Origin of the sequence: Paracoccus sp. (in: a-proteobacteria), assembly GCF_030538695.1 — a bacterium.
Lineage (GTDB): Bacteria > Pseudomonadota > Alphaproteobacteria > Rhodobacterales > Rhodobacteraceae > Paracoccus.
The window spans coordinates 111,488-161,484 of sequence record NZ_JAUNTN010000004.1; the positions used below are offsets into that span (position 1 = coordinate 111,488).

At 63.8% G+C, this 49,997-nt stretch carries 54 protein-coding genes (1 of these 54 cut by a window edge); 19 read left to right on the plus strand and 35 right to left on the minus strand.

The annotated features are described in order from the left end of the window. Both Q4G24_RS03235 and meaB read right to left on the minus strand, forming a co-directional pair. Positions 1-441, minus strand: partial view of a bifunctional transcriptional activator/DNA repair enzyme AdaA gene (locus tag Q4G24_RS03235; protein WP_303365059.1) — the beginning only. The gene continues 609 nt to the left of window position 1, outside the view; 441 of the gene's 1,050 nt are visible here — the first part of the coding sequence; it begins with the start codon at positions 439-441; its stop codon lies beyond the left edge, outside the window. A gap of 67 nt (positions 442-508) precedes the next feature. Beyond that, positions 509-1,471, minus strand: a complete 963-nt coding sequence (meaB, locus tag Q4G24_RS03240; protein ID WP_303365060.1) for a methylmalonyl Co-A mutase-associated GTPase MeaB — start codon at positions 1,469-1,471, stop codon at positions 509-511. Positions 1,472-1,590: 119 nt separating this feature from the next. On the opposite strand from meaB, the gene Q4G24_RS03245 reads away from it, so the two are divergent. The 4 genes from Q4G24_RS03245 (at position 1,591) to Q4G24_RS03260 (ending at position 4,445) form a co-directional block, all read left to right on the plus strand. Beyond that, complete coding sequence (locus Q4G24_RS03245; protein ID WP_303365061.1) at positions 1,591-1,989, plus strand: SoxS protein; 399 nt, start codon at positions 1,591-1,593, stop codon at positions 1,987-1,989. Next, positions 1,986-2,297 (plus strand): helix-turn-helix transcriptional regulator, encoded by a 312-nt coding sequence (locus Q4G24_RS03250; RefSeq protein ID WP_303365062.1) that lies wholly within the window; start codon positions 1,986-1,988, stop codon positions 2,295-2,297. Before Q4G24_RS03245 ends, Q4G24_RS03250 begins: the two co-directional genes overlap by 4 nt. Positions 2,298-2,363: 66 nt before the next feature. Next, positions 2,364-3,659, plus strand: coding sequence for a serine--tRNA ligase (serS, locus tag Q4G24_RS03255; RefSeq protein WP_303365063.1), 1,296 nt, complete (start codon positions 2,364-2,366; stop codon positions 3,657-3,659). Between the two features lie 99 nt (positions 3,660-3,758). Further along, positions 3,759-4,445: a hypothetical protein gene (locus tag Q4G24_RS03260; RefSeq protein WP_303365064.1), complete on the plus strand. Its 687-nt coding sequence runs from the start codon at positions 3,759-3,761 to the stop codon at positions 4,443-4,445. A gap of 296 nt (positions 4,446-4,741) precedes the next feature. Here Q4G24_RS03260 and der read toward each other — a convergent pair whose 3' ends face one another. The 9 genes from der to Q4G24_RS03305 form a co-directional block, all read right to left on the minus strand. Then, entirely contained in the window at positions 4,742-6,226 is a 1,485-nt protein-coding gene (der, locus tag Q4G24_RS03265) for a ribosome biogenesis GTPase Der (RefSeq protein WP_303365065.1), read from the minus strand. After that, positions 6,223-7,554, minus strand: a complete 1,332-nt coding sequence (locus tag Q4G24_RS03270) for a PQQ-binding-like beta-propeller repeat protein (protein ID WP_303365066.1) — start codon at positions 7,552-7,554, stop codon at positions 6,223-6,225. Before Q4G24_RS03270 ends, der begins: the two co-directional genes overlap by 4 nt. A 34-nt stretch (positions 7,555-7,588) precedes the next feature. After that, the gene (locus tag Q4G24_RS03275) at positions 7,589-8,266 is read right to left on the minus strand and encodes a hypothetical protein (RefSeq protein ID WP_303365067.1); all 678 of its coding nucleotides are present in this window, start codon (positions 8,264-8,266) and stop codon (positions 7,589-7,591) included. Between the two features lie 10 nt (positions 8,267-8,276). Further along, complete coding sequence (gene rarD / locus Q4G24_RS03280) at positions 8,277-9,200, minus strand: EamA family transporter RarD (RefSeq protein WP_303365068.1); 924 nt, start codon at positions 9,198-9,200, stop codon at positions 8,277-8,279. 108 nt (positions 9,201-9,308) lie between these two features. Continuing rightward, positions 9,309-9,908 carry a superoxide dismutase gene (locus Q4G24_RS03285; protein ID WP_303365069.1) on the minus strand — a complete coding sequence of 200 codons (600 nt, stop codon included), beginning with the start codon at positions 9,906-9,908 and terminating at the stop codon, positions 9,309-9,311. Between the two features lie 221 nt (positions 9,909-10,129). Next, positions 10,130-10,654 carry a sarcosine oxidase subunit gamma gene (locus Q4G24_RS03290; RefSeq protein ID WP_303365070.1) on the minus strand — a complete coding sequence of 175 codons (525 nt, stop codon included), beginning with the start codon at positions 10,652-10,654 and terminating at the stop codon, positions 10,130-10,132. Next, positions 10,647-13,550 (minus strand): sarcosine oxidase subunit alpha family protein, encoded by a 2,904-nt coding sequence (locus tag Q4G24_RS03295; RefSeq protein WP_303365071.1) that lies wholly within the window; start codon positions 13,548-13,550, stop codon positions 10,647-10,649. Before Q4G24_RS03295 ends, Q4G24_RS03290 begins: the two co-directional genes overlap by 8 nt. Beyond that, entirely contained in the window at positions 13,547-13,867 is a 321-nt protein-coding gene (locus Q4G24_RS03300; protein ID WP_303365072.1) for a sarcosine oxidase subunit delta, read from the minus strand. The genes Q4G24_RS03295 and Q4G24_RS03300 overlap by 4 nt, the downstream gene beginning before the upstream one ends. 100 nt (positions 13,868-13,967) lie before the next feature. Continuing rightward, the gene (locus tag Q4G24_RS03305; protein ID WP_303365073.1) at positions 13,968-15,233 is read right to left on the minus strand and encodes a sarcosine oxidase subunit beta family protein; all 1,266 of its coding nucleotides are present in this window, start codon (positions 15,231-15,233) and stop codon (positions 13,968-13,970) included. A 225-nt stretch (positions 15,234-15,458) separates the two neighbouring features. Between Q4G24_RS03305 and ccmI the strand changes: the two genes are divergently transcribed. Genes ccmI through Q4G24_RS03320 form a run of 3 tightly spaced genes read left to right on the plus strand, consistent with a single transcriptional unit; the run spans position 15,459 to position 17,334 of the window. Next, complete coding sequence (ccmI, locus tag Q4G24_RS03310; protein ID WP_303365074.1) at positions 15,459-16,688, plus strand: c-type cytochrome biogenesis protein CcmI; 1,230 nt, start codon at positions 15,459-15,461, stop codon at positions 16,686-16,688. Then, entirely contained in the window at positions 16,685-17,152 is a 468-nt protein-coding gene (gene ruvX, locus Q4G24_RS03315; RefSeq protein ID WP_303365075.1) for a Holliday junction resolvase RuvX, read from the plus strand. Before ccmI ends, ruvX begins: the two co-directional genes overlap by 4 nt. Further along, entirely contained in the window at positions 17,149-17,334 is a 186-nt protein-coding gene (locus Q4G24_RS03320) for a DUF1289 domain-containing protein (protein WP_303365076.1), read from the plus strand. The genes ruvX and Q4G24_RS03320 overlap by 4 nt, the downstream gene beginning before the upstream one ends. A 214-nt stretch (positions 17,335-17,548) precedes the next feature. Here the strand turns inward: Q4G24_RS03320 and Q4G24_RS03325 are convergent, their stop codons facing one another. Further along, positions 17,549-17,878: a hypothetical protein gene (locus Q4G24_RS03325; protein ID WP_303365077.1), complete on the minus strand. Its 330-nt coding sequence runs from the start codon at positions 17,876-17,878 to the stop codon at positions 17,549-17,551. Continuing rightward, positions 17,878-18,858, minus strand: a complete 981-nt coding sequence (locus Q4G24_RS03330; RefSeq protein WP_303365078.1) for a DnaJ C-terminal domain-containing protein — start codon at positions 18,856-18,858, stop codon at positions 17,878-17,880. Before Q4G24_RS03330 ends, Q4G24_RS03325 begins: the two co-directional genes overlap by 1 nt. A gap of 160 nt (positions 18,859-19,018) precedes the next feature. Between Q4G24_RS03330 and Q4G24_RS03335 the strand changes: the two genes are divergently transcribed. Continuing rightward, a complete protein-coding gene (locus tag Q4G24_RS03335; RefSeq protein ID WP_303365079.1) occupies positions 19,019-19,507 on the plus strand; it encodes a hypothetical protein in 489 nt (162 codons plus the stop codon). A 2-nt stretch (positions 19,508-19,509) separates the two neighbouring features. Here the strand turns inward: Q4G24_RS03335 and Q4G24_RS03340 are convergent, their stop codons facing one another. Next, positions 19,510-20,958 (minus strand): TrkH family potassium uptake protein, encoded by a 1,449-nt coding sequence (locus Q4G24_RS03340; RefSeq protein ID WP_303365080.1) that lies wholly within the window; start codon positions 20,956-20,958, stop codon positions 19,510-19,512. A 161-nt stretch (positions 20,959-21,119) separates the two neighbouring features. On the opposite strand from Q4G24_RS03340, the gene Q4G24_RS03345 reads away from it, so the two are divergent. Continuing rightward, positions 21,120-21,707: a nucleoside deaminase gene (locus tag Q4G24_RS03345; protein ID WP_303365081.1), complete on the plus strand. Its 588-nt coding sequence runs from the start codon at positions 21,120-21,122 to the stop codon at positions 21,705-21,707. Here Q4G24_RS03345 and Q4G24_RS03350 read toward each other — a convergent pair. Both Q4G24_RS03350 and Q4G24_RS03355 read right to left on the minus strand, forming a co-directional pair. Next, on the minus strand, positions 21,704-22,126 hold the full coding sequence (locus Q4G24_RS03350; protein WP_303365082.1) for a PaaI family thioesterase: 423 nt from the start codon (positions 22,124-22,126) through the stop codon (positions 21,704-21,706). The genes Q4G24_RS03345 and Q4G24_RS03350 overlap by 4 nt on opposite strands. A gap of 33 nt (positions 22,127-22,159) precedes the next feature. Next, a complete protein-coding gene (locus Q4G24_RS03355; protein WP_303365083.1) occupies positions 22,160-23,212 on the minus strand; it encodes a PotD/PotF family extracellular solute-binding protein in 1,053 nt (350 codons plus the stop codon). Between the two features lie 104 nt (positions 23,213-23,316). On the opposite strand from Q4G24_RS03355, the gene Q4G24_RS03360 reads away from it, so the two are divergent. Continuing rightward, positions 23,317-23,955, plus strand: a complete 639-nt coding sequence (locus Q4G24_RS03360) for a 5'-methylthioadenosine/S-adenosylhomocysteine nucleosidase (protein WP_303365084.1) — start codon at positions 23,317-23,319, stop codon at positions 23,953-23,955. On the opposite strand, the gene Q4G24_RS03365 is transcribed toward Q4G24_RS03360, so the two are convergent. The 7 genes from Q4G24_RS03365 to Q4G24_RS03395 all read right to left on the minus strand — a co-directional run bounded on the left by Q4G24_RS03365 (position 23,950) and on the right by Q4G24_RS03395 (position 31,990). Then, positions 23,950-24,498, minus strand: a complete 549-nt coding sequence (locus tag Q4G24_RS03365) for a metallophosphoesterase (RefSeq protein ID WP_303365085.1) — start codon at positions 24,496-24,498, stop codon at positions 23,950-23,952. The two genes, Q4G24_RS03360 and Q4G24_RS03365, sit on opposite strands and share 6 nt — an antisense overlap. A gap of 77 nt (positions 24,499-24,575) precedes the next feature. Continuing rightward, positions 24,576-25,703 (minus strand): peptide chain release factor 2, encoded by a 1,128-nt coding sequence (gene prfB / locus Q4G24_RS03370; RefSeq protein WP_303365086.1) that lies wholly within the window; start codon positions 25,701-25,703, stop codon positions 24,576-24,578. Between the two features lie 86 nt (positions 25,704-25,789). Further along, positions 25,790-26,374, minus strand: coding sequence for a cytochrome b/b6 domain-containing protein (locus tag Q4G24_RS03375; protein ID WP_303365087.1), 585 nt, complete (start codon positions 26,372-26,374; stop codon positions 25,790-25,792). 1 nt (position 26,375) lies between these two features. Further along, entirely contained in the window at positions 26,376-26,834 is a 459-nt protein-coding gene (locus Q4G24_RS03380; RefSeq protein ID WP_303365088.1) for a cytochrome c, read from the minus strand. 117 nt (positions 26,835-26,951) lie between these two features. After that, entirely contained in the window at positions 26,952-29,507 is a 2,556-nt protein-coding gene (locus tag Q4G24_RS03385) for a penicillin-binding protein 1A (RefSeq protein WP_303365121.1), read from the minus strand. A 72-nt stretch (positions 29,508-29,579) separates the two neighbouring features. Continuing rightward, positions 29,580-30,842 carry an N-acetylmuramoyl-L-alanine amidase gene (locus Q4G24_RS03390; RefSeq protein WP_303365089.1) on the minus strand — a complete coding sequence of 421 codons (1,263 nt, stop codon included), beginning with the start codon at positions 30,840-30,842 and terminating at the stop codon, positions 29,580-29,582. Further along, positions 30,839-31,990 carry a pyridoxal phosphate-dependent aminotransferase gene (locus Q4G24_RS03395; protein ID WP_303365090.1) on the minus strand — a complete coding sequence of 384 codons (1,152 nt, stop codon included), beginning with the start codon at positions 31,988-31,990 and terminating at the stop codon, positions 30,839-30,841. The genes Q4G24_RS03390 and Q4G24_RS03395 overlap by 4 nt, the downstream gene beginning before the upstream one ends. Before the next feature lie 143 nt (positions 31,991-32,133). Here Q4G24_RS03395 and Q4G24_RS03400 point away from each other — a divergent pair, with 143 nt between their 5' ends. After that, a complete protein-coding gene (locus Q4G24_RS03400) occupies positions 32,134-32,898 on the plus strand; it encodes a DsbA family protein (RefSeq protein WP_303365091.1) in 765 nt (254 codons plus the stop codon). Positions 32,899-33,075: 177 nt separating this feature from the next. Then, positions 33,076-34,620, plus strand: coding sequence for a murein biosynthesis integral membrane protein MurJ (murJ, locus tag Q4G24_RS03405; protein WP_303365092.1), 1,545 nt, complete (start codon positions 33,076-33,078; stop codon positions 34,618-34,620). Here murJ and Q4G24_RS03410 read toward each other — a convergent pair. The 6 genes from Q4G24_RS03410 to Q4G24_RS03435 form a co-directional block, all read right to left on the minus strand. Then, positions 34,603-35,007, minus strand: coding sequence for a DUF934 domain-containing protein (locus tag Q4G24_RS03410; RefSeq protein ID WP_303365093.1), 405 nt, complete (start codon positions 35,005-35,007; stop codon positions 34,603-34,605). The two genes, murJ and Q4G24_RS03410, sit on opposite strands and share 18 nt — an antisense overlap. Next, positions 35,004-35,747 (minus strand): phosphoadenylyl-sulfate reductase, encoded by a 744-nt coding sequence (locus Q4G24_RS03415; protein ID WP_303365094.1) that lies wholly within the window; start codon positions 35,745-35,747, stop codon positions 35,004-35,006. The genes Q4G24_RS03410 and Q4G24_RS03415 overlap by 4 nt, the downstream gene beginning before the upstream one ends. Further along, on the minus strand, positions 35,734-37,398 hold the full coding sequence (locus tag Q4G24_RS03420) for a nitrite/sulfite reductase (protein ID WP_303365095.1): 1,665 nt from the start codon (positions 37,396-37,398) through the stop codon (positions 35,734-35,736). The genes Q4G24_RS03415 and Q4G24_RS03420 overlap by 14 nt, the downstream gene beginning before the upstream one ends. Beyond that, positions 37,398-37,691, minus strand: a complete 294-nt coding sequence (locus tag Q4G24_RS03425) for a DUF2849 domain-containing protein (RefSeq protein ID WP_303365096.1) — start codon at positions 37,689-37,691, stop codon at positions 37,398-37,400. The genes Q4G24_RS03420 and Q4G24_RS03425 overlap by 1 nt, the downstream gene beginning before the upstream one ends. A 177-nt stretch (positions 37,692-37,868) precedes the next feature. Then, on the minus strand, positions 37,869-38,342 hold the full coding sequence (locus Q4G24_RS03430; RefSeq protein ID WP_303365097.1) for an Lrp/AsnC family transcriptional regulator: 474 nt from the start codon (positions 38,340-38,342) through the stop codon (positions 37,869-37,871). Beyond that, the gene (locus Q4G24_RS03435) at positions 38,339-39,043 is read right to left on the minus strand and encodes a rhomboid family intramembrane serine protease (protein WP_303365098.1); all 705 of its coding nucleotides are present in this window, start codon (positions 39,041-39,043) and stop codon (positions 38,339-38,341) included. The genes Q4G24_RS03430 and Q4G24_RS03435 overlap by 4 nt, the downstream gene beginning before the upstream one ends. A gap of 90 nt (positions 39,044-39,133) precedes the next feature. Between Q4G24_RS03435 and trpS the strand changes: the two genes are divergently transcribed. Together trpS and bmt are read left to right on the plus strand one after the other, a co-directional pair. Further along, positions 39,134-40,159 carry a tryptophan--tRNA ligase gene (gene trpS, locus Q4G24_RS03440; protein WP_303365099.1) on the plus strand — a complete coding sequence of 342 codons (1,026 nt, stop codon included), beginning with the start codon at positions 39,134-39,136 and terminating at the stop codon, positions 40,157-40,159. A 36-nt stretch (positions 40,160-40,195) separates the two neighbouring features. Then, entirely contained in the window at positions 40,196-41,170 is a 975-nt protein-coding gene (gene bmt, locus Q4G24_RS03445) for a betaine--homocysteine S-methyltransferase (RefSeq protein ID WP_303365100.1), read from the plus strand. On the opposite strand, the gene Q4G24_RS03450 is transcribed toward bmt, so the two are convergent. Continuing rightward, on the minus strand, positions 41,167-42,249 hold the full coding sequence (locus tag Q4G24_RS03450; protein WP_303365101.1) for a PA0069 family radical SAM protein: 1,083 nt from the start codon (positions 42,247-42,249) through the stop codon (positions 41,167-41,169). The genes bmt and Q4G24_RS03450 overlap by 4 nt on opposite strands. Before the next feature lie 141 nt (positions 42,250-42,390). Between Q4G24_RS03450 and Q4G24_RS03455 the strand changes: the two genes are divergently transcribed. Together Q4G24_RS03455 and Q4G24_RS03460 are read left to right on the plus strand one after the other, a co-directional pair. Continuing rightward, a complete protein-coding gene (locus Q4G24_RS03455; protein WP_303365102.1) occupies positions 42,391-42,555 on the plus strand; it encodes a hypothetical protein in 165 nt (54 codons plus the stop codon). After that, complete coding sequence (locus Q4G24_RS03460) at positions 42,539-43,069, plus strand: hypothetical protein (RefSeq protein ID WP_303365103.1); 531 nt, start codon at positions 42,539-42,541, stop codon at positions 43,067-43,069. The genes Q4G24_RS03455 and Q4G24_RS03460 overlap by 17 nt, the downstream gene beginning before the upstream one ends. Positions 43,070-43,141: 72 nt before the next feature. Here Q4G24_RS03460 and Q4G24_RS03465 read toward each other — a convergent pair whose 3' ends face one another. The 4 genes from Q4G24_RS03465 to gltX all read right to left on the minus strand — a co-directional run bounded on the left by Q4G24_RS03465 (position 43,142) and on the right by gltX (position 46,649). Then, positions 43,142-43,738, minus strand: a complete 597-nt coding sequence (locus tag Q4G24_RS03465; protein WP_303365104.1) for an HNH endonuclease — start codon at positions 43,736-43,738, stop codon at positions 43,142-43,144. Positions 43,739-43,880: 142 nt separating this feature from the next. After that, positions 43,881-44,534 (minus strand): alpha/beta hydrolase, encoded by a 654-nt coding sequence (locus Q4G24_RS03470; protein ID WP_303365105.1) that lies wholly within the window; start codon positions 44,532-44,534, stop codon positions 43,881-43,883. Between the two features lie 2 nt (positions 44,535-44,536). Next, positions 44,537-45,154 (minus strand): DNA-3-methyladenine glycosylase, encoded by a 618-nt coding sequence (locus Q4G24_RS03475; protein ID WP_303365106.1) that lies wholly within the window; start codon positions 45,152-45,154, stop codon positions 44,537-44,539. 169 nt (positions 45,155-45,323) lie between these two features. Then, entirely contained in the window at positions 45,324-46,649 is a 1,326-nt protein-coding gene (gene gltX, locus Q4G24_RS03480) for a glutamate--tRNA ligase (protein ID WP_303365107.1), read from the minus strand. An 83-nt stretch (positions 46,650-46,732) separates the two neighbouring features. Here gltX and Q4G24_RS03485 point away from each other — a divergent pair, with 83 nt between their 5' ends. Together Q4G24_RS03485 and Q4G24_RS03490 are read left to right on the plus strand one after the other, a co-directional pair. After that, a complete protein-coding gene (locus Q4G24_RS03485; protein ID WP_303365108.1) occupies positions 46,733-47,137 on the plus strand; it encodes a metallopeptidase family protein in 405 nt (134 codons plus the stop codon). Next, positions 47,137-48,090: a 1-phosphofructokinase family hexose kinase gene (locus Q4G24_RS03490; protein ID WP_303365109.1), complete on the plus strand. Its 954-nt coding sequence runs from the start codon at positions 47,137-47,139 to the stop codon at positions 48,088-48,090. The genes Q4G24_RS03485 and Q4G24_RS03490 overlap by 1 nt, the downstream gene beginning before the upstream one ends. A gap of 583 nt (positions 48,091-48,673) precedes the next feature. Here Q4G24_RS03490 and Q4G24_RS03495 read toward each other — a convergent pair. Further along, positions 48,674-49,000 (minus strand): DUF6280 family protein, encoded by a 327-nt coding sequence (locus tag Q4G24_RS03495; protein ID WP_303365110.1) that lies wholly within the window; start codon positions 48,998-49,000, stop codon positions 48,674-48,676. A gap of 352 nt (positions 49,001-49,352) precedes the next feature. Here Q4G24_RS03495 and efp point away from each other — a divergent pair, with 352 nt between their 5' ends. Further along, positions 49,353-49,916: an elongation factor P gene (gene efp / locus Q4G24_RS03500; RefSeq protein WP_303365111.1), complete on the plus strand. Its 564-nt coding sequence runs from the start codon at positions 49,353-49,355 to the stop codon at positions 49,914-49,916. Positions 49,917-49,997 lie beyond the last annotated feature (81 nt).

A 49,997-nucleotide genomic window follows, 5' to 3' on the forward strand; every position in this document is an offset into this window, starting at 1 on the left:
GATCACCGGGCCGCCCTGCCCCAGACGCCGCACCCCGTCGCGCAACCGTGCCTGCCGGGCCAGTTCCAGAAAGGTCACGCCAAAATGCCGCCGGAACGCACGGCGCACGGTCGAAGGGTCAAAACCCCGCGCCGCCAATTCCGATTCGGTCCAGCGGATCTCTCCACCCAACAGCGGCAACAGCGCCTGAACCACGGCATCGCCCTCGGCTTCGGGGCCGGTGGGATGGCAGCGTTGGCAGGGGCGAAACCCGGCGGCGGCGGCCTCTGCCGCATTGCTGAACCAGCGGCAGTTTTCCGGGCGCGGCTTGCGTGCTGGGCAGGTCAGGCGGCAGAAAATGCCGGTGGTGGCGACGCCCACCAGCGCCCGCCCCTCATAAGCGGGGTCACGGTTCAGCAGGGCCTGATAGAGCGTATCGGGATCAAACATGAAATCGAACATGGCAGAGGTTTCCTTTCTCCACCATCCTGCCTGAAGGGAATCGGCGACGCGCCGCCGGATCGGGCGTTTAATCCGATAATTCATCCAACATCTGCGCCGCCGCCAGAACCGCCGACACCCGGCCCGCCGCGACCTGATCGCCAAGCGCCGCCATCCGGGCGCGGGCTTCAGGCGTGTTCAGCCGGGCCAGAAGCCCCTCGCGCAGCTCTGTTTCGAACCAGTGCCGCGCCTGTTCCGCACGGCGGCGGTCGAACCAGCCGTTGTCGCGCCGCCATGTCATCAGCGCCTGCATCTCGTCCCATGCCTGCACCAGCCCGTCACCCGTCACCGCCGAAACCGGCAGCGCCTTGGGGAACCCCTCGGGATCGCCCGGACGGCGGCGCAGCAGCCGCAGCGCCCCGGCGTAATCGGCCACCGTGCGCCGCGCCGTGGACAGCAAATCGCCATCGGCCTTATTGACCAGAATCAGGTCGGAAATCTCCATGATGCCGCGCTTGACCCCTTGCAACTCATCTCCCCCCGCCGGAGCCAGCAGCAGCACGAAAAGGTCAGACATATCCGCCACCAGCGTTTCCGACTGGCCCACGCCGACGGTTTCAATCAGCACCACATCGAACCCCGCCGCTTCGCACAGGCGGATGGTTTCGCGTGTGCGCCGCGCCACGCCACCAAGCTGCGCCTGCGAGGGCGAAGGCCGGATAAAAGCGTTGGGGTCGCGCGACAGGCGCTCCATCCGGGTCTTGTCGCCAAGGATCGAACCACCCGAGCGCGCCGAACTTGGATCAACCGCCAGCACCGCCACCCGCAGCCCCTGCCCGGTCAGCACTTGTCCGAAGGCTTCGATAAAGGTCGATTTCCCCACCCCCGGCGTCCCCGACATGCCAATGCGCAGCGCCCGGCGGTCCGGCAGTGCCGCGATCAGATCCAACGCCTGCTGGCGGTGATCGGCGCGGGAACTTTCTACCAGTGTAATCGCACGGGCCAGTGCGCGGCGGTCGCCTGCGATCAGGCGGGCGGCTAGGTCATTCATGGGGGCCTCTCCGATCTGGTCTCAAAGGGATAGGCGCTGTGCCTGCGGCAAGCAAGCGCACTTGTGCCGCAGGCGGGCTGCCGGGTATGATGCGGCACCGACAAACCACGGTCAGCCCCATGAAACGACGCGCCTTTCTTGCCCTTTTGCCTGCCGTGATGCTGGTCCGCCCCGCCGCCGCCGCGCCGGTGCCGGTCACCGCACGTCCAATTCCGGACAAGGGCGCCGCACTGGTGCTGGTCGATTCCCCCGGCTGCGCATGGTGCCGCCGCTGGCGTGCCGAAATCGGCGCAACCTATCACCAGACCACGCAGGGCCGCGCCGCGCCGCTGTCGGTGATCGACATTCGCGGCGCATGGCCCGATGGCGTGGTGCTGGACCGGCGGCCGTTTATGACGCCGACCTTTATTCTGCTGCGCGATAAGGTCGAACTGGCCCGGATCGAAGGCTATCCCGGTGCCGCGCATTTCATGCCGGAACTGGACGCTCTGCTGCAAACCGCTGGAATTACCCGATGACAGAAACCATCACCGATCCCGCCGAAATGGCCGCCCGCGCGGCCGAGGCCGCCACATTCCTCAAGGCGCTGGCGCATGAAGGGCGGCTGATGATCCTGTGCCATCTTTCCGGGGGAGAGCGCAGCGTGTCGGAACTGGAGCAGCTTTTGGGCCAGCGTCAGGCCGCCGTCAGCCAGCAGCTTGCCCGGCTGCGCGATGAAGGGCTGGTCACTTGCCGGGCCGAGGGCAAGGCGCGGCTCTATTCCATCGCTGATCCCAATGCCGCCCGCATCGTGGGTCTGCTGGCCGAGATGTTCTGCACCCCCTAAGCAGGCTTTCCCGCGCCGACGCCATGCCCTATACCCGGCCCAAATCACGCTTTCGGGACGACAGCCATGCATGACATCCGCGCCATCCGCGAGAACCCCGCCGCTTTCGACGCCGCCCTGACCCGGCGCGGTGCGGCCCCGGTGACGGCCGAAATCCTGTCGCTGGACGAAACCCGCCGCGCCCGGATTCTGGCCGCCGAAACCGCGCAGGCCGAACAGAACCGCGCCAGCAAAGAGGTCGGTGCCGCCAAGGCCCGTGGTAATGAGGCCGAGTTCGAGCGCCTGCGCGCGCTGGTCGCGGAAACCAAGGCACAGGTCGCCGCCATGCAATCCGAAGCCGCCGATCTGGACCGCCAGCTTGCCGATCTGCTGGCGACCATTCCCAACCTGCCGCTGGATACGGTGCCCGAAGGCGCGGATGAGAACGACAATCAGGAAATCCACCGCTGGGGCAGCCCGCGCAATTTCAGCTTCACGCCGCTGGAACATTTCGACATTGCGGGCGTCAAACCCGGCATGGACTTTGAAACCGCCGCCAAACTGTCGGGCAGCCGTTTCGTCTATCTGAAAGGCGGCGTGGCGCGGATTCACCGGGCTTTGGCGCAATATATGATTGATCTGCACGTCGATCAGCACGGGCTGACCGAATGTTGGACCCCGGTTCTGGTGCTGGACGAGATGATGTTCGGCACTGGCCAGTTGCCCAAGTTCGGCGAGGACAGCTATCAGACCCGCGAAGGCTGGTGGCTGATCCCCACGGCGGAAGTTACCCTAACCAACACCGTCAACGGCGAGATTCTGGACGCTTCCGAGCTGCCCCGCCGGCTGGTGGCCGACAGCCAGTGCTTCCGCTCCGAGGCCGGTTCGGCGGGCCGCGACACCAAGGGGATGCTGCGTCAGCACCAGTTCGAGAAGGTCGAGATGGTCAGCATCACCACCCCCGACGAAGGCCTGGCCGAACACGCCCGCATGACCGGCTGCGCACAGGCAGTTCTGGAAGGGCTTGGCCTGCCCTATCGCACCATGCTGCTTTGCACCGGCGACATGGGCTTCGGTGCCCGCATCACCCATGATCTTGAGGTCTGGCTGCCCGGTCAGAACACCTACCGCGAAATCTCCAGCGTCAGCTATTGCGGCGACTTTCAGGCCCGCCGCATGAACGCCCGCTTTCGCCCCGAAGGCGGCGGAAAGCCGGAATATGTCCACACGCTGAACGGTTCCGGCCTTGCGGTCGGGCGCACGCTGATCGCGGTTCTGGAAAATGGCCAGCAAGAAGATGGTTCTGTCACGCTGCCCAAGGTTCTGCACCCCTATCTTGGCGGCAAGACCCGGCTGGCGGCTGATGGCACGCTGACCAGCTAACATTTATTTACAAACAGGCGAAACACCACGAAACCCAAGCAGGGCAAGCGGCGTTTCCCTGCCATGAGGCCAACGAGCAGTCAAATAACCAAAATCGCCATGCTGGTGTTCATCGCCAGCACGGTTTTGTTTGCGCTGCTGGTGCCTGCCCGCCCCGAGCCGATGAACCTGCTGCTGACCCGCGCTGAGCCGTTGTTTCACGCCGCTGATCTGGCGCTTCGTCCGCAAAGCGGGGCGCTATGGGTGCTGTTGGTGATCGTCTGGCTGACAATGGTTCTGCATCTCGTCACCCCCACCGACCCGGAACGCGCCGCGGCCCCACATGAACGCGGTGTGCGACATCTGTTTTCGGCGGCGCTGATCTGCGGGGCGCTCTGGCCTTGGATGACGCAGCTTTCCGTGCCTCTGGCGGGGCTGCTGGCGGTGATTATGGCGGTGCTGGCGCTGGCCTCGTTCCTCTATAGCCCGCGCACGACACGCAGTATCAGTCTTGGATTCTTTACCGGCTGGGCCATCCTGACCGGGCTGATGCTGGCGGGCGTCACCATCACCGGGCTGACCGGGCTGCCCCCCGCCCCTGTCGAGGCGCTCATGCTGGCGCTTGTGGTGGTGGTCGCGGTGCTGGTGCAGATCAAGCATGGCAGCGGCATCACCTTTCCGCTGTCGGTTATCATCGGGCTGATCGGTATAAGCGGCGCGGCACTGGGGCAAAGCCCAATCCTTGCTACGCTGGCCATCGGCGGCATCGCCGCACTGGCATTGGTGCTGGTGCTGGAGGCAACCTAGGCCGTGACCTCATAAACGATATGGTGTCATGGCAGGCTTTGACCTGACGGCTTGCGAATGAGGCTGGTCGCGTCGCGTTTAACGAACAAGCACCGGGGCAGCGGGTCGATCCTGATCCCGCTCCCCTGCGCAACCCATTGAGCCTTATTTCAGCAAGCTCGAACACGTCCCCAAAGTCGCCACCCTTGACGAACAGACCGCCAGAAGCGATTTCGCCCCGTCTGAATTGCGCCTTATTTGCGTCCTCACGCCTCTGGATGCGGGCCATGATACCACGGCCCGCCCCCAAACACGCCTTAGGACTCCTTGGGCTTTTGCCGGTTCTTGTGCTTGGACAGCGCCCCCGACTGGCTGATCTTGGTGGCCTTATAGCGATACGGGTTCTTGGTCCCCTGATCGCGGAAGGTCAGCCGGATCGGCGTGCCGGGCATATCAAAATCCGTCCGCAACCCATTGATAAGGTAACGCTGATAGGCGTCCGGCAGCTTATCGGTATGGGTCGCCTTGACGATAAACGCAGGCGGGCGGGTCTTGATCTGCGTCATGTAGCGCAGCCTGATCCGACGGCCGCCCGGCGCAGGCGGCGGGTGGGCCTCGGTCATCACTTGCAGCCATTGGTTCAGCTTTCCCGTGGACACGCGGCGGTTCCAGACCTCATGCGCCTTCAGGATGGCGTTATGCAGCCGGTCCAGCCCCTTGCCCGTCCGGGCCGAGACCGTCACCAAAGGCGCACCTTTCAACTGCGGCAGCAGGCGTTCAAACGCGGCCCGCAATTCGTTCAGCTTATGCGGCTTGTCGTCCTCAAGATCCCATTTATTCGCGGCGACGACCACGGCACGGCCCTCGGTTTCCGCGAAATCCGCGATGCGCAGATCCTGCTGCTCAAAGGGGATGGCCACATCCAGCAAGACCACGACCACCTCGGCAAAGCGCACCGCACGCAGCCCGTCAGCCACCGACAGCTTTTCGACCTTATCCGTCACCTTGGCGCGTTTGCGCATCCCGGCGGTGTCGAAAATCCGCATGGGCGTTCCCATGAAATCAGTCGTCACGCTGATACTGTCACGGGTGATCCCGGCCTCGGGTCCGGTCAGCAGGCGGTCCTCACCGATGATCTTGTTAATCAGCGTGGATTTACCCGCATTAGGCCGCCCGATCACCGCCAGTTGCAGCGGACGCCGCGCCGAGGGGCGCCAATCTTCGGCCCCTTCCCCGGATTCGGCGTCCGTTTCGGACAGGTCCACATCGGTTTCCGGCATGATCGGCGCGGGACGCTCGGCCTCGACCTGCTCGGCCAGGGGGATCAGCGCCCGGTAAAGATCATCCATCCCCTCGCCATGTTCGGCGCTGATCCGCAGCGGCTCGCCAAGGCCAAGGCCATAAGCCTCGATCGCGCCTTCCTCTCCAGCGCGGCCCTCGGCCTTGTTGGCGGCCAAAATGACATGGCGGGCGCGTTTGCGCAGAATATCCGCGAAATATTCATCCGCCGCAGTGATACCCGCACGGGCGTCTGTGACGAACAGACAAATGTCGGCCTCATCAACCGCGCGTTCGGTCAAGCGGCGCATCCGGCCTTGCAGGCTGTCATCCTCGGCCAGTTCCAGACCGGCGCTGTCAATCACCACAAAGCGCAGATCACCAAGGCGAGCATCGCCTTCGCGCAGGTCACGGGTCACGCCGGGCTGGTCATCGACCAGCGCCAGCCGCTTGCCGACCAGACGGTTGAACAGGGTGGACTTGCCGACATTGGGCCGTCCGACAATGGCAAGGGTAAAGCTCATCTGAATGCGTGCAACTGGCCGTCACGGCCGACAATGTAAAGGGTGCCGCCCGCCACGACCGGCGCCGAGGCCGCGCCACCGGGGATCGCCCCCTGCCCGATCAACGCGCCCGAAGCCGGGTCAAACACCCGCAACACCCCGTCGCTGGACCCTACGAACAACCGTCCGTTCGCCATCACCGGGCCAAGGCTGGCGGTGATGCTGTCCTGTTTCTTGACCTTTTCATCGGTGTAATAGGGCAGATCAACCGCCCAGACACGGGCACCATTGCGGGCGTCCAGCCGCACAAGCTGAGCCTGATCGTTCACCGCAAACACCGCATTGCCCACCGGCAGCACCGGGCTGGCCGCACCATCGCGCGACGACCAAAGCTGCGCCCCGCTGGTCAGGTCGAACGCGTCGATCCGCCCCGAGGAGGTGCCTGCATAGACCACATTCCCAACGATCACCGGATCGCCCGTCAGGTCGCGCATATAGGCGACCGAGCGGCCCCGCCGCACCCCGGCGACCTGCGCCGACCAGTTCTGCGCCCCGCTGGCAACATCCGCCGCCAGCAATTGACCCGAGCGGAAGGGGAACACCACCTGCCCGCCCGAAACCGCAGGTGCAGACACGCCCATCACCCCCGAAGCCGCGCCATTGCCGGTGACGGTCCACAGCATCCGGCCATCCTCGGCCCGGACGGCCCAGCCGGTATCGTTGCGCCCGGTGACATAGACCACGCCATTGGCCACCGTTGGTGCCCCGCCAATCGGCGCCCCGACCCGCTGACGCCACAACACGCCACCCGAACGCGCATCCAGTGCAACCAGCTCACCCCAGCCGGTCGTCACAAAAACCCGGCCCGAATCATAGGCGACACCGCCGCCCGACACACTGTCGCCACGCTCGCCCGCAGGGCGCACATCGGTGAACCAGACCCGGCCGCCATTGGTCGCCGTCGCCGCCACGCCCGAACGGCTGTCCAGCGTATAGATCAGGCCGCCCGCGACCACCGGATCAGCCACAATGCGATGGCGGCGGTCATCGCCCGCGCCAATCGGGGCCGACCAGATCCGCGAGGCGCCGCCGCCCGCCAGGGCATTATTGCCCCCGGCATGGGTCGCGTTGCTGCCGCGCTGCGGCCAGTCGGCACCGGCCCGCACCCCCGGCAGGTTCAGCGCCACCGTGGTCGGCGCGGCCTCGCCCACAATCGCAGGCCCATCGGGCGAGGTCACGGCGCGCGGGTCCAGACGCTCTCCCGGCAGGATCACATCACGATTGCCGCAAGCCGCCAATGCCAGAACGGCCAAGGCTGCTGCCCCCATCAGATGCCGTTTGCTGCTCATGCCGTTTTCCTTTTCCCTGCCGGTTGTCAGAGGCTTACTGCGCCGCCGCCGGTTCCGCCCCATCCGCCTCGGCGCTTTCGCCCAAGGTCAGCATCATCTGCGCCAGCCGCACCCGCAAGTTCTGCGTCAGCCCGTCCCGCGCCTGTATCTGGCGGATCAGCACCGCCGCGTCATCGTCACGACCCGCGCCGATCAGCGCAACGGCCTTTTGTTCCAGCGCCAACAGCTCGAACGGCGCGCCAGGGCGCGAAAGATCGGTCAGAATGGCATCACGCTGCGCCAGATCCATGGCCGAGCCTTGCACGATCACCGATTTCAGCCGCGCCAGATCGGCCAGCACGGCATCACCCCCGGCCGCCTGCGCGGCCTGATCCAGCGCCGCCACCGCTTGCGCCTGCGCATCCGCGTCGAGCTGCGCCCCGGCGGTCAGCAGATTGCCAAGCGCCGCCCGCCCGGCCGAGCCTTGCGCATCCAGCGCCGCAAAACCCGCCGCAGGGTCCGCGCCACGTTCCGCCGCCAGCACCGCATCGCCCCAACCTTGCGCCGCCTTGGTCGCACGGGCCACGGTATATTCCCGCCATGCCGCCCCGCCGACAATCGCCAGAATCACCAGCCCCCCGATCCAGCCATAACGGCGGAACGCCTTGAACAAGCGGTCGCGGCGCAGGTCTTCGGTCACTTCGTCGATGAAGCTGTCGTTCTGGTTGGTCATGCTGGTTCCGTCATTTCGTTTGCTCTCTTATACGCAAGGTTGCGTCTGGAACAAGCCGCCGTGCCTGCCAGCTTGCGCGGGTGTAAATTGCCAGCGCCGTCCAGATCAGCGCAAAGGCAATCAGGTGCCAACGCGTGACGGCCTCGCCCATGACCAGCACCGCGACCAGAAATTGCAGCGTCGGGTTCAGATATTGCAGCAGGCCGATGGTCGCCAGATCAACCCGCCGCGCGGCAAAGGCGAACAGCATCAGCGGCACCGCCGTCATCGCCCCTGACAGCACCAGCATCACCGCCAGCCCGCCCGAAGCGAAAATCCCCGGCGCATCCGCCGCACCGATCCAGCCCGCCGCCACCGCCAGCAGCCACAACAGCGCCAGCGGCGTCAGCAGCGCGACCTCTGCCGCAACCGAGATCATCGGGCCAAGGTCCAGCCCCTTCTTGATCACCCCATAGGCGCAAAAGCTGAACGCCAGCAGCAGGCTGATCCACGGCCCGATCGACAGCCCATAAATCAGCACCAGCACCGCCACCCCGGCCAGCGCCACCGCCAGCCACTTCGCGGGGCTTAACCTTTCGTTGAAAAACACCACCCCGGCCAGAACCGAAGCCAGCGGAAAGATGAAATAACCCAGCGACGCCTCGACCGCGTGGCCGTTCTGCACCGCCCAAATAAACCCCAGCCAGTTAATCGAGATCATCACCGCCGCCAGCGCCACCCGGCCAAGCTGCGGCCCGGTCAGAATCGCCCAAAGCGCGGGCAATCGCCCCTGCACGGCCAGAATACCGCCGAACAGGACAAAAGACCAAAAGGTGCGATGCGCCAGCACAGTGCCTGCGCCGAACGGAGCCAGAGGTTTGTAATACAGGCCGGAAATGCCCCAGATCAGGCATACCGCCAGCATCGCCAAAATGCCCTGTCCGCGCTGATCCATTCCCGCCCCCGGCTGATCCGCCGACCTTGAGCTATCCACAGGCTGCTGACAAGACCGCATGAAAAAGGCCCGCCAGAAACCGGCGGGCCTTGGATCATTCTGTCGGGATTACAGGCGCGAAGCGACGTTTTCCCAGTTCACCAGATTGTCGAGGAAGTTCGACAGGTATTTCGGCCGCGCATTGCGGAAGTCGATGTAATAGGAATGTTCCCACACATCGCAGCCCAACAGCGCCACCTGATCGAAGCACAGCGGGTTCACGCCGTTTTCGGTTTTGGTGACTTTCAGGCTGCCGTCCTTGTCCTTGACCAGCCAGGCCCAACCCGAGCCGAACTGCCCCGCACCGGCGGCGGCAAACTCGTCCTTGAACTTGTCAACCGAACCAAAGGATTCGACCAGCGCCTTTTCCAGCTCACCCGGAATGGCTTTCTTGCCCGGCCCCATCATCTCCCAGAACTGGGCGTGGTTCCAGTGCTGGCTGGCGTTATTGAAGATACCGTTCTGCGCCACCGCGCCGGGCTGATAGGTGCCTTTGACGATCTCCTCAAGCGATTTGCCTTCCCATTCGGTCCCGGCAATCAGCTTGTTGCCATTATCGACATAGGCCAGATGGTGCTTGTCATGGTGATATTCCAGCGTCTCTTTCGACATGCCCAAATCGGCAAGAGCATCATGGGCATAGGGAAGATCGGGAAGCGTGAAGGCCATTTTCGGTTCCTTTCCAAAGCGTTCGCTTGCGGCGTTTTGACACGGGTCACGGCAAAGGGAAAGCCCCGCCCGCAGGGATTGCAGACAAAACGCACGGCTGCCGTAAGGGTTCCGCCGAAAAGGGGGCGCTGCCCCCATCGCCTCCGGCGATTCCCCCGGGATATTTGGATGAAGAAGAAGCCACTTTCTTCTTCACTTAAATATCCATGCGACAGCCGCAATCAGGATAAGCGCGGGGCCAGTTGCGTGCCGGGGGTGGCGGCATTTTTCAGGATGGTGGCCACATAATCGGCAACGGATCGAAAGGCGATCACCCGCCAGCCGCCATTGATGCGCCAGAACCCCGCCGCCACCTGCGCCAGACGAGACCGCCGGATGTGATCCGCCCCCATTGCCGCGACATCGGCGGGGGTCAGCTTCATCAGCACGTCATCGGCATATGGCCCGATCACGTCATAAACGCAGCGCATATCGCTGACATCCAGCACCAGACCATGCGCCCCCATCAGCGCCTGTTCCGCATCCTGAACCGCCTGATCCAGCTGATCCAGCGGCAGGGTCAGTAGCAGCTCATCAGGCGAGAACCAGAACAGATCTCGTGTGCCATCAGAGGTGAAACGCAGCACATCGGGAACCGGCAAGCCCACGGCCTCGACCAGCGCGTCGCCGCTGCTGGCCAGATCGGCGCGGATCAGAACCATGCCGAGGTCGGTCACAGGGGTGATTTTGGCAAGTGGCTCAGCCATTCGAACGGATACCTTCCTTGTCATAGAACACCGGATCGGTGATGCGGGCGCGGATGGGCGGCTGGTCGGGCAGGACGAAATCCAGCACCTCACCCATCCGCTCAGGACCATGCAGCACCAGCCCCATGGCGATGGGCTTTTCCAGCGTCGGTGAGTAGTAGGTCGAGGTCACGCGCCCCTGCGTCACCCGCTGGCCAGTAGCGTTTTCACCCCGGCCCACGGCATAGGCGCCATCCGGGATCACCCGCCCATCAAGGCTTTCCAGCCCAACCAGTTTCCAGCGGTCCGGGTCAGTCATATGGCTGCGCATCTGCGCCCGTTTACCGATATAATCCGGCTTTTTCTTGGAAATCGCCCAGTTCAGCCCCAAATCCTGCGGAATCACCGTGCCGTCGGTTTCATCGCCAATCATAATGAAGCCCTTTTCGGCCCGCAGAATATGCATGGCTTCGGTGCCATAAGGGGTGACGCCAAGTTCCGCCCCCGCCTGCATCAGCGCCTTCCACAGTGCCAGCCCGTGCCGCGCCGGGGTTGCCAGTTCAAACGACAATTCGCCCGAGAAGCTGATGCGGTAAACCCGCACTGGGAAGCCCCCGAGTTCGCCCGTCGCCATGGTCATAAACGGCAGCCCCTCGGCGGACAGATCCATGCCGCCCAGACGTTCCAGCAGGTTGCGGGCCTGCGGACCGACCACGGCGATCTGCGCCCATGCTTCGGTGACATTGGCGGTATAAACCTGCCAGTCCCACCATTCGGTTTGCAGCCAGTCCTCCATATGAGCATGGATGCGGTCGGCACCGCCGGTCGTAGTGTGAACAAGGAAGGTTTCCTCATCCAAGCGCACGACAACGCCATCATCCATCAGAAAACCGTTTTCTGAACACATCAGCCCATAGCGACATTTGCCGGGGGCAAGGCTGGACATCAGGTTCGTATAAAGCATGTCCATGAATCGGCCTGCATCCGGGCCTTTGACGATAATCTTGCCGAGCGTCGAGGCATCCAGCAGCCCAACCCTGTGCCGCACCGCCAGCACCTCGCGGTGAACGGCCTGTTCGCGGGTCTCGCCCGGTTTGGGATAGGCATAGGCGCGGTGCCAGAGGCCGACAGGTTCCCAAACGGCGCTATGACAATCATGCATCGGCGTCTTGCGCAGCGGCTGGAACGCCTCACCCCGCGCCTCGGCCGCGATGGTGCCAAAGGTCAGGGGCGTATAGGGCGGGCGGAAGGTCGTGGTGCCGGTTCGTGGGATCGGCTGGCCCAGCGCCCCGGACAGGATCGCCAGGCCGTTGATATTGCTGACCTTACCCTGATCGGTTGCCATGCCCAGCGTGGTGTAACGCTTGGCATGCTCAACCGACTGATAACCTTCTTGCGCGGCCACTTCGATGTCCGAGACCTTCACATCATTCTGGAAATCCAGAAAGGCTTTGAACCGCAGCTTGCGGTCAGCATAGAGCGGCATGATCCAGACCGGCAGCAACGGCGATTCCGTCTGGCCGAGGCCCGCTCCAAGATCGCCATTCGCCGCCCCGACGACCTGCGCCATGGGCTGACCATCCGCCCCACGCGGCGGATGTGCCGGATCGGGGCGAAACAGGGCTTGCGCTTCATCCCAGACCAGCTTGCCGCCGCAATGGCTGTAAAGATGCACGACCGGCGACCAGCCGCCCGACATGGCCACCGCATCGCAAGCGATGGTTTCAGAAGGCGTCAGCCCATCGCTGTTGATCTCGCAAATCGCCACCGATTCGACCGCCTTACCCCCCGTGACATGGGCCACCGCCGCGCCGGTCAGAATACGGATGCCGCGGGCGCGGGCAGCCTCCACCAAGGCCCCATCGGGGCGTTTGCGGGCATCCACGATGGCAGGGATCTGCAAACCCGCATCCAGCGCCGCCAGCGCCGTGCGATAGGCGTCGTCGTTATTCGTCACTACTAGGATGCGCTGCCCAAGCGCCACACCATAATCCACGATATAATCACGCACCGCAGAGGCCAGCATCACCCCCGGCACATCATTACCCGCAAAGGCCAATGGGCGTTCCAGCGCGCCGGTGGCGATCACCACGCGCCCGGCACGAATCCGCCACAGCCGCTGACGCGGCAGGCCGGAACCCGGTTCCTGATCCGCAATATGTTCCACCGCCAAGAGCAGCGCATGGTCGTAAAGCCCGGTCGCCATGGTCGCGGCGCGCAGGGTGACATTCGGCCGGCTGCGCAGATCCGCCAGCAAGACGTCAATCTGCGCCTGACCTTCGGGATGATCCACCGGGGTGCGTCCACCCCAGTCAGGCCGCTGTTCCAGCACGATAACCTTTGCGCCTGTCGCGGCTTCCTCAAGCGCCGCGCGCAGCCCGGCAATGCCGCCGCCGACCACGACAAGGTCGGCCTGCACATAGGCTTGTTCGTAGCGGTCAGGGTCCGGCCCGGTCGGCGGGCGGCCAAGGCCCGCGCTGCGCCGGATCACGGGTTCGAACAGATACTTCCACGCCCAGCGTGGCCGCATGAAGGTCTTATAGTAGAATCCCGCCGGGAACAGCCGATAAAGCCAGTTGTTCACCGCCCCGATGTCTGCATCAAGCGAAGGCCATGCGTTCTGGCTGCGCATCACCATCCCCGGACGCAGCGGCGTGGTGGTGGCACGCTGGTTTGGTTCCTCGCGCACCCCCTTGCCCACACCGAACAGCGCGTTAGGCTCCTCGGACCCGCTGGACATCGGACCGCGCGGGCGGTGGTATTTGAAGCTGCGCCCCTGCAACAGCACCCCCGCCCCCAGCAAAGCCGAAGCGATGGTATCCCCTTTAAGCCCGCGCAGGTGGCGGCCGTCAAAACGGAAAGCGGTCGGGTAAGCGCGGTCGATCAGGCGGCCGCCGGTGGGCAGGCGGTGGCTCATGTCCAGCTCCAGTCCGGGTGGGTTTCGCGGATAGCGGCGATGATATGGTCGGGCGGCGCGGCAGTCTGCGCGGCATAGGTGCCGAACACCTGCAACGTGGTGGTATCACGGGCGGCGATGAACCATTTGCCGCAGCCATAGGCATGACGCCAGCGTTCCAGATGCGGGCCTTTGGGGTTCCTGCGATCGAACATATAGCTTTCGAATGCTGCGTCATCGCCATCCGGGCCGATACGTTTCAGATGCGCCTCGCCACCGGGGTGAAGCTCGGTTTCCTCGGCACGGGCGCCACAATGGGGACAGGTCAGGATCAGCATGTCACACCTTTCAGCATGGCGGCAGGACCGGGGGCGCTTCGCCCCCCGGACCCCCAGAGGATATTTGCATGAAGAAGAAAGCCGGAGCGAAAGAGCCGCATCAATGCGCCACCCCGGCCGCCACCGATTCGTCGATAAAGCGGCCTTCACGGAAACGGTTGAGACCAAAGGGCGCGGCCAGCGCACCGGGGCTGCCGTTGGCGACCAGTTCCGCCATCGCCCAGCCACTGCCGGGGATGGCCTTGAAACCGCCAGTCCCCCAGCCGCAGTTGACATAAATGCCGCCAACCGGCGTGGTGGACAGGATGGGCGAGCGGTCGCCGGTCATATCCACGATGCCGCCCCATTGGCGCAACATTTTCAGCCGCGAGATGATCGGGAAGGTCTCGACCAGCGCACGGGTGGTTTCCTCGATATGCTGCCAGCTTCCGCGTTGGGTAAAGTTGTTGAACCCGTCGGTGCCGCCGCCGATCACCAGCTCGCCCTTGTCGGATTGTGACAGATAGCCATGCACCGTGTTGGCCATCACCACCACGTCGATGCAGGGTTTTACCGGCTCACTGACAAGGGCTTGCAGCGCCACCGATTCGATGGGCAAACGAAAACCGGCCATATCCGCAAGCTGGCTGGAATGGCCCGCAACCACGATCGCCAGCTTGTCGCAGCCGATACTGCCCCGCGTCGTCTGCACCGCCGTGACCTCTCCGCCTGCGGTCTCGATGCCCGTGACCTCGCAGTTCTGGATAATGTGCATCCCCATTTGTGAGCAGGCCCGCGCATAGCCCCAAGCCACTGCATCATGGCGTGCCGTGCCACCACGCGGCTGGTAAAGCCCGCCCAGCACCGGATAGCGTGGGCCTTTGATATTGATGATCGGAACCAGTTGTTTCAGCCGTTCGGGGCTGATCCATTGCGTCGCCACGCCTTGCAGATAGTTGGCATGAACCGTGCGCTTATAGCCGCGCACCTCATGTTCGGTCTGCGCCAGCATAATCAGCCCGCGCGGGCTGAACATGACGTTATAGTTCAGATCCTGCGACAGCCCTTCGTAAAGCTGCAATGCCTTGTCATAGATCGCGGCAGAAGCGTCTTGCAGGTAATTGCTGCGGATGATGGTCGTGTTGCGCCCGGTGTTGCCGCCACCCAGCCAGCCCTTTTCAAGCACCGCCACATCGGTGATACCGTGATTTTTGCCCAGATAATAAGCCGTCGCCAACCCATGCCCGCCCGCACCGATCACGATAACCTTGTAACGGCTGCGCGGTTCGGGGCTGGCCCATGCTCGTTCCCAGCCTTTATGCCAGTTCAGCGCCTCACGGGCGAGGGCAAAGACGGAATAGCGTTTGGCCTTTGGCGTGACGGGCATGGGGCGCGCACCTTTGCGGGGTCAGTATTCACCGGCAGGATGACCGCGCCGCCGCCCAAAGTTCAAGCAGGTTTTTCCACCGGCGGGGTAGTTTTCCCGGCTGCCCGGAAATACGGCAGCCCTGCCCTTCAAAATCGCGACAGAGCGCCGCGATCCGGCGTCTCGGGGTTTCCTCCGCCTGCCTGCCTGGGCTAAGGAGAGCCGGACTGTTTTCGGGGGATACCTATGTTCTGGCTGATCTGTGCTGCTTTGGCCGCCATCGTGGCGCTTGCGATCATTCTGCCGCTGCGCCGGGCAGATCAGACCGATGCCGAGCCTTCGGCAGCATGGGATCTGCGCGTTTATCGTGACCAGCTTGCCGAGGTCGAGCGTGACGCCGCCCGCGGCATCATCGCCCCAGCCGAGGCCGAGCGCCTGCGGGCTGAAATCGGGCGCAAGGTGATCGAGGCCGACCGGGCGCTGAAAAAGGCCGGAACCGGCCGGCGGCAGGGACCGGCGGGGCTGTGGCTGGCGGGACTGCTGGCACTGGCTCTGGCCGGGTCAGCGTGGTTCTATTATCGCAGCGGCGCGCCGGATCTGCCCGATCAGCCGCTGGCCGCGCGGCTGGCGCAGGCGCAGGCCGCCTATGACGACCGCCCCGCGCAAGCCGAGGCCGAAGCCACCGCCCCGGCCCGCCCGGCTGTCGAGGCAGACCCGCAATATGTCACCCTGATTGAGCAACTGCGCCGCGCCGTCAGCGAACGCCCCGACGATCCGCAAGGGCTGGAATTGCTGGCCGAACATGAGGCCCGGCTGGGCAATATGGTTGCCGCGCGGCAGGCGTATCAACACCTGATCGAATTGCGTGGCGATCAGGCCAGCGCGACCGATCACGCCCGGCTGGCGGCGCTGATGGCCGATGCGGCGGGCGGGCTGATTACCCCCGAGGCAGAAGCGCAGATTACCGCCGCGCTGCACAAAGACCCGCGCCAGCCCACCGCCCGCTATCTGGCCGGGATGCTGCAAGCGCAGGTCGGACGCTATGACCTCGCCTTCCCGATCTGGCGCGACCTGCTGGAACAAGGCCCGGCAGATGCGCCTTGGGTGCGGGCAATCGCGCCGCAAATCAGCGATATGGCATGGCTGGCTGGGGTGCCGAATTATATGTCGCCGGTCGCCCCCGAAGCAGCTGTTGCAATGCCGCAGCCCAGTGCCGAGCAGATGCAGGCAATGCAGGATCTCTCGCCCGAGGATCAGCAACAGGCCATTGCCGGGATGATCTCCGGTCTGGAATCGCGGCTGGCCGAGCAAGGCGGCACGCCCGCAGAATGGGCGCGGCTGATCCGGGCCTTGACCGTCTCGGGTCAGGCTGACCGCGCGGCCGGGATTCTGGCCGAGGCCCGGCAGACCTTTGCCGAAAATGCCGATGCGCTGACGGTGATTAACCAAACCGCCAGCGAGGTTGGGCTGGAATGATCTGCGAAGCCGCGGAAGATTTCGCCGCCGCCCTGCCCCATGCCGGTGCGCTGGCCGGGCTGGACCTTGGCACCAAGACCATCGGCGTGGCGGTCAGCGATGGGCTGCGGCAGGTGGCCTCGCCGCTGACCACGATCCGGCGGGAAAAGTTCACGCTGGACGCACAGGCGTTGTTGCGGATCGTGGCGGAGCGCGGACTGGTCGGGCTGGTGCTTGGCCTGCCGCGCAATATGGACGGCAGCGAGGGGCCTCGGGCGCAGTCCACCCGCGCCTTTGCCCGCAATCTGGAACGGCTGACCCCGCTGCCGATCACCTTCTGGGACGAGCGCCTGTCCACCGTCGCCGCCGAACGCGCGTTGCTGGAGGCCGACACCTCGCGCCGCCGCCGGGCCGAAGTCATCGACCATGTGGCGGCGGGCTATATTCTGCAAGGGGCGCTGGACCGGCTGCGCTATCTGGCATGAGCAATCGTGCCGAAAGTCCCTGCATCAGCATCTGCCAGATCGACCCGGCGTCGGGCCTGTGCATCGGCTGCCTGCGTAGTCTGGACGAAATTGCCGGTTGGGGCCGCATGACCCCGGATCAGCGCCGCAGCATCATGGCAACCCTGCCCGAGCGTAAGCCACTGGTGCCGCAGGGCCGGTAACGCGGCCCCGCAAGCCGCCCCGATCAAGGCCGAATGTGACGACATCAACCGATGTGATCTATCTTTTGCAGGGTCTTGCGCCTGCCACAGCCCGAAATGAAAGGTGCCACCAACAAAAACGCCCGGCCCATTGCTTTAACGGTCCCCAAGACCAGCGCCCCAAAGGCGCCAAAACCCAAACGCCGAACCTGAACGCGGCCCGTCACCAGCAGCCTTACCCCTCATCCGCCAGCGCCAGACGCAGACGGGCGCGGACATCGGGGGCCTCTTGCGCCAAGGCCCGCAGCAGGCCCTCCATCTCGGCGCGGCGGTCGTTCAACTGGTCGATCAGCGACATCACCATAACCAGCGCATCATCTTGCAGCGCGTAATCCTGAACCAGACCAACCAGCAGCCGCAGCCGGGCCAGATCGACCTCGCGGTATTGGTGGCCTGCCTCGGATTGCACCGGCTGCACCACTTGCAGCCGGACAAAACCAGCAAGCCGGGGCGGGTCCAGATCCTCGATAAAGGCGATGGTTTCCGCTTCGCTGTAATATTTCATCATGCCATCCCCTTGCGCGGATCATAGCTGTGAGTCTTGCGCCAGCTTTCCATGAAATCAGCCAGTTCATCATCGACCTGCGGCGGCATCACGATGCGCAGTTCGACATGCTGATCGCCCGCCTTGCCGCCCTTAGCCGCAACGCCGCGCCCGCGCAGCCGCAGCTTTTGGCCGCTGGAGGCCCCCTTTGGAATCGTCAGGCTGACGGGTCCCGAGATCGTCGGCACCGGCACCTTGCCGCCCAAAACCGCCTCATCAATGGTGATCGGCAGGATCAGGAAAATATCGTCACCTTCACGCCGGAAATGCGGGTGATCGGCCACATGCAGCTTCAGATAGGCGTCGCCCGACGGGGCGTTGCCCATACCTGCACCGCCCTTGCCACGCAGGCGGATCGTCTGACCGTCACGCGCACCTTCGGGGATTTTGACCTCCAACGCACCCGCCTCGGGCAGATTGATGCGGGCGGTGCCGCCCTTGGCTGCGGTCAGGAAATCCACCGACAGGTCATAACGGTGATCCTGGCCGCGCATCGGCCCGCCACCCTGACGCCCGCCAAAGCCGCCGAACCCCTCGAAACCCTTAAAGCCGCCTGCGCCCTGACGCGCCTGCGCCCTTGCACCGAACAGGTCATCAAAGACACTGGACAGATCCTCTTGAGAAAAGCTGCCGCCCGAAAAGCCGCCTGCATAGGGGTTGTCCGCCTGTCCGGCATAATCGCGGTAATACCGCTGCTGTGGGCGCTCCTGCCCCGAAGCGTCGATTTCCCCAGCATCAAAACGGCGGCGGGTTTCCGGGTCTTTCAGCAGGTCATAGGCGGCAGATGCGGCCTTGAACCGCTCGGCCGCCGCAGGGTCCGGGTTCAGGTCGGGGTGATCGGCCTTGGCAATCTTGCGATAAGCCTTTTTGATCTCGGCATCCGAGGCGGTCTTGCTGATCCCAAGGGCAACGTAGGGATCGGCAGCGAAAGCGTCAGCCATGCGCAGGCTCCTTTTCATATCCTGTGATCTTAACCCGGTGATAACCCCGCTGGTTTCAGCGACAAGCAGAAAAGCCCGCGCAGGCGTGAATGGCGGGTGGGTTGACCTCTGTGCCGGGTTCATGCCCTATCCCGGCGGATTGGAAGAAAGGCCGCAAGACATGAAACCCGTGCTGATCCCCGCCCTTACTGCGCTATTCGCCATGACGGGCTGCGCCATGCCCGACAATCAGGCGATGGTCGAACAACTGACCGCGCAGCCGCAGGTCGCGCCGGTGCAGGCGGGGGCCGATCCGATCGTGATGACCAACAACCACGGCGGCAATGTCATGCAGATGGTCAGCACCCGCAACCAACTGGCGCAAAGCGGGCGCGAGGTGCAACTGCGGGGTGCCTGCTCATCCGCCTGCACGATCCTGATTACGCTGCCCAATGCCTGCCTTGGGCCGAACGCCCGGATTGGTTTTCACGCCCCACGCCTGCCCGGCACCCAGGTGATTCCGCCGATGGTCGATCAGATCATGGCGCAATATTACCGTAACGGCATTCTGGACCGCTGGAACAACGAATGGAAGGCCAAGCTGGATATGACCTATATCAGCGCCGCCGAATATGTCCGGCTGGACCCACAAACCCGGATCTGCACATAACCCTAGCTGCGCCAGAACCGCGGCAGCAGCAGGACCAGAACCGAGACCAGCTCTAACCGGCCCAGATACATCCCCAGAATCATCAGCCATTTGGCCGGCTGGTTCAGGTTCTGGATCGAGCCGTTGGCGGTAATCTCTGGTCCCCAGACCGGGCCGACATTGGCAATCGCCGTCCAGGCCCCGGTCAGTGCCGTCATCGGATGCAGCCCGGTCATCGCCAGCCCGACAATCAGCAGGCCAAACGTCAGGATGAACAGGGTGAAAAAGGCAATGACCGAGTTCACCACATCGGCCTCCAGAACCCGCCCGTCCAGCCGCAGCGTGTAGATGCGATGCGGCGACAGCATCCGCCGGATCATCGCCCGCACCGCCTGAAACAGCACCAGATAGCGAAACACCTTGACCGAACAGACGGTCGAGCCGGTGCAGCCGCCGATCAGCCCGACAAGGAACAGGATGACAAAGGGCAGATGCCCCCAAAGCAGCACATTGACCGATGAAAATCCGGTGCCGGAAATGGTGGACACCACGTTGAACAGAGTTTCGCGCAGCATATCCTGCGGTGCCATGTCACGGATATAGACCAGCCGCCAGACAATGATCAGCACGATGGCATAAACGATCCAGCGCAGATACGCGCGGATCTGCACATCCCGCCAGATCGGCTGCGCGTTCCCCCGCAACAATTGCACCATGCGCACAAAAGGAATCGAGGCCAGCACCATGAACAGCGCCGCCGCATATTGCGGTGCGCCGGTATAATACCCAAAGCTGGCATCGTAATTCGAAAACCCACCTGTCGAAACCGTGGTTAATGCGTGCATCACCGCATCAAAACCGCTCATCCCCAGAAAGGCGAAACAAACTGCACAGAGGATCGTCAAACCCAGATAGACACGGGTCATTTCAGCAGCAATATCCAGCGCACGGGGCAGCGCCTTACCCAAAGTATCGAACCCTTCCGAGCGGAAAAACTGCATCCCGCCGACCTTCATCACCGGCAGAAAGATCATCGCCACGACCACGATGCCCAGCCCGCCGGTCCAGTTCAGCATCCCGCGCCACAGATGCGTGCCTTGTGACAGATCATCCAGCCGGGGAAAGGCCGTGGTTCCCGTGGTGGTCATGCCTGACATGGCTTCGAAATAAGCGTCGGTAAAGCTGGCATAGGGGACACCGATCATAAAGGGCAAAGCCCCGCATAACGGCAACACCGCCCACAGCCCCGAGGTCAGCAAAAATGCTTGCTGCACGGTCAGGGATTGCTCATTGGTGCGGCTGGCAAGCCAGATCATGCAGCCCGCCAGCATCGTCAGCGGTGCCGAGACCAGAAACACCTGCCAATGCGGCTGACCATGCCACAGATCCACCAGCATCGGCAGCAGCATCATCGCCCCAAGGACGGTCATCAGCTTGCCAATCGTGCTTGCAACGGGACGAATGTCGATCATGGCCTGATCCATGATCCCGGCAAGGGGCCGCGTCAAGCGGTGACAAGCGGCTTGCAAGCCTCCGGCGGATCATGTGCATATTGCGTTACAGGGGGCGCTCGCGCCCCCTCTGGCCTGACGGCCATTCACCCCCGAGGATATTTACTGGACAAAAGATACGCATGACCGACACCGAACTGGCCCAAGCCCTGCTGACCGCGCTGGAGGATCATATTCTGCCGTTGACCCGTGCGGGCGTCGCGGCGGGCAACAAGATTTTCGGCGCGGCCCTGCTGCGCAAAAGCGATGGCGCGGTGGTGCTGGCGGCAACGAATAACGAAACCGCCAACCCTTTGTGGCATGGCGAGGTGCATCTGCTGAAACTCTATCACGAGATGCCCGAGCGCCCTGCACCGGCTGACCTGATTTTTCTGTCCACGCATGAGCCATGTTCCATGTGTCTGTCCGCAATCACATGGGCAGGGTTCGACAATTTCTATGATTTCTTTACCCATGAGGACAGCCGCGACAGCTTTGCCATACCCCACGACCTGCGGATTCTGGATGAGGTGTTCGGCCTGAAACCCGGCGGCTATCGACGCCAGAACGCCTATTGGACCGCGCGTTCGGTCGCAGATGTGATTGCCGGGGCAGATGCGGCGGCGCGGGCCGTGTTGCGTGACCGCGCGGCCCGCATTGCCACAGAATATGATGCGCTGTCAGCCGCCTATCAGGGGGGCAAGGCCGGGAATGCAATCCCGCTGAATTAAGCGGGATCTTTCCATTCCAGCACAAGCTGCGTCTGGGTCACGATGGCGGCTACCTTGCCATCGCCGCGGGTGATGGTGGTTTGCCAGACCATCATCGTGCGGCCCTTGTGCAGCGCCTCGCAGCGGCCCGTCGCCACATCGCCAATGCGGATGGGGCGGAGAAAGTTGGTTTTGCTTTCAACCGTGGTCGTCGTCAGTCCCGGCCTCAGATTGACCAGCGTGGCGGTGCCGCCCAGATTATCGGCAAAGCCCATGATCGCGCCGCCATGCATGACGCCGTTACGATTGGCCAGCGTCTCGGCCACCGGCAATTCCGCCACCACCAGTTCCGGCGCGGCGCTGATCATGCGCAACCCCAGCATCCGCCCAAAAGCGGGCTGGTCAAAAGCGATGCGTTCCTGTTCTTCTTTGGTCAGCATGGTGTGGCGGGGGCCAATGGCCCCCTTTCCCTCTCAGAACCCGGCCTTGATCTTTTCGAACTCGGCCAGTTGCTTTTCGCGCTGCGCCGGGTCGTTCGGGGTTTGCGACAACACCGGACCGTCGATCGGGCTGATCCCGGCGGTTTCCTGATCCTCGGCTGAAATCAGCTCCATCGCCTTGTCCGACGTATGGCCATAGCCGATCACCTTCAGCAGCGCAGGACCGGATTGCGGCTCCAGCCATGCGTTGATGAAATCATAGGCTTTGTCCTCGCTGCCCGGCGCGGTTTTCAGGTTCACGAAGCCGCAGAAAAAGTTGCTGCTGCCCTCGGTCGGGGTGCGGTTGAAGCCGACAGGAAAGCCCTCGCTGCGCAGTTGCGTGGGGGTGTCATTCCAGGACCAGGACACATCCACCGCACCCGAAGCCATCGCCTGCGACAGCGCCGCCGGGTCCGACCAATAGGACGACACATTCTGATGCGCCTGCCGCAACCAGTCGGCAGCGGCGGCGAATTGTTCATCCGTAACCTCGGTCCAGTCGGTCACGCCGGTGGCCAGATAAGCCAGCGCCCAGACATCATCGGCGCTGTCGGGCAGCGAGGTGCGGCCCTGATATTTCGGGTTCAGAAACACGTTCAGCGAGGCCACATCCTCGGCCGGGACGGTTTCGGTGTTATAGGCAATCGCGGTGACGCCCCAGTCAACCGGGACATACCAGACACCTTCGGCATCCTTGAAAATCTCTGACTCCAGAAACTTGGGGTCGATGCTGTCAAAGGCCGGAATCCGCGACACATCCCAAGGCTGGATCAGCCCGGCATCACGGTATTTCGACACCATCTGGCTGCATGGATGCGCCACATCGGCCTTAAACCCGGCGGCCAGCTTCTGATAAGCCTCGTCATCATCGCCATAAAAGGCGAAGGTCGGTGCCTGCCCGTGCTTGTCCAGATAGGATTGGAACAGGGACGGGTCTTCGAACCCGCTCCAGTCGAAAACGGTCAGCTCACGGTCGGCGGCATGGGCAGCCAGCGGCAGGCTCAGCGCCAGTGCGGCCACGGTCGAGCGAAAGAAATGCTTGGTCATGCGGGAACGGCCCTTTGGTTGGTCTTTGTCCCGACGCTAACGGCAGCCTGCCTGCCCCGCAAGCCGGATTGCATCCCACGCATAACAGGGGCAGGATCGCGCATATGAAACAGGCACTTCCCCCCATCACGATGATCGCCGGCCAGCCGGTTCTGTTCATCATGGCCGCAGAACCGGAATACGGCCCCGCCCTGCGCGCCCGCATCCAGCCGCTGATGACCGGCATCGGCCCGGTCGAATCGGCCATCGCCACCAGCGCGGCGCTGACCCGCCTGCCCCGGAACCCGGCGCTTGTGGTCAGCCTTGGCAGCGCAGGTTCGCAGGTGCTGGAACAATGCGGCGTTTATCAGGCCAGCCATGTCAGCTATCGTGACATGGACGCCAGCCCGCTTGGCTTTGCCAAAGGCACCACACCGCTGCTGGACCTGCCCGCCGAAATTGCCCTGCCGCTGCGCATTCCAGGCATCCCGACGGCGCGGCTATCTACCGGCGGCAATATCGTCTCGGGCGCAGGCTATGACGGGATCGACGCCGAGATGGTCGATATGGAAACCTTTGCCATCCTGCGCTGCTGCCAGCAGGCAGGTGTGCCGCTGATCGGGCTGCGCGGTATTTCCGACGGCAAAGCCCCGCTGGAAGGTTTACGCGACTGGACCCAATATCTGCATATCATTGACGAAAAACTGGCCGCCGCCATAGACATGCTGGACACCGCCCTGACCAGCGGCGCAATGCGGCTATAGCAGCCCTTCGGCCTGCTGATGCAGCGTCGAGGGCGGCAGGATCAGCGCCTCAACCTCGGCCTGATCGGCGCTGACCGGGGCAAAATCCCACTGATCGACGCCGACATTCACCTGCCCCTCGGCCCCGCGCCAGCTTTTATGCACATGGCCGAACAGTTGCACCGCGCCCTTACGCACCCCGTTCCACGTCACCAGCGGATAGTGACACAGCACGAAACGCCGCCCGTCCGCATCCAGCTCGACCAGATCATGCACCGAGGCCCAGGGCAGCTCTGTCACCACCCAGTCAGGATCGTGATTTCCCCGCACCAGATGCTTGCGCCCCGGCAGCGCCTCGAACACCACCCGCGCCCGGTCTTGCGCGGCCGCACTGTCGCACAGCGCAAAGTCCCCGATAATCCAGAAATCATCATCTGGCCCGACAACTGCGGCCCGCTCGATCATCGCCGCATCCATGGCGGCGACCGAACCGAAAGGCCGCCCGAAAAACCGCCGCACCGCGTCATCGGAAAAATGCGTATCTGCCGTAAAGAAATGCGCCATATCGCTCCCCACTCAGGCTTTCTTCTTCATCTAAATATCCCGGGGGAATCGCCGCAGGCGATGGGGGCAGCGCCCCCTTAATCCTCGGCCTGCGCCTCGGCCCGGCTTTTGCCTGCCACATCCATGGCCAGCGTCGCCGCCATGAACGCATCCAGATCGCCGTCCAGAACACCCTGCGAATCGCTGGTTTCGTGGCTGGTGCGCAGGTCTTTGACCATCTGATAGGGATGCAGCACATAAGACCGGATCTGGTTGCCCCAGCCCGCTTCGCCCTTGGCTTCGTGCTGCGCGTTGATCTCGGCGTTGCGCTTGTCCAGTTCCATCTGATACAGGCGCGCTTTCAGCGCCGCCATGGCATTGGCACGGTTCTGGTGCTGCGATTTTTCCGAACTGGTCACAACGATCCCGGTCGGCAGGTGGGTAATCCGCACCGCCGAGTCGGTGGTGTTGACGTGCTGTCCGCCCGCCCCCGAGGACCGATAAGTGTCGATGCGGATTTCATTATCCGGCACGGTGATTTCGATATTGTCATCCACCACCGGATAGACCCAGACGGATGAAAACGAGGTATGCCGCCGCGCCGCGCTGTCATAGGGGCTGATGCGCACCAGACGATGCACGCCGCTTTCCGATTTCAGCCAACCATAGGCATTCGGCCCGCTGATTTTATAGGCGGCGCTGCGGATCCCGGCCTCATCACCTGCCGTTTCGGACAACAGTTCGACCTCATAGCCCTTCTTTTCTGCCCAACGCACATACATCCGCGCCAGCATGGACGCCCAGTCGCAGCTTTCGGTGCCGCCCGCGCCTGCGTTGATCTCAAGAAAGGTGTCGTTGCCGTCAGCCTCGCCGTTCAGCAGTGCCTCAAGTTCCTTTTGCGCGGCCTCCAGCGCCAGCGATTTCAGGTTCGCCTCGGCCTCGGTCACCAGATCGGCGTCGCCCTCGGCCTCGGCCAGCTCGACCATCTCGGCATTGGCCTCCAGATCACCGGCGATGCGGCGATAGGTTTCCACCGCATCCGACAGCATCTGCCGGTCGCGCATCAGCTTTTGCGCCCGCGCCGGATCGGACCACAGGTCGCCATCCTCGATCATGGCGTTCATTTCTTCCAGACGGTGCGGGGCGGTGTCCCAATCCATCCGCTGCGCCAGAAGCCGCAGCGATTTGCGGATCGCATCAATGGTGGCTTGGGTTTCGGCACGCATGGGCGGGCATCCTTCAAACGAACGTCAAACGAAAAAGAGTGCGCCGTTCTAACGCGGCGCACCCCGGCGGGCAATGGGTCAGACGCTTAGCGCCGCCCGGTTATCATCGGTTTCACGAGGTTTTCCCGCTTCCAGACGCGGTAAAACACGATCGTCGCAATATGCAGCACAACCAACAGCAGGATCACCGCCTGCATCGTATCATGCAGCGCAACCGCCTGACGCGAGATGGCGGTGCTGACATATTTCGCCAGCGGCCCGATGTTGATGTAATCGTCGGCATCCGCAACCAACCCGCTGCCGACCTGCACGATCAACGCCGCCAGCATGGCAAACACCGACAGCGAGCCAAGCGGGTTATGCCCGTTCCAATGCGAGGGCTGCCGCCGCAGCAGGCCCTGAGCATAGTTCAGGATCGACGAAGGGCCATAGATGAAATTGACGAAACGCGCATTGCGCGGCCCGATCAGCCCCCAGATCAGCCGGAACACCAGCAGCCCGGCGACGCCATAGCCGAACCAGAAATGCAGGGTCATCTGGTTCGGGCCGAACTCTCCCAGCAGCCAGGCGCCGGTGACGCAAATCACCAGCCCCCAGTGAAACAGCCGGGTGCCAAGATCCCAGACGGGTTCCCCCACCTGATCCCCGGCCTTCTGGTCCGGCCCGGCCATCTTAGTTGCCCTTGGCGCGATAGTCGTCGTGGCAGGCTTTGCACGAGCCGCCAAGCTGACCAAAGGCCCCGACCAGCGCGTCCTTGCCATCACCGGCAACGGCGGCGACAGCCTCAGCGCCCTTCACATAACCGTCAAATTTGGCCTGAAAATCCTCGGGCTTTTCCCAGATTGCGGGCAGCGCGCCGGTGTCGTCGATCTGACCCTGCGCGGTGTTGGGCAGGAACAGGCCCGGCAGGTCGTATTTGGCCAGTGCGGCCAGGTTGTTGGCGGCCAGCGTCGCGGCTTCGGCATTATATTCGGCCTCGCCGCGCACCATCGGTGCCAGCACGCCCATTTCCTTGGCCAGCATCAGGAAATAGCCCTGACGCGCCTCGACCGCGGCTTCTTCGGGGGTGTCATCGGCCAGAGCGACCATCGGCAGGGCGGCCAGCAGGCCGGTCAGAATCAGTTTACGCATGTTGCACCTATGCTTGCTTGTCAGAGAGATGTCAGAGACTTGCTTGCCGCCCGGCGGGTCCGCCGGACGCTTTGGTTATGCGGCTATTTTGCGGGCGCAGCATGACCCGTCAACGGGTCAATACAGCCCACCCGAGGACATTGTGCCGAAATCCGCCTGTTTCGGGATCACTTTCTTTTGACCTATCGAGGTCGTAACCTCTCGCGCCTGTTCCGGGGCGCGGATCTGGTCGGGCAGCACCATCGACGAACTGGGGCTGCCGTCGAACCCGCCTGACACCACCAGCATGGCGTTCCAGTCGGGATCGCTGCCGTCGCGGAAATATTCGCTGATGACGTTATCGCCGCTGGCATCCGCCGACAGGCGCTGGCCGGTGTGGCGGTCGATCTTGATCCAATGCCCGCCGGGCGGCACCTTGAAAGCCGTGCCGCCGTATTCCTTGACGGCCTGCCGCATGAAGGCGTTGAACACCGGCACGCACAGCGTCCCGCCATAGGCATTCTGGCCCAGCGAACGCGGCGTATCATAGCCCAGATAACAGCCCGCCACGATATTGCTGGAATAGCCGATAAACCACACGTCCTTGGCATCATTGGTGGTCCCGGTCTTGCCTGCCACCGGCACCGGCAGGTTCACGCCCTTGCCCGAGCCGCGCTTGACCACGCCTTCCATCATCGAGGTGATCTGATAGGCGGTCACGGCATCCATCACCCGCTCGCGGTCATTGGTGATCTGCGGCGCGGTGCCAGCGGGCAGGTTCGCCTGCGCACAGCCCACGCAATCGCGGCGGTCATGGCGATAGACGGTCTGGCCGCGCCGGTCCTGCACCCGGTCCACCAGCGTGGGTTCCACCCGCTCACCGCCATTGGCGAACATGGCATAGGCGGCCACCATGCGGAACAGCGTGGTTTCCTGCGCCCCAAGCGAGTTGGCAAGGAAGGGCTGCAAACGGTCATAGGCGTTGAACCGTTCCGCATATTGCGCCACCCGGTCCATGCCGATGTCCTGCGCGATACGAATGGTCATCAGGTTGCGGGACTGCTCGATCCCCGTGCGCAGCGGCGTCGGGCCATAGAACTGGCCACCGGCGTTTTTCGGCTCCCACAGCCCTGCCGGAGTGTTGATGCGGATGGGTTCATCCACAACGATGGTGGCAGGGGTATAGTTATTGTCCAGCGCAGCAGCATAGACAAAGGGCTTGAAGGCAGACCCCGGCTGGCGCATCGCCTGCGTGGCGCGGTTGAACACGCTGGACTGATAGCTGAAGCCGCCCTGCATCGACAGCACCCGACCGGTGTTCACATCCATCGCCATGAACCCGCCCTGAATCGCCGGCACCTGCCGCAGCGTCCAGCGGATGAACGCGCCGGTGCTGTCGTCGGTCATGGCACGGACCAGCACCACGTCGCCCTGCTTCAGCAGATCGCCCGGCACCTGCGCACGCGGGCCAAGGCGGCCGTTTTCCAGGCGCGGACGCGCCCATTGCACGTCGCGGGCCTCGATCCAGTTGCCGCGCGGGTCTTCGATGATGCCCTCGATGCCGATGCGGGCGGTGTTGCCGCCAACCTCCAGCACGACCGCCGGATACCAGCCGGGAATATCGCGCGGCACCTCGGCATTAAACAGCGCGCCCCGCCATTTGGCCTCATCCGCCAGATCGCTTTCGGGGATGGTCAGCCCGGTGCCGCGCCAGATACCAAGGCCACGGTCATAATCCTCCAGCGCCTTTTGCAGCGCGTTGGCCGCAACAGTCTGCAATTTCGGATCGACGGTGGCACGGATGCTAAGGCCCCCGGTGAAGAACTCATCCTCGCCAAACTCGCGCGAGAGCTGGCGGCGGATTTCATCGGTGAAATAGTCGCGCGGCGGCAGCTTTTCGCGGAAGGACGGAAAGTCGCCGTTCTGCACCGTGCGCAGGGGCAACGCAGCCTGCTCCTTATATGTGGCCTCGTCCAGATAGCCGTTTTCCCACATCTGCCGCAGCACATAGTTGCGGCGGTCGGTGATGCGTTCCTTGTCATTGACCACCGAACGCGAAGGCGCCTGCGGCATGGCCGCCAGCATCGCGGCCTCGGCCGGGGTCAGTTCCGCCAGGCTTTTGTTGAAATAGCTTTGCGCCGCCGACGCCACGCCATAACTGTTCTGACCCAGGAAAATCTCGTTCAGATACAGTTCAAGGATCTTGTCCTTGGTCAGGTTCTTTTCAAACCGCACCGCAAGGATCAGTTCCTTGACCTTGCGTTCAATGCTGCGGTCGCTGGACAGCAGAAAGTTCTTCATCACCTGCTGAGTGATGGTCGAGGCCCCGCGCACGTCCTGACCGCGCGACCGGATCGCCTGCAAACCCGCCGCAGCGATACCTTCGATGTCGAACCCGTGGTGGCGGTAAAAGTTCTTGTCCTCGGCGCTGATAAACGCGTTCTTGACCAGATCGGGGATTTCCGCAGCCGGAACGAACAACCGGCGCTCACGGGCATATTCGTCGATCAACTGACCTTCGCCGTTGTAGATGCGGCTGATCGTCGGCGGCTCATAGCGACGCAGGGCCTCATCCGTGGGCAGATCGCCGGAATACATCCAGAAGATCGCCCCGATGAACATGGCGCCAAAGACCAGCCCGGTCACGATCAAGGCAAAGATTCCGCCGAAGAAAGACAGGATATAACGCAGCAATGGCACGGCCCCGATATGGTGATTGCCGCGCTCTATAGCTTTGCGGCGGGGATTGGTCAAAACAACTCTGCCTTACCGGCGCAGCAAGGGGGTGCGCGCAGCGTCATCCTGCGCCCAGCCACTCGCCGCGCGGGTAATGGCCGCCACCATCCGCGCCTGCCAGCCGGGATCGGTCAGATTGGAACGGTCCTGCGAATCGGTCAGAAAGCCCAGTTCGATCAGAACCGACGGAATATCCGGCGCTTTCAGCACCGAGAACGCCGCCGATTGCACCGGACGGCGGTGCATCCGCAGATCGGCACGCGCCATTTCCGAGGCCACAAACTTGGCGAAATTGACGCTGCGCGGGCCAGTATCTGTGCGCGCAAGGCTCATCAGCACGGTGGCGATTTCATCATCGGTCCCGCCAAGATCCACCCCCGCCAGCAGGTCGGCGCGGTCATGCAGCATCGCCAATTGCCGCGCCGCCCGGTCCGAGGCACCCTCGGCCCAGCTATAGATCGTCGCCCCGGCCGCCTCGCCCGCTGGCAAAGCATCGGCATGCAGGCTGATGAACAGATCGGCTCCCGCGTCCCGCGCAAGGGTCATGCGCCGCTCCAGCGGGATGAAAATATCCTCATCGCGGATCATCACCACCTCGAACCCGGCACGGGTCAGTGATTCGGACAGGCCGCGAGCATAGGACAGAACCAGCGCCGCCTCACTTATGCCACCTGCTTGCGCACCGGAATCAATGCCGCCATGGCCGGGGTCCAGCGCAATGCGCAAAGGCTTGGCCACGCTGGCCTCGGGCCGCGCAATCGGCGTCGCGGGCTGCGGCAAATCCCACAGCGCCGACATGGCATTGGGCTGCGGGGTGAAATCCGTGTCGGACACCGGGCGCAACCGCATCTCCAGCAGCGCGGGGGCGGCCGGATCGGCGGCGCTTTGCGTGGCCCGCTCCAGCGCATAAGGGCCGGGCAGTTCCATCACCAGCCGCGACCAGCCGGGCCGGAACCGCCCCCAGCGCAGCGCCGGGACCAGATCGGCACCGGGCAGTGCTGCGGGGTCGAGGCCGCTGAAATCGACCTCGCGGAAATCCACCACCAGCCGCGGCGGATCGGCCAGCATAAAGGTGCGATAAGGCACCGGCTGCCCAAGGCTTAACCGCAGGGTCAGCGGGCGCGGGCGGCCCCGGTCCCGGCCCTCTGCCGTCAGGCCGGACGCCGCCAGATCGGGCCGCGCCAGTGCCGATTTCACCGCCGCCGACACCTGCGGCTGCGGCATTGCCGGAGCCTGCGCCACAGTCACGCCCGGCAGGGCCAATGCCAGAACCAGCAGCAGCGCCCAGATCACGCCCGCCCCCGGTAATCCGCCATAAACGCCGCCAGCCGGTCCAGCCCCTCGGCAATATCCGCCGTCGCGCGGGCATAGCTGAAACGCAGCGTCCGTGCGCCCCGCAGCGGATCAAAGTCCAGCCCCGGCGTCACCGCCACCCCGGCCTGATCCAATATCTGCCGCGCGAAAGACAGGCTGTCATCGGTCAGCGCCGACACATCGGCATAGATATAGAACGCCCCGTCCGGCGGCGCGATCCTGTCAAAACCCATCCCCGGCAGCCGCTCCAGCATCATGCGCCGGTTCTCGGCATAGGCGGCAAGGTTCTGGTTCATCTCATCCTCGGCCCCAAGCGCAGCCAAAGCGGCGACCTGACTGGCGTGCGGCGGACAGATGAACATATTCTGCGCGATCCGCTCCACCGTTCGGACATGATCGGGCGGCACCACCATCCAGCCAATCCGCCAGCCGGTCATACTGAAGTATTTGGAAAAGCTGTTGATAACATAAACCTGATCCGTCACCTCCAGCGCGGAAACGCAGCGTTCGCCATAGCTCAGCCCGTGGTAAATCTCGTCCGAGATCACGCTGACCCCCAACTCCTGCGCCCGCGCGGTCAGGCTGGCAAGCTGCTCACGGTTCAGCATGGTGCCGGACGGGTTGCCCGGCGAAGCCAGCATCAGCCCCGCCACATCCGTCGGAATCTGATCCGGGCGCGGCTGGTAACGGTTGGCAGGATCGGTCTGGATACCTACGGGTTCCAGCGACATCGCCCGCATGATCTGACGATAGGACGGATAACCCGGCTCCCCCAGCGCCACCCGGTCGCCCGCATCGAACAGCGCCGAAAACGCCAGCAGAAACGCCCCGCTGCTGCCCGGCGTCACCACCACGCGGGCCGGGTCCAGATCGACACCATACCAGCGCCGATAAAGATCCGCGATCCCCGCCCGCAGTTCCGGCAGCCCCAGCGCCACCGTATAGCCCAGCGCGTCACGGTCCAAAGCCTGCGCCAATGCCGCCCGCGCCCGCGCCGGGGCCGGGGTCGAGGGCTGGCCGACCTCCATGTGAATGATGTGGCGGCCCGCATCTTCGGCCAGCCGCGCCTGCTCCATCACATCCATGACAATGAACGGGTCAACCTGACCCCGCTGCGACTGTTTCATGGCGGCCCCCTCTGACTGTCTGCGACCTGTCCTATCCCAAGGCACAAGGCCCCGGTCAAGCGGATCACGGAAAGATGCAGGGTTTCGCCTTGCGCTTTGCGCCCGCCCGCGCCAGTTTCCGGGCAACTTACAAGGATGTGCAGATGACCCGAACCACCCTTGCCGCTCTGGCCCTGACCACCGCCCTCGCCGCGCCGGCACTGGCCTTTGACCCGGCGAATATGACGGATACCGAAAAAGCCGCCTTTGGCGATGCCGTGCGCAGCTATCTGATCGACAACCCGGAAGTTCTGCTGGAGGCCATCAACGGGCTGGAGGCCAAACAGGCCGAACAAGCCGTAGCGCAGGACCGCGTGCTGATCGACCAACACCATCAGGCGATCTTCAACGACGCCGACAGTTGGTCCGGCGGCAACCCGCAGGGTGACATCACCATGGTCGAGTTCATCGACTATAAATGCGGCGTCTGCCGCCGCTTTGCCCCGGATGTGGAAAATGCCGTCAGCAGCGATGGCAATATCCGCATCATCTTTAAGGAATACCCGATCCTTGGCCCGGAAAGCGAGCTGGCGGCGCGCTTTGCCTTGGCCGTGCGCCAGCTTGCCGGGGATGAGGCATACAAGAAAGCCCATGACGCGCTGATGATCCTGCGCGAGCCGGTCAATGACAACAGCCTGACCAAACTGGCCAATGAGCTGGGTGTCGATGCCGCTGCCACGCTCGACCGGATGAAATCCGATGATGTGACCCGCGTGCTGATGGCCAATGCCGAACTGGGCAACGCGCTGGGGATTCAGGGAACCCCGACCTTTGTGATCGGGGACCAGATCCTGCGCGGCGTCCCCCGTGCCGGGATCAAACCGACCGTGGACGACATCCGCGCCCAAATGGCTGCCGATAAGGGCTGACCCGTGGGGGCGCTGCCCCCACACCCCCGGGATATTTAAGTAAAGAAGAAAGCGTCTTCTTCTTCATGCAAATATCCTATGGGGGTCCGGGGGGCGAAGCGCCCCCGGGTTCTGCCTGATGGACAGGCGCGGCGTGGCGGCGTAAAGGGCGACGGTCGGCATAGGGGGCCTTTGCGCATGAAACCAATCCGCCTGATCCGGGGCTTTCTGACCGTGGGGGGCTGGACGCTGGCCAGCCGCGCGGTGGGTTTTATCCGCGACATGATGATTGCGGCCTATCTTGGGGCCGGGCCGGTGGCGCAAGCCTATCTGGTCGCCTTTACCCTGCCCAATATGTTCCGGCGTTTCTTTGCCGAAGGTGCCTTCAACACCGCCTTTGTGCCGATGTTCGCCAAGCGGCTGGAAGCAGGCGACAACCCCCGCGCCTTTGCCGAGCAGGCTTTCGCCGGGCTGGCTTTCGTCGTGCTGATCCTGTCGGTGATTGCGACGCTGGCAATGCCCTGGCTGGTGCTGGCACAAGCGGCGGGCTTTGCCGGGGATGAACGCTTCGATCTGGCGGTGGTCTATGGCCGCATCTGTTTCCCCTATATCCTGTTCATCTCACTGACGGCGCTGCTGTCGGGGCTGTTGAATGCGGGCGGGCGGTTCATGGCCGCTGCTGCTGCGCCGGTGCTGATGAACTTTGTCCTGATTGCGGCGATGCTGATGGCGGATCAATTCGGCTGGGACATGGGCCTTGCGATGAGCTGGTCCACCCCGATCGCCGGGATTGCGCAGTTGGTGACGGTTTGGATTGCGGCCGCGCGCATGGGGTTCCCGCTGCGCCTGCACCGCCCCCGGCTGACACCAGAGATGCGACAATTGCTGGCCGTTGCCGCGCCTGCGGTGCTGGCGGGCGGCGTCGTGCAGATCAACCTGCTGGTGGGGCGTCAGGTCGGCTCGTTCTTTGACGGCGCGATTGCATGGCTGACCTATGCCGACCGGCTGTATCAACTGCCGCTTGGGGTGGTGGGCATTGCCATTGGCGTGGTGCTGCTGCCCGATATTTCCCGCCGCTTGCGGGCCGAGGATCACGAGGGCGGTCGTCACGCCTATAACCGCGCGGCCGAGTTCGCGCTGTTCCTGACCCTGCCCGCCGCCGTCGCGCTGGTGGTGATTGCCGGGCCGCTGATTTCTGTCCTGTTCGGGCGTGGGGCCTTTGGGGCCGAGGATGTGGCCCCCACGGCGCTGGCGCTGGCGATTTATGGCGTTGGCCTGCCGGCGTTTACCCTGCAAAAAGTCCTGCAACCGCTGTATTTCGCCCGCGAGGACACCCGCACCCCGTTCCGCTTTGCCCTATGGGCGATGGTGGTCAATGCGGTGGTGGCGCTGGGGCTGGCCCCGCTGATCGGCTTTTCCGCCGCGGCTTGGGCGACGACAATCGCGGGCTGGATCATGGTTGCGCAACTCTGGCATGGCAGCCGCCGCTTTGGCTTGGCCGCTGCGATGGACGCACGGCTGCGCCACCGTTTGCCCCGGATCATCGCAGCATCGGCCCTGATGGGCGTCGTGCTGTGGGGGATGCAGGCCGCACTGGCCGGGATGCTGGCCACGCCGGGCCAACGCTATCTGGCGCTGGCCCTGCTGGTGCTTGGCGGAATTGCGGCCTATGGCGTTGCGGCCATCGCGCTTGGTGCCTTTCGGCTGGCCGACCTGCGGGCCGGGTTACGCCGAAGCGGCTGAGCCGCGCAACCGCGCCTGATAGTCATTCGCCTGCCAGTCGGCACGGGCCAGCCATTGTTTCTCGGGCTGGCGGGCGGCCAGATCATCGCTGATCTCGACCTCATCGAACCCCACGCGGCGGGCCATCGCATATTGATCGGCCAGCAAATGCCCCGAGGCCCGCAGCCGCCCGGAAAAGCCCTGACGACGCAGGCTGCGGGCCAGCGTAAAGCCGCGCCCGTCGGCAAAGGACGGGAACGGAATACGGATCGCAGGCGCGGCCAGAAGTTCCGGGGTCAAACCGTCGGGGTCGCTGTCATGGGGCAGGTCAACCCCCTGCCCCTCTGCGCCCCAGCCAAGGGTCCAGTCATCAGGCGAAAAGCCCTTGTCGGTCACAATCACGCTCATGCGGCCTCCTCCTCGGTGGTGGCGGGTTGCGTTACAGGGCCGCGCACGATGCGACCGTCAACGAAATGGATGCCACATTCTTCTTTTTCACTGCCCCGCCAGCGACCGGCGCGAGGATCTTCCCCTGCTTTGGTCGGGCTGGTGCAAGGCACGCAGCCGATCGAGCGATAGCCCCGGTCGATCAGCGGGTGACGCGGCAGATCGTGGGCGGCGATATAGGCCGCGATGTCCTGCGCGGTCCAGTCCGCCAGCGGATTCAGCTTCAGCCGCTGACCGTCCCATTCGACAACGGGCAATTCTGCCCGCGCACCGGTCTGGAACCGTTTGCGCCCGGTGATCCAGCTCTCGAACCCCTCCAGCGCCTTGGCCAGCGGACGGCCTTTGCGCAGGCGGCAGCAGGCATCCGGGTTGCGCTTGTTCAGGTCGCCATCCGGGTCTTCGGCAATCAGTTCCGCCGGGTCGGGGCGCTGGATGCGCAGATCGGTCAGGCCAAGATGCTCGGCCACCTGCTGCTGATAGGCCAGCGTTTCGGGGAACAGCACCTGCGTGTCCAGAAACAGCACCGGCAGATCACGCCGCTGTTGCGCGACCAGATGCAGCAGAACCACCGCATCCGCCCCGAAACTGGACACCAGCGCGATGCGGCCAAAGCGCGCATCGTTCAGCGCCTTTTCCAGCCGTGCAGGCGCGTCCAGCGCGGCATATTCAGCGTTCAGCGTCTTGATTTCATGCGGCTGCATCTGCCACCTCTTGCGCATAAAGCGCCTCTTTGAATGGGGCCACGCCAAGGCGGGCCACCGCATCCACAAAGGTTTCACCTTCGGCACGGATCTCCAGATAGCGGCGCAACATCCGGGCAATTGCCGGAACCAGTGCGTCATAGCTGAACCCCGGCCCGGCACGTTCGCCAAGGCGCATCGCCTCGGTCCCGTCGCCGCCGATCGTCACCTGATAATTTTCGACGCCGGCACGATCCAGACCAAGGATGCCGATATGGCCGACATGGTGATGCCCACAGGCGTTGATGCAACCGGAAATCTTGATCTTCAGCGGACCAACCGCCTCCTCCAGCCCTTCGGCTTGCAGATGGGTGGCAATCGCCTGCGCCACCGGGATAGAACGTGCGGTCGCAAGGGCGCAGTAATCCATGCCGGGGCAAGCGATGATGTCCGAGGCCAGCCCGACATTCGCCGTTGCCAGCCCCACCCCACGCAGCGCCGCGTAAAGCGCGGGCAGGTCGGCGCGGCGGACATGCGGCAGAATGGCGTTCTGTTCGTGGCTGATGCGAATGTCGCCATAGCCGTAACGATCCGCCAGATCGGCAATCACCCGCATCTGCGCCGACGAGGCATCGCCCGGCGTCTCGCCATGCGCTTTCAGGCTGATGGTGACGATGGCATGATCCGCGCGCTTATGCGGGTGCAGGTTGGTATCGGTAAAGCTGCGGAAGGCCGGATCGGCCGCCCGCGCGGCCTCATAGCCCGCCAGATCGCCCGCCACGAAATCCGGCGCGGTGAAATCGGCGCGAATCCGGGCCAGCTCTTGCTGGTCGGCGCCGGTCCATTCGGCGCGCAGCCGTTGGAAACGGGCCTCGATCCGCTCGCGCAGGTAATCGAGGCCAAGCTCATGCACGGCAATCTTGATGCGGGCCTTATACTTGTTATCGCGGCGGCCAAGGGCGTTATATTCGCCCAGAATCGCCTCGACATAGGGCAGCAGATCGGCGGCGGGCAGGAAATCGCGCACGACCTTGCCGACCATGGGCGTGCGGCCAAGGCCGCCACCGATCATCACCTCGAAACCCTCGGCTCCATTGCTGCGGATCATCCGCAGCCCGATGTCATGGGCGCGGGTCACGGCGCGGTCATTCGGGCTGCCGGTAATGGCAATCTTGAACTTGCGCGGCAGGAACTGGAACTCGGGGTGGTCGGTGGAATACTGGCGCAGCAATTCGGCAAAGGGACGCGGGTCCGCGACCTCATCGGCGGCGGCACCGGCAAAGGGGTCAGCCGTCACGTTGCGCACGCAATTGCCGCTGGTCTGAATGGCGTGGATACCGACCTCGCCCAAGGCGTCCAGAATGTCGGGGACATCCACCAGCTTCGGCCAGTTGAACTGGATATTCTGGCGCGTGGTAAAATGGCCATAGCCACGATCCCAGCGGTCGGCCACATCGGCCAGACGGCGCATCTGATCGGGGTTCAGGCTGCCATAGGGGATTGCAACCCGCAGCATATAGGCGTGCAGTTGCAGATAAACCCCGTTCATCAGCCGCAACGGGCGGAACTCGGCCTCGGTCAGACTGCCATCCAGCCGCCGCGCGACCTGAGCGCGGAACTGCGCGTTACGGGCGGCAAGGGCGGCGCGGTCAAAATCGGTATAGTGATACATCAGGCGCGCTCCTGCTTGCCGTGGAAACGGTTGGATGGGCCGGTGGCCCGAAAAGTCTCGCGGAAATGATCGGGGGCGGCATGGCCATCAGCCACCGCAACGCTGGTCAGATAGGGACCGACGACAGCATCTTCCTGCGCCTCGGCCCATGACAGGCGGACGGGGGCAGCCTCGGCATCCAGCAATTCCGCGTCACGCATCAGCGCCGACCAGCGGTTATCGGCAGTCAGATAGACGACCTCGCCGTTGCGAAGGTCGTTGGCGGTGACAATCTGGGTCGTGGCGCGGGCCATATGGAATCCCCTGGCTGATACGGACAGGCACAACCTAATGCCCACCGCGCCCGGACCCAATGAAGCCGTTTGGTCGATTTTCGCGCGTCCAGAGAACGCCTTTACCGCCGCACCGCGCCAAAAGAAAAAACCATTCCCGCGGGGCGTTTCAGGGGTGGCCTGAGCGCCACAAACCCGTCAGATTGATTCCGTATCCAGCGGGTAAGCGGTGGAAAACTTCATCCGCTCCATCGAAAAATGGCTGGTCACGTTTTTCAGCGCCACCCGGTCGGTCAGGCGTTTGTAAAACGCATCATAGCCCGCCATATCCGGCACCGCGACACGCAGCAGGTAGTCCATTTCTCCGGCCATGCGGTAAACCTCGACCACCTCGGGCAGCTCATGCGTGGCGGCGGTAAAGGCATCGCGCCATTCGGGGGAATGGTCGCTGGCCTCGACGGCGACGAAAACATGCAGGCCAAGACCGATCTTCTCCGGGTTCACCAGCGCCACGCGGCCGGTGATGATCCCGGTGTCCTCCAGCTTTTGCACGCGCTTCCAGCAGGGAGTCTGCGACAGGCCCACCCGTTCAGCCAGCATTTTCAGCGGGATGGTGGCATCGGCCTGCAATTCGGCCAGGATCTTGCGGTCGATACGGTCAAGCTGGGTCATGTGCGGTCCCGGATATGGCGCAGCGTGCGGGCCAGCCCGCCGGGGATCAGCACGAAGCTCAGCAGAAAGCCCACGGCAAAGCCCGCAACCTCGGCAATCCAGCCATAGCCCGCGCCGCCAAAGACAATGCCGAACACAAGCTGAAAGGTCAGCAGCACCCCAATCAGAGTGAAGGCGCGGAACTGGTTGGCGTTTTCATAGCCAAGCCGCAGCCACAGCAAAAAGGTGAACGCCCCGACCAGCCCGTAAACCGCCGGAAACCCACCCATCAGCGGCCCAAACCGCACCCCGATCAGCACATTCACCGCCGTATAGATCAGCGCCCCACCAATGGCCGAGCCAAAGAACAGCGCCAGCACCGCAGCCGGGCGGAACTGTTCCGCCACCATCTTGCCAAGCGCCAGCGTGAACACCGCGACGAACACGGCCTGCATCGGGCTGATGTGAATGAACGGATAGGTCAGCAGCCGCCACAATTGCGCATTGCCCCAATCGCCGGTCATCACCGCACGCAGGATGAACTCGGGCGCAAAGGCGGTGCGCTCCAGCACGGCCTGGCGCAGGCCGATCCCCTGCGCACCGCCGATCAGCCCGGTTTGCGCAAGGCCAAAGGCGATTTCCGAGATAACCAGCGGCGCAATCAGCAGCCAAACCACCGGCGGCAGCGGATTGATGGGGGATTCATTGACGGACGAACGCATAAAGACCTCTGGCTAACGGCGCGGTTGCGCCCGTTCCGGTCAACAGGTAATCCAGCCGCGACCAATTTGCAAAGCCGCAGGCGCAGAACCATGAGCGATCAGACCACCCCGACCCGTATCTTTTCCGGCATCCAGCCCTCGGGCAACCTGACGCTGGGCAATTATCTGGGGGCCTTGCGCCGCTTTGCCAGCTATCAGAAGCCCGGCGTGGAAAGCATTTACTGCGTCGTCGATCTGCACGCCGTCACCGTCTGGCAAGACCCCGAGGCCCTGCGTCGCCAGACCCGCGAGCTGACCGCCGGCTTCATCGCCAGCGGCATCGACCCGGACCAATCCATCCTGTTCAACCAGTCGCAGGTTCCAGCCCATGCCGGGCTTGGCTGGCTGATGAATTGCGTGGCCCGGATGGGCTGGATGAACCGCATGACCCAGTTCAAGGACAAGGCGGGCAAGAATGCCGAAAAGGTCAGCCTTGGGCTTTACGCCTATCCGGCGCTGATGGCGGCCGATATTCTGACCTATCACGCCAGCCATGTGCCGGTGGGCGAGGATCAGAAACAGCATGTCGAGCTGACCCGCGACATCGCCGCCAAGTTCAACCATGATTATGGCGTGGATTTCTTTCCCCTGCCCGTCCCGCTGATCGAAGGCACCGCCACCCGCGTCATGTCGCTGCGCGACGGCAGCAAGAAAATGTCGAAATCCGACCCGTCGGACGCCAGCCGCATCAACCTGACCGATGACGCAGACACCATCGCGCAGAAAATCCGCAAGGCCCGCACCGATGCGGACCCGCTGCCCGCCAGCGCCGAAGGGCTGGCCGACCGCCCCGAGGCCCGCAATCTGGTCAATATCTATGCCGCGCTGTCGGATATGACCGCCGATCAGGTCTGCGCCCGGTTCGAGGGTCAGGGCTTTGGCGCGTTCAAGCCGGAACTGGCCGATCTGGCGGTCTCGGTCCTGTCACCGATCAGCACCCGCATGTCGGAACTGACCGCCGACCCGGCCGAAATCGACCGCATCCTGACCCGCGGCGCCGACCGGGCCAGCGCCATCGCGCAGCCGATCCTTGACCGGGCCAAGGACATCATGGGCATGATCGGCCGCACGGGCTGACGCTGGCCGCGCCTGACGCGGGGAAAGGAACGGCGCATGTCCGATACTCTGAGCAGACTTCTGGCCAGCCGCGACTGGCTGCTGGCGGATGGTGCGACCGGCACCAACCTGTTCAACATGGGCCTTGGCCCCAAGGAACCGCCTGAACTGTGGAACCTGTCCCACCCCGATCACATCCGCAAACTGTATCGTGACGCGGTAGAGGCCGGGGCAGACCTGTTCCTGACCAACAGCTTTGGCGGCAATGCCAGCCGCTTGCGCCAGCATGGCGCAGCGCAGCATTTGCGCGATGTCAACCGCATCGCCGCCGAATTGGGGCGCGAGATTGCCGATGCGGCAAGCCGCCCGGTGGTGGTCGCCGGCAGCATCGGTCCCACGGGCGAGATCATGGCCCCCATCGGCAGCCTGTCCCATGCCGCCGCTGTCGAAATGTTCCATGAACAGGCCGAAGCCCTCAAGGAGGGCGGCGCAGATGTCCTGTGGCTGGAAACCATTTCATCCCCCGAGGAATACCGCGCCGCCGCCGAAGCCTTTGCCTTGGCCGCGATGCCCTGGTGCGGCTCCATGAGCTTCGACACCGCCGGGCGCACGATGATGGGTGTGACCTCGGCGCAGATGTCGGCGCTGGTGGAAAAACTGCCCAACCCGCCCCTTGCCTATGGCGCGAATTGCGGCATGGGGGCCTCGGACCTGTTGCGCACGGTGAACGGCTTTGTCGCCACCGGAAACGAGCGCCCGATCATCGCCAAGGGCAATGCCGGTATCCCGCATATGGAAGATGGCCATATCCATTACGACGGCACCCCCGCGCTGATGGCGGAATATGCGGTGCTGGCCCGTGACCTTGGCGTGCGCATCATCGGCGGTTGCTGCGGCACCATGCCCGAACATCTGCGGGCCATGCGCGCGGCGCTGGAAACCCGGCCACAGGGCGACAAGCCCACGCTGGAGGAAATCACCAGCAAACTTGACACCTTCGGCCCCGGCACACCCCCACGCGGGCGGCGCTAGAACAGCGACAATTGCGCCGGGCTTCTGCGCCCCTGCGGCGGGCCAAAGCGGCTGCAATCCAGGGGCGGCAGGCGACGATAGCCCAAGCGTTTACAGGCCAGCCGGAACCGCTGATGCAGCAATTCGGCATGAATGCCCTCGCCCCGCATCCGGCTGCCAAAGCGCGGGTCATTGTCGCGCCCGCCGCGCATCTCCTGCACCCGGTTCATCACATGCGCAGCCTTGCCGGGGTGCAGCCGTTCCAGCCAGTCGCGGAACAGCGGCGCAACCTCATGCGGCAGGCGCAGCGGGATCATGCTGGCCGCCTGCGCCCCGGCCTCACGCGCGGCGTCAAGGATACGCTCGACCTCGGGTTCAGTCAGCACCGGGATCACCGGGGCAACCATAACGCGGGTGGGGACGCCCGCCGCCGACAATTCACGGATCATCCGCAGCCGTGTCGCGGGCGTAGGCGCGCGCGGTTCCATCTGGCGGGCAAGGCTGGCGTCCAGCGTCGTGATACTGACCCCGACCGCCGCCTGCCCCCGATCGGCCAGCGCCGCCCACAGGTCCAGATCGCGCAGCACCAACTGCCCACGCGTGACCAGCGCCACCGGATGATTCCAGTCACGCAACACCATCAGGATGCGCCGCATGATTCCGAAACGCGCCTCGGCAGGCTGATACGGGTCGGTATTCGTCCCCATGGCCAGCACCGCCACGCGATAGGATGCGCGCCCGATCTCTGCCTCCAGCAGACGCGGCGCATCCGGCTTGGCCGTAATCTTCGTTTCAAAATCCAGCCCCGAAGACAGGCCCAGATACCCGTGCGAAGGCCGCGCAAAGCAATAGATGCAGCCATGCTCACACCCCCGATAAGGGTTCAGCGAACGATCAAAAGGCACATCGGGCGAATTGTTGCGGGTGATGACGCTGCGCGGCTGCTCGATGCTGATTTCGGTGCGGACGACCTGCGGATCAGACGGACTATCCCAGCCATCCGATTCGCGCACCGCCTGATAGGGTTCAAACCGCCCCGCCGGGCGCGACACCGCGCCACGGGCCTTGGGGTTTTCATCAGGATCACGCGGCGGCAACATCAGAACACACTAGAACATAAGTCGAACATTGCAAGTCTTGATGCGGCCCGGCCACAATCCGCCGGACCGAATGTCACAGATGTGTGAAAGGGCTGTCTTTCCCGCGCCAAACGCCTAGCTTGGCAGGTGAAGGAGATTCCCATGCCGTTGCCGCATTTTCTGCTGATGCTTGTCGCCGTGATCCTGTCAGCAGGCGTGACCCTGTTTGCCGCCTTCAAGGCAGGCGTGCCGCTGGTGGCGCTGGCGCTGCTGGCCCTGACAGGCGCGGGGCTGCTGCACCTGACAGCGCATGACAACGAAAGCTGAGCGCCCGACCACTCTGCTGAACCCCACATCCAGCACCGCCCGCGACATGCGCCTGACAGCAGGTGCGTTTCTGCGCGAGATCTTGCTGGCCGCATTTTTGGCGCTGTCTCTGCCGCTCGGTCTGTGGCTTGGCGTCATGGCCGGTCTCAACCTGACAAACCGACTGGAAGGGCTGGCGATCTTTTCGCTGCTGGGGTTGATCCTGATCGGCGGCCCCATCAGCTTTTACGCCGCGCTACGCCTTCATGCTGCCACCATCGCCCGCGGCCGCACCATCAAAGGCGACGACCTGATCCTTCATCCGCCCTTTCGCGGGCCGCTCTGGAGTTTCCTGCCGGGAACAACCCGCGCCCGCCTGACGTTCAGCTTTCCCGTCAACCTTGAGCTAACCCTGTGCGTTCTGTCCCTGCCCGGCGATTTCGCCACACCGCTGGCCCTGCCCCCACTTGCATTAAGTATCGCACAACTGATTGGCCTTGCCTTGATGCTGACCCAACACGCGGGTCAGGGCTGAAACGCCCGCCCTATCTTTTGTCCATAAATATCCATCCGACCGCGCCCCAAGCACCGCGCTGCGGAAAGGGGATCAGCTTTCCAGCTCGGCATCCCAATACAGGAAATCCATCCAGCTTTCATGCAGGTGGTTCGGCGGAAAGCGCCGGCCGATGGCGTGCATATCCTCGGCGCTTGGCTGCCGGGCCGGGCGGCGCAGGCGCAGGCCAGAGGCGCGCAGCGACTTGTTCGCCTTGCGCAGATTGCAGGGGCTACATGCCGCCACCACATTTTCCCAACTGGTCACGCCACCGCGCGACCGCGGCACCACATGGTCAAAGGTCAGATCGCCCCTTGCCCCGCAATACTGGCACTGAAAACCGTCCCGCAGAAAAAGATTAAAGCGCGTGAAGGCCACGCGCTTTTGGGGTTTGACGAAATCTTTCAGCACTACGACCGAAGGTATGCGGAACGCCTGCCGCTGACTTCGCACGCATTCGTCATATTCGGCCAGAATAGTGACGCGCTCCAGAAACACCGCCTTGATCGCCTCTTGCCAGGGCCACAGCGACAGCGGGTAATAGGACAAGGGCCGGAAATCCGCATTCAGCACCAGCGCCGGATGCCGCCGCAATGCCGCAGGCTCACGCACGAATTGCGTTCTGAAATCGCCCTGATGGTGGTCGAGCATCGCCGTCATCCCGCCTGTTTCCAGAGGCCACCCTGACAGTCTATATCTGCCCATCCTGTCCCGGCAACCCCCTGTATCTATGCGCTGGCTAACAAAAACGCATGACACCCCCGCGACAAAGCGGTGACGGTTCGGTGACGCCCTAGCCCAAAGACTGCCGGATAAAGCCCAAAGCCGCTGACAGCCCGTCGGGGGAAATCCCGTGCGGAGTGCCTTTCATCACATGGGTATAGGTCTCGAACCCCGCCGCAACCAGCGCATCTGCGGCCAGCGCAATATCCCCGAACGGCACCACCGGGTCCTGATCGCCATGCAACAGCAGCACCGGCGGCTTGCTGACAGCCTCAGCCGCCAGCGCCTCGGGAGCCAGCAAACGACCCGAGAAGCCCACCACCCCGGCCACCGGCAGCGCCCGGCGCGGCGCGACATACAGCGCCATCATCGTGCCTTGGGAAAATCCCACCAGAACCATGCGGTCGGGGGTCAGCCCCTCATCCGTCAGCACCTTGTCCAGAAAGGTGTTCAGATCATCCGCCGCAGCCAACAGCCCGGCCCGCGCCTGCGCCTCGGTCGAGCCGTCCAGCCACGGGATCGGGAACCACTGCCGACCAAAGGGCGCACCTGCCACCCGGTCGGGCGCGTCCGGCGCGTAAAAGGCGGTGCCGGGCAGATGTGGGGCCAGCGGCTCAGCCAGCCCCAGCAGATCAGCGCCATCCGCGCCATAGCCATGCAGGAACACCACCACGGAATCGGGTTTTGCCGCACCGCGCCGTTCGGATTTCAATTCTCGTGCCATGGTCAGATCCCCTCGCGTCCCTTTGCCTGCCGGTAATAGGCCCACAGCCCCCGCGCCGCAACCGCACGCCACGGCTGCCATGCTTCGGCCATCAGCGCCAGCGCCTTGGGCGAGGGCCGGGCGTCAAGGCCATAGGCCAGCCGCGCGGCCTCGGCCAGTGCCAGATCGGCCGGGGCAAAAGCATCAGCCCGACCCAGCGCGAACAGCAGGTAAATCTGCGCCGTCCAAGGCCCGATGCCCGAAATCACCACCAGCCGCGCCATCACCTGATCGTCGGGCAAATCGCGCAGGGCGAGCCAATCCACCCCTGCACCGGCCAGCGCCCGCAAATACCGCATCTTGGGCCGCGACAGGCCGCAGGCCCGCAGGTCATCGTCGCTGGCCCCGGCAACGGCGCCCTCATCCACCAGCCCGGCGGCCAGCATCCGCGCCCGGATCGCGCCTGCGGCTGCGGTGGAAATCTGCTGCCCGACAATCGCATCGGCCAGCGCGTCGAACCCATCCGTCCGCCGCCGCAAGGGCAGCACCAACCCCGGCAAAATCCGCGCCCAAACCGGACAGACCGCCGCCAGATGCGCCGCGCCCTCATCCAGATCAGCCCGAGAGACGATCAGCTTCATACGCCCGCCTTACGGCAAGGGCATGGGGCCGCCAAAGAAAACGCCCCCGGCATAAGACGTTCAGGCTGCACCAAGCTGGCCTCCTCTGCCATTGGCAAAGGATCATCGCGGGCCATGTGCGGATCTGTCAAGAAGCGGCAGACAAGAAGCGGCAGACCGCCCCGCCCGCTTACCCGCGGGCGCGCACGACCTGCAACAGCGGCATGACATCGGCCATTTCCGGTCCATGCGCCTGCCCGGTCAACGCCTTGCGCAGCGGCATGAACAGGCCCTTGCCCTTGCGGCCAGTGGCCTCTTTGACGGCCGCCGTCCATTCGCCCCAGGTGGCGTCGGTGAACGGCCCCTCAGGCAGCAGGGTCATGGCCTGCGCAATGAAATCAGCGTCCTCGGGGTCGATCACCGGATCGGCGCCGGTGCTGAAAATCTGCCACCAGCCGGCCAGATCGTCCAGTTTGGTGATGTTATGGCTGGCCACACGCCAGAACCGTTCCGCCAGATCATCCGGTACGCCAAGCGCCGCAATCCGGTCGCGCACCGCATCAAAGGGCAACGCCTGATTGCGTTCGCGGGTCAGCGGCCACAGGTCTTCGGCATCGAACTTGGTCGGGCTGGCCCCGAATTGCGACAGATCGAAACCTTCGGCCAACTCGTCCAGCGACAACCGCAACGCGACCGGCTGGCTGGAGCCAAGCCGCGCCATCAGCGACAACAGCGCCTCGGGGGCAACGCCCTCCTCGCGCAGCTGACGGATGGACAGCACGCCCAGCCGCTTGGACAATTCTTCGCCCTTCGGCCCGGTCAAAAGGCTGTGATGCGCAAAGGCCGGCGGGGTGCCACCAAGCGCGCGGATAATCTGGATCTGAGTCGCGGTATTGGTCACATGATCGGCACCGCGCACAATATGGGTCACCCCCATATCCGTATCATCTACCGAGGACGCAAAGGTATAAAGCACCTGCCCATCAGCCCGGATCAGCACCGGATCGCTGACGCTGGCGGCGTCAATGGAAACGTCACCGATGATCCCGTCGGGCCATTCGATACGCTCATGGTCCAGCCGGAACCGCCAGTAACCCTCGCGCCCCTCGGCCCGCAGCTTGTCCTTATCGGCATCCGACAGGGCCAGCCCGGCACGGTCATAGACCGGCGGCTTGCCCATGTTCAGTTGCTTCTTACGCTTCAGGTCCAGCTCGACCGGGGTTTCAAAGACCTCATACAGCCGCCCTTCACCGCGCAGTTGCGCGGCGGCCTCGGCATAGCGGTCCAGCCGGTCGGACTGGCGTTCCATCCGGTCCCAATGCAGGCCCAGCCATTCCAGATCGCGCTTGATCCCATCGGCATATTCCTGCTTGGAGCGTTCCCGGTCGGTGTCGTCCAGCCGCAGGATGAAGGTGCCGCCAGCCTTGCGGGCGATCAGATAGTTCATCAGCGCAGTGCGAAGATTGCCAACATGGATATGCCCCGTGGGCGAGGGCGCAAAGCGGGTGGTGGTCATGGCGAGGTCTCCTGTCGGGATACGCTCTTTCACAATGGCCGGTTCTTGTCCATATCAGCGACAGGCAACCCGAAAGGTGACTGATGACAGATACGGCCCTGACCGCCCCTTCCGCCGCGCAGATCGAGGCGCTGGCCCGTGACGTGCTGGCCAGCCTGCCGCCCGAGTTCGCGCAGCACGCCCAAGCGGTGCTGCTGGAGGTGGCCGAATTCGCAGACGAGGACATGCTGGACGAATTGCAGATCGATGACCCCTTCGACCTGACGGGCCTCTATGACGGTGTGCCGATGACCGAAAAACTGTACAGCGCCCCGCAGTCTTTCTCTGACCGGGTGCTGCTGTTCCGCCGTCCGATTCTGGATGAATGGGCGGCGCGCGGCGATGTGACCCTGCATGATCTGGTGCGCAACGTGGTGGTGCATGAGTTCGCGCATCACTTCGGCTGGTCCGATGCGCAAATCGCGGAAATCGACAGATGGTGGGAATAATGGAACAGGCTGAAATCCTGACCGTCACGCTGAACCCCGCGCTGGACCTGACCACCGGAACCGAGATGGTCATGCCAGATGTCAAACTGCGTTGCGATTCGCTGGTGACGGACCCCGGCGGCGGCGGCATAAACGTCAGCCGCGCGATTGCAGTCATGGGCGGGCAATCCACTGCGCTGGTCGCACTTGGCGGCGGCGTCGGGCGGCGCATGGCGGAGATGTTGGATGATGCGGGCCTGCCGGTCATCTCACTGCCCGCGCCGGGGGAAACCCGGCAATCGCTGGCGGTGACGGACCATTCGACACGCAAACAATACCGTTTCGTCATGCCGGGGCCGCGCTGGTCGGAATCGAATGTCGAATGGGCGCTGGAGGCCATCGCAGGGGCCGCCCGCCCCGGCATGGTGGTGGTGCTGTCGGGCAGCAACCCGCCTGGTGTGCCAGCGGATTTTGCCCGCCGCCTGACCGCCGCCCTGACCCCGCGCGGGGCGCGGCTGGTGGTGGACACCTCTGGCGCGGCGTTGAAAGCGGTGGCCGAGGCCCGCGACGGGGCGCTTGCCATCCTGCGGATGGATGATGTCGAGGCCGAGGATCTGGCCGGCCGCCCCTTGCCCACCCGCGCCGACAGCGCCGATTTCGCGGCCTCGCTGGTCGCCTTGGGCGTGGCGCAATGGGTCATGGTCGCCCGCGGGCGCGACGGCAATATCATTGCCACGCCCGAAGGCCGCTGGCACGCCGAAGCCCTGCCGGTCGAGGTGGTCAGCAAGGTTGGCGCGGGCGACAGCTTCCTTGCCGGGTTCGTCCTGTCGATGGCCCGCGGCGGCACCCCGGCGCAGGCCATCGGCCTTGCCGCAGCAGCCGCCTCCGCCGCCTGCATGACCCCGGCAACCGAACTATGCCGCGCCGAAGATGTCTGGCAGCTGGAACAACAGGGCAGCGTGACGCCGATCTGACCGGACACACCGCAGCCCCTTCGCAAGAGGGGGCTGAAAATCACCCCACCCCGGCGGCCTGTCAGAAACAGAAGGAACGCGGCCCCGGCATGGCCCAAAAGAAAGAACAGTCCCAAAGCAAGGGCCATGTCACCAAACCGCGCCGGTCACGTCTGAATGATTTTGGCGCAAGCGAACCCCATTCTGTTTTCCGCTGCAACGACAGAATGATAGCGGGCAAAGCGGCAGATATTCGGGGGGCGGCGCACAGCACCAAAACCTGTTGATGTGGACGCAGCAGAGGCGCAGCAAGCTGTGCAGGCAGGACAATAAAGAAGCAGCGGTTGGAATCAGCATAAGAGCCACCGGAAGAACCGTTTTTCTTCCCAGGGCTTAGCAGCGATTCCCTTATATTCCGTTAACGCTCACCAGACACAACCGAGCCGCCCTTCGAGGCATGACCCCATCCGCGACCTGAAACTGACGTTCTTTGCTCGAGGGGTTTCTATCAGTCCCGATCCATTGCGGGGCATTGATCCTGACGACAGCGCAAAAGAAAAGCCCGCCGTTTCAGGCGGGCTTTTCTGCGTATGAGCGGCACAGTTCAGGCAGCCTCGGCCTCATCGGCTTCGGCGGCCATGCGACGTTCGCTTTCCTCGCGCGACAGCGCGACCGAGGTGCGCACGCCCTTGGCCACAAACTCCATCAGGCCCTTGACCACGCGTTCGTTTGGGTCAATCCCGGCGCAGGACAGCACCTCGCGCCCATCACGCGACCGCGCCCAGCGGGCGATCTGTTCGGCACCGTTGCCATATTTCTTGTCATCCGCAATCGCGTCATCCAGCGCCGCCAGAACAACAGCGGCGAACAGCTTGCGTGCGCGCTGACCTTGTTCATAATTAAAGGCGGAACCGTCCACAAAATCACGCATACATCATCTTCCTTGCTGACCGGAACAAAGCGCCGGCGCGGGCTTAAGCCCGTTCTGATTACCCTATCGCGGGGGGATAGCGTTTATTACGCTAACAGCCTGCGATTCGTTATCACCTCAAACGCATAACAGCCATGCGCCACACGCAGCATTGCCCAAAGTCAAGCATAGCGCCGCTTTAGCGCTATCACCCGGGCAAGCTTACGCTACCCGTCACCTTGACAACGCGGAAAGCGGCAAAAGGTTGCCTTGGGCCTCTCTTTGCGGATATAGGTCGCGCATCTTCCGGTTCAAGACACGGGCCGGAACAAGATTTCACAATCCTTTCAGGATCATCCACAAGGTCGCTTCGATGCCCAAGATCAACGGCAATGAAATCCGCCCCGGCAATGTGCTGGAGCATGACGGGGGCCTGTGGGCCGCCGTAAAGGTGAACCACGTCAAGCCCGGCAAAGGCGGCGCTTTTGCACAGGTCGAGCTGAAGAACCTGCGCGACGGCCGCAAGCTGAACGAACGGTTCCGGTCCGAGGACAAGGTGGAACAGGTCCGGCTGGAACAGAAGGACCAGCAATTCCTGTATGAAACCGATGGCCGGCTGGTGTTCATGGACAGCGACACCTATGAACAGACCGAGCTGGACGCCGAATTGCTGGGCGACCGCCGTCCCTTCCTGCAAGACGGCATGATGGCGACTGTCGAATATTACGGCGAGGAAGCCCTGTCGGTATCGCTGCCGCAGAAAGTCATCTGCAAGATCGTCGAGACCGAGCCGGTGGTAAAGGGACAGACCGCCGCCAACAGCTATAAGCCCGCAATTCTGGACAATGGCGTGCGCATCATGGTGCCGCCTTTTGTTGGCGAAGGTGAAGATATCGTCGTGAACACCGAGCTGTTCGAATATTCGGAACGCGCGTAAGCGTCCGGACAGCTTTTTGTGGGGGTTTCACACCCCTACACCCGTACCTTTCCGTGGGGGTTTCACACCCCCACACCCGTA

Coding starts and splice junctions, on each gene's coding strand:
- Q4G24_RS03450 (WP_303365101.1), bottom strand. CDS start 42,249: ATGTTGCCGCCGCGTGATCCTGATGAAAACCCCAAGGCCCGTGGCGCG.
- gltX (WP_303365107.1), bottom strand. CDS start 46,649: ATGACCACCACCCGCTTTGCGCCCTCGCCCACGGGGCATATCCATGTT.
- Q4G24_RS03245 (WP_303365061.1), top strand. CDS start 1,591: ATGAAACGACGCGCCTTTCTTGCCCTTTTGCCTGCCGTGATGCTGGTC.
- Q4G24_RS03355 (WP_303365083.1), bottom strand. CDS start 23,212: ATGACCAAGCATTTCTTTCGCTCGACCGTGGCCGCACTGGCGCTGAGC.
- Q4G24_RS03345 (WP_303365081.1), top strand. CDS start 21,120: ATGACCGACACCGAACTGGCCCAAGCCCTGCTGACCGCGCTGGAGGAT.
- Q4G24_RS03380 (WP_303365088.1), bottom strand. CDS start 26,834: ATGCGTAAACTGATTCTGACCGGCCTGCTGGCCGCCCTGCCGATGGTC.
- Q4G24_RS03470 (WP_303365105.1), bottom strand. CDS start 44,534: ATGGCACGAGAATTGAAATCCGAACGGCGCGGTGCGGCAAAACCCGAT.
- Q4G24_RS03275 (WP_303365067.1), bottom strand. CDS start 8,266: ATGACCAACCAGAACGACAGCTTCATCGACGAAGTGACCGAAGACCTG.
- efp (WP_303365111.1), top strand. CDS start 49,353: ATGCCCAAGATCAACGGCAATGAAATCCGCCCCGGCAATGTGCTGGAG.
- Q4G24_RS03325 (WP_303365077.1), bottom strand. CDS start 17,878: ATGAAATATTACAGCGAAGCGGAAACCATCGCCTTTATCGAGGATCTG.
- Q4G24_RS03465 (WP_303365104.1), bottom strand. CDS start 43,738: ATGCTCGACCACCATCAGGGCGATTTCAGAACGCAATTCGTGCGTGAG.
- Q4G24_RS03250 (WP_303365062.1), top strand. CDS start 1,986: ATGACAGAAACCATCACCGATCCCGCCGAAATGGCCGCCCGCGCGGCC.
- Q4G24_RS03395 (WP_303365090.1), bottom strand. CDS start 31,990: ATGAAACAGTCGCAGCGGGGTCAGGTTGACCCGTTCATTGTCATGGAT.
- Q4G24_RS03460 (WP_303365103.1), top strand. CDS start 42,539: ATGACAACGAAAGCTGAGCGCCCGACCACTCTGCTGAACCCCACATCC.
- trpS (WP_303365099.1), top strand. CDS start 39,134: ATGAGCGATCAGACCACCCCGACCCGTATCTTTTCCGGCATCCAGCCC.
- Q4G24_RS03400 (WP_303365091.1), top strand. CDS start 32,134: ATGACCCGAACCACCCTTGCCGCTCTGGCCCTGACCACCGCCCTCGCC.
- der (WP_303365065.1), bottom strand. CDS start 6,226: ATGAGCTTTACCCTTGCCATTGTCGGACGGCCCAATGTCGGCAAGTCC.
- Q4G24_RS03365 (WP_303365085.1), bottom strand. CDS start 24,498: ATGGCGCATTTCTTTACGGCAGATACGCATTTTTCCGATGACGCGGTG.
- Q4G24_RS03410 (WP_303365093.1), bottom strand. CDS start 35,007: ATGAGCGTGATTGTGACCGACAAGGGCTTTTCGCCTGATGACTGGACC.
- ccmI (WP_303365074.1), top strand. CDS start 15,459: ATGTTCTGGCTGATCTGTGCTGCTTTGGCCGCCATCGTGGCGCTTGCG.
- Q4G24_RS03425 (WP_303365096.1), bottom strand. CDS start 37,691: ATGGCCCGCGCCACGACCCAGATTGTCACCGCCAACGACCTTCGCAAC.
- Q4G24_RS03375 (WP_303365087.1), bottom strand. CDS start 26,374: ATGGCCGGGCCGGACCAGAAGGCCGGGGATCAGGTGGGGGAACCCGTC.
- Q4G24_RS03335 (WP_303365079.1), top strand. CDS start 19,019: ATGAAACCCGTGCTGATCCCCGCCCTTACTGCGCTATTCGCCATGACG.
- serS (WP_303365063.1), top strand. CDS start 2,364: ATGCATGACATCCGCGCCATCCGCGAGAACCCCGCCGCTTTCGACGCC.
- murJ (WP_303365092.1), top strand. CDS start 33,076: ATGAAACCAATCCGCCTGATCCGGGGCTTTCTGACCGTGGGGGGCTGG.
- bmt (WP_303365100.1), top strand. CDS start 40,196: ATGTCCGATACTCTGAGCAGACTTCTGGCCAGCCGCGACTGGCTGCTG.
- Q4G24_RS03270 (WP_303365066.1), bottom strand. CDS start 7,554: ATGAGCAGCAAACGGCATCTGATGGGGGCAGCAGCCTTGGCCGTTCTG.
- meaB (WP_303365060.1), bottom strand. CDS start 1,471: ATGAATGACCTAGCCGCCCGCCTGATCGCAGGCGACCGCCGCGCACTG.
- Q4G24_RS03435 (WP_303365098.1), bottom strand. CDS start 39,043: ATGCGTTCGTCCGTCAATGAATCCCCCATCAATCCGCTGCCGCCGGTG.
- Q4G24_RS03350 (WP_303365082.1), bottom strand. CDS start 22,126: ATGCTGACCAAAGAAGAACAGGAACGCATCGCTTTTGACCAGCCCGCT.
- Q4G24_RS03475 (WP_303365106.1), bottom strand. CDS start 45,154: ATGAAGCTGATCGTCTCTCGGGCTGATCTGGATGAGGGCGCGGCGCAT.
- rarD (WP_303365068.1), bottom strand. CDS start 9,200: ATGGATCAGCGCGGACAGGGCATTTTGGCGATGCTGGCGGTATGCCTG.
- Q4G24_RS03430 (WP_303365097.1), bottom strand. CDS start 38,342: ATGACCCAGCTTGACCGTATCGACCGCAAGATCCTGGCCGAATTGCAG.
- Q4G24_RS03330 (WP_303365078.1), bottom strand. CDS start 18,858: ATGGCTGACGCTTTCGCTGCCGATCCCTACGTTGCCCTTGGGATCAGC.
- Q4G24_RS03320 (WP_303365076.1), top strand. CDS start 17,149: ATGAGCAATCGTGCCGAAAGTCCCTGCATCAGCATCTGCCAGATCGAC.
- Q4G24_RS03455 (WP_303365102.1), top strand. CDS start 42,391: ATGCCGTTGCCGCATTTTCTGCTGATGCTTGTCGCCGTGATCCTGTCA.
- Q4G24_RS03490 (WP_303365109.1), top strand. CDS start 47,137: ATGGAACAGGCTGAAATCCTGACCGTCACGCTGAACCCCGCGCTGGAC.
- Q4G24_RS03295 (WP_303365071.1), bottom strand. CDS start 13,550: ATGAGCCACCGCCTGCCCACCGGCGGCCGCCTGATCGACCGCGCTTAC.
- Q4G24_RS03290 (WP_303365070.1), bottom strand. CDS start 10,654: ATGGCTGAGCCACTTGCCAAAATCACCCCTGTGACCGACCTCGGCATG.
- Q4G24_RS03260 (WP_303365064.1), top strand. CDS start 3,759: ATGCTGGTGTTCATCGCCAGCACGGTTTTGTTTGCGCTGCTGGTGCCT.
- Q4G24_RS03305 (WP_303365073.1), bottom strand. CDS start 15,233: ATGCCCGTCACGCCAAAGGCCAAACGCTATTCCGTCTTTGCCCTCGCC.
- Q4G24_RS03285 (WP_303365069.1), bottom strand. CDS start 9,908: ATGGCCTTCACGCTTCCCGATCTTCCCTATGCCCATGATGCTCTTGCC.
- Q4G24_RS03340 (WP_303365080.1), bottom strand. CDS start 20,958: ATGATCGACATTCGTCCCGTTGCAAGCACGATTGGCAAGCTGATGACC.
- prfB (WP_303365086.1), bottom strand. CDS start 25,703: ATGCGTGCCGAAACCCAAGCCACCATTGATGCGATCCGCAAATCGCTG.
- Q4G24_RS03300 (WP_303365072.1), bottom strand. CDS start 13,867: ATGCTGATCCTGACCTGTCCCCATTGTGGCGCCCGTGCCGAGGAAACC.
- Q4G24_RS03485 (WP_303365108.1), top strand. CDS start 46,733: ATGACAGATACGGCCCTGACCGCCCCTTCCGCCGCGCAGATCGAGGCG.
- Q4G24_RS03415 (WP_303365094.1), bottom strand. CDS start 35,747: ATGCAGCCGCATGAAATCAAGACGCTGAACGCTGAATATGCCGCGCTG.
- Q4G24_RS03420 (WP_303365095.1), bottom strand. CDS start 37,398: ATGTATCACTATACCGATTTTGACCGCGCCGCCCTTGCCGCCCGTAAC.
- ruvX (WP_303365075.1), top strand. CDS start 16,685: ATGATCTGCGAAGCCGCGGAAGATTTCGCCGCCGCCCTGCCCCATGCC.
- Q4G24_RS03495 (WP_303365110.1), bottom strand. CDS start 49,000: ATGCGTGATTTTGTGGACGGTTCCGCCTTTAATTATGAACAAGGTCAG.
- Q4G24_RS03360 (WP_303365084.1), top strand. CDS start 23,317: ATGAAACAGGCACTTCCCCCCATCACGATGATCGCCGGCCAGCCGGTT.